General features: G+C 73.6%; 53 protein-coding genes and 1 pseudogene (1 of these 54 running past the window's edge). 29 read left to right on the top strand and 25 right to left on the bottom strand.

From position 1 onward, the window contains the following. Nucleotides 1-525, bottom strand: partial view of a sigma-70 family RNA polymerase sigma factor gene (locus BAW75_RS12345; protein WP_244206095.1) — the 5' portion only. It extends 945 nt beyond the left edge of the window; the window shows 525 of its 1,470 coding nt (coding positions 1-525); its start codon is at nucleotides 523-525; the stop codon falls past the left edge of the window. A gap of 112 nt (nucleotides 526-637) precedes the next feature. Between BAW75_RS12345 and BAW75_RS12340 the strand changes: the two genes are divergently transcribed. Further along, on the top strand, nucleotides 638-946 hold the full coding sequence (locus BAW75_RS12340; protein ID WP_104113665.1) for a hypothetical protein: 309 nt from the start codon (nucleotides 638-640) through the stop codon (nucleotides 944-946). After that, nucleotides 947-3,601: a DUF4132 domain-containing protein gene (locus BAW75_RS12335; RefSeq protein WP_244206094.1), complete on the top strand. Its 2,655-nt coding sequence runs from the start codon at nucleotides 947-949 to the stop codon at nucleotides 3,599-3,601. It begins immediately after the preceding gene. Between the two features lie 27 nt (nucleotides 3,602-3,628). Here the strand turns inward: BAW75_RS12335 and BAW75_RS12330 are convergent, their stop codons facing one another. After that, on the bottom strand, nucleotides 3,629-5,338 hold the full coding sequence (locus tag BAW75_RS12330; RefSeq protein ID WP_104113664.1) for a Na+/H+ antiporter: 1,710 nt from the start codon (nucleotides 5,336-5,338) through the stop codon (nucleotides 3,629-3,631). Between the two features lie 67 nt (nucleotides 5,339-5,405). Between BAW75_RS12330 and BAW75_RS12325 the strand changes: the two genes are divergently transcribed. Further along, nucleotides 5,406-6,143, top strand: a complete 738-nt coding sequence (locus BAW75_RS12325; RefSeq protein ID WP_043326103.1) for a Clp protease N-terminal domain-containing protein — start codon at nucleotides 5,406-5,408, stop codon at nucleotides 6,141-6,143. Nucleotides 6,144-6,191: 48 nt separating this feature from the next. Here the strand turns inward: BAW75_RS12325 and BAW75_RS12320 are convergent, their stop codons facing one another. From BAW75_RS12320 to BAW75_RS12305, 4 genes are all read right to left on the bottom strand, one after another. After that, nucleotides 6,192-6,710 carry a hypothetical protein gene (locus BAW75_RS12320; protein WP_104113663.1) on the bottom strand — a complete coding sequence of 173 codons (519 nt, stop codon included), beginning with the start codon at nucleotides 6,708-6,710 and terminating at the stop codon, nucleotides 6,192-6,194. A gap of 108 nt (nucleotides 6,711-6,818) precedes the next feature. Next, a complete protein-coding gene (locus BAW75_RS12315; RefSeq protein WP_043326099.1) occupies nucleotides 6,819-7,238 on the bottom strand; it encodes a PIN domain nuclease in 420 nt (139 codons plus the stop codon). Further along, nucleotides 7,238-7,495: a type II toxin-antitoxin system VapB family antitoxin gene (locus tag BAW75_RS12310; protein WP_043326097.1), complete on the bottom strand. Its 258-nt coding sequence runs from the start codon at nucleotides 7,493-7,495 to the stop codon at nucleotides 7,238-7,240. Before BAW75_RS12310 ends, BAW75_RS12315 begins: the two co-directional genes overlap by 1 nt. Before the next feature lie 63 nt (nucleotides 7,496-7,558). Then, on the bottom strand, nucleotides 7,559-7,744 hold the full coding sequence (locus BAW75_RS12305) for a hypothetical protein (RefSeq protein WP_043330580.1): 186 nt from the start codon (nucleotides 7,742-7,744) through the stop codon (nucleotides 7,559-7,561). Between the two features lie 229 nt (nucleotides 7,745-7,973). Here BAW75_RS12305 and BAW75_RS12300 point away from each other — a divergent pair, with 229 nt between their 5' ends. Next, nucleotides 7,974-8,639 carry a GNAT family N-acetyltransferase gene (locus BAW75_RS12300; RefSeq protein ID WP_104113662.1) on the top strand — a complete coding sequence of 222 codons (666 nt, stop codon included), beginning with the start codon at nucleotides 7,974-7,976 and terminating at the stop codon, nucleotides 8,637-8,639. 174 nt (nucleotides 8,640-8,813) lie between these two features. On the opposite strand, the gene BAW75_RS12295 is transcribed toward BAW75_RS12300, so the two are convergent. The 4 genes from BAW75_RS12295 to BAW75_RS12280 all read right to left on the bottom strand — a co-directional run bounded on the left by BAW75_RS12295 (nucleotide 8,814) and on the right by BAW75_RS12280 (nucleotide 11,906). Continuing rightward, nucleotides 8,814-9,515 carry a TetR/AcrR family transcriptional regulator gene (locus BAW75_RS12295; RefSeq protein WP_064446965.1) on the bottom strand — a complete coding sequence of 234 codons (702 nt, stop codon included), beginning with the start codon at nucleotides 9,513-9,515 and terminating at the stop codon, nucleotides 8,814-8,816. Continuing rightward, entirely contained in the window at nucleotides 9,454-9,936 is a 483-nt protein-coding gene (locus BAW75_RS12290; RefSeq protein WP_104113661.1) for a thiol-disulfide oxidoreductase DCC family protein, read from the bottom strand. Before BAW75_RS12290 ends, BAW75_RS12295 begins: the two co-directional genes overlap by 62 nt. Beyond that, a complete protein-coding gene (locus BAW75_RS12285) occupies nucleotides 9,933-10,370 on the bottom strand; it encodes a hypothetical protein (RefSeq protein ID WP_104113660.1) in 438 nt (145 codons plus the stop codon). The genes BAW75_RS12290 and BAW75_RS12285 overlap by 4 nt, the downstream gene beginning before the upstream one ends. 84 nt (nucleotides 10,371-10,454) lie before the next feature. After that, nucleotides 10,455-11,906, bottom strand: coding sequence for a glycoside hydrolase family 3 protein (locus tag BAW75_RS12280; RefSeq protein ID WP_104113659.1), 1,452 nt, complete (start codon nucleotides 11,904-11,906; stop codon nucleotides 10,455-10,457). A 124-nt stretch (nucleotides 11,907-12,030) separates the two neighbouring features. On the opposite strand from BAW75_RS12280, the gene BAW75_RS12275 reads away from it, so the two are divergent. Continuing rightward, a complete protein-coding gene (locus BAW75_RS12275; RefSeq protein ID WP_069087605.1) occupies nucleotides 12,031-13,236 on the top strand; it encodes an ROK family transcriptional regulator in 1,206 nt (401 codons plus the stop codon). Nucleotides 13,237-13,321: 85 nt separating this feature from the next. Here BAW75_RS12275 and BAW75_RS12270 read toward each other — a convergent pair whose 3' ends face one another. Together BAW75_RS12270 and BAW75_RS12265 are read right to left on the bottom strand one after the other, a co-directional pair. Next, a complete protein-coding gene (locus tag BAW75_RS12270) occupies nucleotides 13,322-14,332 on the bottom strand; it encodes an ABC transporter permease subunit (RefSeq protein WP_043326085.1) in 1,011 nt (336 codons plus the stop codon). Further along, nucleotides 14,329-15,339, bottom strand: a complete 1,011-nt coding sequence (locus BAW75_RS12265) for an ABC transporter ATP-binding protein (protein ID WP_043326083.1) — start codon at nucleotides 15,337-15,339, stop codon at nucleotides 14,329-14,331. The genes BAW75_RS12270 and BAW75_RS12265 overlap by 4 nt, the downstream gene beginning before the upstream one ends. A 132-nt stretch (nucleotides 15,340-15,471) precedes the next feature. Between BAW75_RS12265 and BAW75_RS12260 the strand changes: the two genes are divergently transcribed. Then, the gene (locus BAW75_RS12260; protein ID WP_104113658.1) at nucleotides 15,472-16,311 is read left to right on the top strand and encodes an ABC transporter ATP-binding protein; all 840 of its coding nucleotides are present in this window, start codon (nucleotides 15,472-15,474) and stop codon (nucleotides 16,309-16,311) included. A gap of 17 nt (nucleotides 16,312-16,328) precedes the next feature. After that, nucleotides 16,329-17,226: pseudogene (locus BAW75_RS12255) on the top strand (ribokinase). Nucleotides 17,227-17,271: 45 nt separating this feature from the next. Here BAW75_RS12255 and BAW75_RS12250 read toward each other — a convergent pair. Continuing rightward, a complete protein-coding gene (locus BAW75_RS12250; RefSeq protein ID WP_104113657.1) occupies nucleotides 17,272-18,036 on the bottom strand; it encodes a hypothetical protein in 765 nt (254 codons plus the stop codon). A gap of 94 nt (nucleotides 18,037-18,130) precedes the next feature. Here BAW75_RS12250 and BAW75_RS12245 point away from each other — a divergent pair, with 94 nt between their 5' ends. Then, nucleotides 18,131-19,606 (top strand): alpha/beta fold hydrolase, encoded by a 1,476-nt coding sequence (locus BAW75_RS12245; protein ID WP_104113656.1) that lies wholly within the window; start codon nucleotides 18,131-18,133, stop codon nucleotides 19,604-19,606. 15 nt (nucleotides 19,607-19,621) lie between these two features. On the opposite strand, the gene BAW75_RS12240 is transcribed toward BAW75_RS12245, so the two are convergent. Both BAW75_RS12240 and BAW75_RS12235 read right to left on the bottom strand, forming a co-directional pair. Next, the gene (locus tag BAW75_RS12240) at nucleotides 19,622-20,104 is read right to left on the bottom strand and encodes a DUF6232 family protein (protein ID WP_064446971.1); all 483 of its coding nucleotides are present in this window, start codon (nucleotides 20,102-20,104) and stop codon (nucleotides 19,622-19,624) included. A gap of 88 nt (nucleotides 20,105-20,192) precedes the next feature. After that, the gene (locus tag BAW75_RS12235) at nucleotides 20,193-20,711 is read right to left on the bottom strand and encodes a DUF6232 family protein (RefSeq protein ID WP_104113655.1); all 519 of its coding nucleotides are present in this window, start codon (nucleotides 20,709-20,711) and stop codon (nucleotides 20,193-20,195) included. Between the two features lie 130 nt (nucleotides 20,712-20,841). Here BAW75_RS12235 and BAW75_RS12230 point away from each other — a divergent pair, with 130 nt between their 5' ends. Beyond that, nucleotides 20,842-21,615, top strand: coding sequence for an enoyl-CoA hydratase-related protein (locus tag BAW75_RS12230; protein ID WP_104113654.1), 774 nt, complete (start codon nucleotides 20,842-20,844; stop codon nucleotides 21,613-21,615). 70 nt (nucleotides 21,616-21,685) lie between these two features. Next, nucleotides 21,686-23,308, top strand: a complete 1,623-nt coding sequence (locus BAW75_RS12225) for an acetolactate synthase (protein ID WP_104113653.1) — start codon at nucleotides 21,686-21,688, stop codon at nucleotides 23,306-23,308. Between the two features lie 55 nt (nucleotides 23,309-23,363). Here the strand turns inward: BAW75_RS12225 and BAW75_RS12220 are convergent, their stop codons facing one another. Genes BAW75_RS12220 through BAW75_RS12210 form a run of 3 tightly spaced genes read right to left on the bottom strand, consistent with a single transcriptional unit; the run spans nucleotide 23,364 to nucleotide 24,468 of the window. After that, nucleotides 23,364-23,759: a PLD nuclease N-terminal domain-containing protein gene (locus BAW75_RS12220; RefSeq protein WP_030500922.1), complete on the bottom strand. Its 396-nt coding sequence runs from the start codon at nucleotides 23,757-23,759 to the stop codon at nucleotides 23,364-23,366. A gap of 26 nt (nucleotides 23,760-23,785) precedes the next feature. Continuing rightward, nucleotides 23,786-24,085, bottom strand: coding sequence for a DUF202 domain-containing protein (locus tag BAW75_RS12215; RefSeq protein ID WP_104113652.1), 300 nt, complete (start codon nucleotides 24,083-24,085; stop codon nucleotides 23,786-23,788). After that, a complete protein-coding gene (locus tag BAW75_RS12210) occupies nucleotides 24,082-24,468 on the bottom strand; it encodes a YidH family protein (protein ID WP_030500920.1) in 387 nt (128 codons plus the stop codon). Before BAW75_RS12210 ends, BAW75_RS12215 begins: the two co-directional genes overlap by 4 nt. A gap of 41 nt (nucleotides 24,469-24,509) precedes the next feature. Between BAW75_RS12210 and BAW75_RS12205 the strand changes: the two genes are divergently transcribed. From BAW75_RS12205 to BAW75_RS12190, 4 genes are all read left to right on the top strand, one after another. Next, entirely contained in the window at nucleotides 24,510-25,307 is a 798-nt protein-coding gene (locus BAW75_RS12205) for a GNAT family N-acetyltransferase (protein ID WP_043326068.1), read from the top strand. Nucleotides 25,308-25,309: 2 nt separating this feature from the next. Next, the gene (locus tag BAW75_RS12200; protein WP_030500918.1) at nucleotides 25,310-25,714 is read left to right on the top strand and encodes a hypothetical protein; all 405 of its coding nucleotides are present in this window, start codon (nucleotides 25,310-25,312) and stop codon (nucleotides 25,712-25,714) included. A gap of 177 nt (nucleotides 25,715-25,891) precedes the next feature. Continuing rightward, nucleotides 25,892-26,671 carry an electron transfer flavoprotein subunit beta/FixA family protein gene (locus BAW75_RS12195; RefSeq protein ID WP_104113651.1) on the top strand — a complete coding sequence of 260 codons (780 nt, stop codon included), beginning with the start codon at nucleotides 25,892-25,894 and terminating at the stop codon, nucleotides 26,669-26,671. A 12-nt stretch (nucleotides 26,672-26,683) separates the two neighbouring features. Then, nucleotides 26,684-27,643 carry an electron transfer flavoprotein subunit alpha/FixB family protein gene (locus BAW75_RS12190; protein WP_104113650.1) on the top strand — a complete coding sequence of 320 codons (960 nt, stop codon included), beginning with the start codon at nucleotides 26,684-26,686 and terminating at the stop codon, nucleotides 27,641-27,643. Between the two features lie 95 nt (nucleotides 27,644-27,738). Here the strand turns inward: BAW75_RS12190 and BAW75_RS12185 are convergent, their stop codons facing one another. Together BAW75_RS12185 and BAW75_RS12180 are read right to left on the bottom strand one after the other, a co-directional pair. Further along, the gene (locus BAW75_RS12185) at nucleotides 27,739-28,512 is read right to left on the bottom strand and encodes an anti-sigma factor (protein WP_104113649.1); all 774 of its coding nucleotides are present in this window, start codon (nucleotides 28,510-28,512) and stop codon (nucleotides 27,739-27,741) included. Beyond that, entirely contained in the window at nucleotides 28,466-29,071 is a 606-nt protein-coding gene (locus tag BAW75_RS12180) for an RNA polymerase sigma factor (protein ID WP_013284457.1), read from the bottom strand. The genes BAW75_RS12185 and BAW75_RS12180 overlap by 47 nt, the downstream gene beginning before the upstream one ends. Nucleotides 29,072-29,311: 240 nt before the next feature. Between BAW75_RS12180 and BAW75_RS12175 the strand changes: the two genes are divergently transcribed. The 7 genes from BAW75_RS12175 to BAW75_RS12145 all read left to right on the top strand — a co-directional run bounded on the left by BAW75_RS12175 (nucleotide 29,312) and on the right by BAW75_RS12145 (nucleotide 35,696). Next, nucleotides 29,312-30,145 carry a DUF4397 domain-containing protein gene (locus tag BAW75_RS12175; protein WP_069087611.1) on the top strand — a complete coding sequence of 278 codons (834 nt, stop codon included), beginning with the start codon at nucleotides 29,312-29,314 and terminating at the stop codon, nucleotides 30,143-30,145. Next, entirely contained in the window at nucleotides 30,142-30,807 is a 666-nt protein-coding gene (locus tag BAW75_RS12170) for a class F sortase (RefSeq protein WP_104113648.1), read from the top strand. The genes BAW75_RS12175 and BAW75_RS12170 overlap by 4 nt, the downstream gene beginning before the upstream one ends. A 98-nt stretch (nucleotides 30,808-30,905) precedes the next feature. Then, a complete protein-coding gene (locus BAW75_RS12165; protein WP_064446977.1) occupies nucleotides 30,906-32,081 on the top strand; it encodes a cysteine desulfurase family protein in 1,176 nt (391 codons plus the stop codon). Between the two features lie 37 nt (nucleotides 32,082-32,118). Continuing rightward, entirely contained in the window at nucleotides 32,119-33,195 is a 1,077-nt protein-coding gene (gene mnmA, locus BAW75_RS12160) for a tRNA 2-thiouridine(34) synthase MnmA (RefSeq protein WP_013284461.1), read from the top strand. 30 nt (nucleotides 33,196-33,225) lie between these two features. Then, nucleotides 33,226-34,230, top strand: coding sequence for a uroporphyrinogen decarboxylase/cobalamine-independent methonine synthase family protein (locus BAW75_RS12155; RefSeq protein WP_104113647.1), 1,005 nt, complete (start codon nucleotides 33,226-33,228; stop codon nucleotides 34,228-34,230). A 36-nt stretch (nucleotides 34,231-34,266) separates the two neighbouring features. Continuing rightward, nucleotides 34,267-34,635 (top strand): VOC family protein, encoded by a 369-nt coding sequence (locus BAW75_RS12150; protein ID WP_176722754.1) that lies wholly within the window; start codon nucleotides 34,267-34,269, stop codon nucleotides 34,633-34,635. A gap of 26 nt (nucleotides 34,636-34,661) precedes the next feature. Continuing rightward, entirely contained in the window at nucleotides 34,662-35,696 is a 1,035-nt protein-coding gene (locus BAW75_RS12145) for an ADP-ribosylglycohydrolase family protein (RefSeq protein ID WP_104113646.1), read from the top strand. Between the two features lie 19 nt (nucleotides 35,697-35,715). Here the strand turns inward: BAW75_RS12145 and BAW75_RS12140 are convergent, their stop codons facing one another. Then, nucleotides 35,716-36,306 carry a type II toxin-antitoxin system PemK/MazF family toxin gene (locus BAW75_RS12140; protein ID WP_104113645.1) on the bottom strand — a complete coding sequence of 197 codons (591 nt, stop codon included), beginning with the start codon at nucleotides 36,304-36,306 and terminating at the stop codon, nucleotides 35,716-35,718. 179 nt (nucleotides 36,307-36,485) lie between these two features. On the opposite strand from BAW75_RS12140, the gene ligA reads away from it, so the two are divergent. The 7 genes from ligA (at nucleotide 36,486) to BAW75_RS12105 (ending at nucleotide 48,722) form a co-directional block, all read left to right on the top strand. Then, on the top strand, nucleotides 36,486-38,639 hold the full coding sequence (gene ligA / locus BAW75_RS12135) for an NAD-dependent DNA ligase LigA (RefSeq protein ID WP_104113644.1): 2,154 nt from the start codon (nucleotides 36,486-36,488) through the stop codon (nucleotides 38,637-38,639). Nucleotides 38,640-38,791: 152 nt separating this feature from the next. Beyond that, a complete protein-coding gene (locus tag BAW75_RS12130; protein ID WP_104113643.1) occupies nucleotides 38,792-41,362 on the top strand; it encodes a putative bifunctional diguanylate cyclase/phosphodiesterase in 2,571 nt (856 codons plus the stop codon). Between the two features lie 98 nt (nucleotides 41,363-41,460). Further along, nucleotides 41,461-41,766: an Asp-tRNA(Asn)/Glu-tRNA(Gln) amidotransferase subunit GatC gene (gene gatC, locus BAW75_RS12125; RefSeq protein ID WP_013284468.1), complete on the top strand. Its 306-nt coding sequence runs from the start codon at nucleotides 41,461-41,463 to the stop codon at nucleotides 41,764-41,766. A gap of 76 nt (nucleotides 41,767-41,842) precedes the next feature. After that, on the top strand, nucleotides 41,843-43,318 hold the full coding sequence (gene gatA, locus BAW75_RS12120; protein ID WP_043326045.1) for an Asp-tRNA(Asn)/Glu-tRNA(Gln) amidotransferase subunit GatA: 1,476 nt from the start codon (nucleotides 41,843-41,845) through the stop codon (nucleotides 43,316-43,318). Nucleotides 43,319-43,489: 171 nt separating this feature from the next. Beyond that, entirely contained in the window at nucleotides 43,490-44,659 is a 1,170-nt protein-coding gene (locus BAW75_RS12115; RefSeq protein ID WP_104113642.1) for a putative Ig domain-containing protein, read from the top strand. Between the two features lie 100 nt (nucleotides 44,660-44,759). Further along, complete coding sequence (gatB, locus tag BAW75_RS12110) at nucleotides 44,760-46,253, top strand: Asp-tRNA(Asn)/Glu-tRNA(Gln) amidotransferase subunit GatB (protein ID WP_043326041.1); 1,494 nt, start codon at nucleotides 44,760-44,762, stop codon at nucleotides 46,251-46,253. 111 nt (nucleotides 46,254-46,364) lie between these two features. Further along, nucleotides 46,365-48,722: a transketolase-like TK C-terminal-containing protein gene (locus BAW75_RS12105; RefSeq protein ID WP_104113641.1), complete on the top strand. Its 2,358-nt coding sequence runs from the start codon at nucleotides 46,365-46,367 to the stop codon at nucleotides 48,720-48,722. Between the two features lie 407 nt (nucleotides 48,723-49,129). Here BAW75_RS12105 and BAW75_RS12100 read toward each other — a convergent pair whose 3' ends face one another. From BAW75_RS12100 to BAW75_RS12090, 3 genes are read right to left on the bottom strand one after another with little or no spacing between them, the layout of a single operon-like run. Next, nucleotides 49,130-50,749, bottom strand: coding sequence for a metallophosphoesterase family protein (locus tag BAW75_RS12100; protein ID WP_104113640.1), 1,620 nt, complete (start codon nucleotides 50,747-50,749; stop codon nucleotides 49,130-49,132). A gap of 53 nt (nucleotides 50,750-50,802) precedes the next feature. Then, nucleotides 50,803-51,978: a PQQ-dependent sugar dehydrogenase gene (locus BAW75_RS12095; RefSeq protein ID WP_104113639.1), complete on the bottom strand. Its 1,176-nt coding sequence runs from the start codon at nucleotides 51,976-51,978 to the stop codon at nucleotides 50,803-50,805. Between the two features lie 45 nt (nucleotides 51,979-52,023). Next, nucleotides 52,024-53,829 carry a SpoIIE family protein phosphatase gene (locus tag BAW75_RS12090; protein WP_104113692.1) on the bottom strand — a complete coding sequence of 602 codons (1,806 nt, stop codon included), beginning with the start codon at nucleotides 53,827-53,829 and terminating at the stop codon, nucleotides 52,024-52,026. A gap of 142 nt (nucleotides 53,830-53,971) precedes the next feature. Here BAW75_RS12090 and BAW75_RS12085 point away from each other — a divergent pair, with 142 nt between their 5' ends. Next, nucleotides 53,972-54,898 (top strand): 2-hydroxyacid dehydrogenase, encoded by a 927-nt coding sequence (locus BAW75_RS12085; RefSeq protein WP_104113638.1) that lies wholly within the window; start codon nucleotides 53,972-53,974, stop codon nucleotides 54,896-54,898. Here BAW75_RS12085 and BAW75_RS12080 read toward each other — a convergent pair. Further along, the gene (locus tag BAW75_RS12080) at nucleotides 54,892-55,275 is read right to left on the bottom strand and encodes a PH domain-containing protein (protein WP_104113637.1); all 384 of its coding nucleotides are present in this window, start codon (nucleotides 55,273-55,275) and stop codon (nucleotides 54,892-54,894) included. The genes BAW75_RS12085 and BAW75_RS12080 overlap by 7 nt on opposite strands. Nucleotides 55,276-55,622 lie beyond the last annotated feature (347 nt).

The following is a 55,622-nucleotide window of genomic DNA, read 5'->3' as shown; positions in this document are numbered from 1 at the left end:
GGTCACGTGATGTGGCTCCAGGCGCAGGGCGTCGACCAGGTCGGCGCGGGTGAGGTGACCGGCCTCGACCAGCCACCACAGGGACAGCAGGTGGCGGTGGTCGTCGTCCAGCCAGCGCGTGGCCAGCACGACCTCGCGGCGCTGGTCGGCGAGGCGGAGCTGGGTCAGGGTCAGGTCCTCGAAGTCCGCGCGCGGGTCGATCACGTTGTCGATGTCCTCCGGCGGCGCCAGTGTGGTGGGCCGGCGCTGCGTGTGGGTGCGGATCTCGTTCATGGTGACGGCGACCAGCCACGACCGGAACAGCCGCGGCTCGCGGACGCCCGGCAGGCCGCGTACGACGCTCAGCATCGTGTTCTGCACCACGTCGTCGACGTCGGCCGACCGGTTCAGCGCCCGGCCCACGATGTTGTAGACCAGCGGCAGACAGTGCGAGACCACCTCGTCCGTCGCCGCCCGGTCGCCGCGGCGAGCCGCGTCCACCACCGCCGACATGTCGGCCCTGTTCGGGTACGCGGGATAGGACACGCTCACAACCTCGCCTTCACGGAATGATCTCGTACACCGTGGAGACTGTCCGGTACGCGGTCAGGTCACACAAAATGCTGAGGTGTCGGAGGGAAGCGTTACCTTCTCCGCCATGCCATTGATCACAGTCACCGACGAGGTGGTCGGAGCTCCGGGCGGGCCCGCGTGGACCATCGAGGTCTTCGAGGAGACGCTGCCCCTCGCCGAGTTGATCCGCCGTCGGGTTTCCCTCGGGATCGCCGAGTCCGGCGCGGACGCCGATCCCGAGGAGCGGACGCGGATGACACTCGACGCGTTCGGCCGCAACGCCTTCGTGGTGCTCGTCGACGACCGCCAGGTCACCGACCTGGAGGAGAAGGTCCGCCTGCACGCGGGATCGCGCGTCACCTTCCTCAAGCTCGTCCCGTTGGTGGGTGGCTGAGTGGACACGCAGGACGTGCAGGCGGCGCTGCGCGAGGTGGTCGACGCGGTGAGCGGCTGGCGCGAGAGCGACGACCAGACCTTCAACGAGCATCACCTGCGGCGATTCCTCGACGGGGTGGTGGCCGTGTTCGGCTGGGCGCCGGCCGGTTCGGTTCCGGCGCTGCTCGCCGCGCTCGACGCCACGCGCAGGTCCGGCGATCCCGCTCCGCCGCGGGACGAGCTGCTGTCGGAGGCCATTCGGAAGGCCGAGTCGGTTGCCGCCGCCGTGACCGACCTGGCCGGCGACGAGGCGGATCATGACCGCCGTGCCGCCGCCGCGCTGACGATGGTCGGCCACCTGCCCGGGCGGCCGTACCAGGACGTGAGCGTGTGGGACCGGGCCCGGGGCGAGGCGTGGCGCCGGACGGAAGAACTTCTGGCCGCGCAACCGGCGCCGGTGCGCCAGGTGGTCTTCGACGCGCTGACGGTGCCAGGGGAGAGCGGTGACGAGCAGACCAGGCTGATCCCTGTCGTGCGCTCCGGCGGCGGCCTCGACGGCTCGGCCTGGCTCGGCCGGCTGGGCACCCAGGCTTGGCTGGGATTCAATTACTGGAGTTGGCACCTCAACCGGTTCACCTGGGATTCCATCCAGGTGGAGGCGGCGGCCGGGCGGGTGAACCCGGCGGCGCTGGCGACCTGGCGCCGGACCGGGATCGAGCGCTCGCTGAGTTACATCAGCGACGAGGCCGACCGGATGTGGCCGATCCCCAACGTCGGTGAGCAGTGGGCCGATCGCGCCGTCGCGGACATCGAGGCGATGCCGGCGGACCGGAGGTCCGCCTGGGAGGCGCTGCTGGCGCACTGCCCGGTCGAGGTGGACAAGGCGAAGCCGACGGCCGGTTGGCGCAAGCAGGCCCGGTCGCTGCTCGACGCGGTGGGCGTCGACGAGTTCACCGCCCGGCTCGACGACTGGCTTCCGCTCGTCGGGCAGGCGCGCAGCCTGCCGCTGCGCATGACCACGTGCTGCGCCGGCCACATCAAGGACATGCCGCCACGGATGATCGACCGCTACAACGTCAGGCTGCTGTGGGGCCTGCTCTGGATGCGGACGATGTGCCCGCCGTCCGACGAGACCCTGCGCAGCTTCGGCCAGATCGCGGAACGGGCCGCCCGCAAGATCTCCGGCCACGGCCCGGCGAGCCCGAAGCTTGCGAACGCCGCGGTCGCGGCGCTCGTCGACACCGATCACCCGGCCGCGCTCGCCCAGCTGGCGCGGTTGTCCTCGCGGCTGACCTACAAGAGCACCCTGCGCCTGGTGGAGAAGGGGCTGACCCGGCACGCCGAGGCGCGCGGCGTCAGCCGGGAGGACGTCGAGGAGATGGCCCTGCCCGGCTTCGGGCTGCCGCTCGCGGACAAGCTGGGCGACTGCTCGTACGAGCTGGAGGTGCGCGGTGTCGACGCCGTAGTGGTGTGGCGCAACGCGGACGGCAAGGTGGTCAGGACGCCTCCGGCGCAGGTGCGCAGGGAGCACGGCGAGGAGGTGAAGGAGCTGAAGGCGACTGTCGTCGACGTCGCCGCGACGCTCGTCGCCACCCGCGACCGGCTGGAAGGGCTGCTGCGGCGCGACCGTTCGTGGACCGTCGAGCAGTGGCGCGAGCGGTTCCTGGACCATCCGCTGGCCCGTACGCTGGCCCGGCGTCTCGTCTGGACGGTCGACGGCGTGGCCTGCTGCTGGGCCGGTGAGGCGCTGCGCACAGCGGACGACACCGTGCTCGAGCCGGCCGACGACGCGACGGTCCGGTTGTGGCATCCGGTGCTCGACCCCGACGCGGTGGGGCCGTGGCGGGACTTCCTCACCCGGCACGCGATCACCCAGCCGTTCAAGCAGGCTCACCGGGAGCAGTACCTGCTCACCGACGCGGAGCGGGCCACTGGCGTGTACTCCAACCGGTTCGCCGCGCACATCGTGCGTCAGCACCGGCTCAACGCGCTGCTGTCCCGGCGTGGCTGGTCGTACGTCCAGCACCGCAACGACGGGGCGTCCTACAACCTGCCCTGGCTGGCCCTCCCGGACTGGGGGCTGCGCGCCGAACTGGGTGTCGCCGGGATCGAGCACCGGGACGACGACCTCGTGTTCGACACGATGGGGACCGACCAGCTGTTCTTCATCCGGGGCGAGCGCCTGCCGGTTCCGCTGGCGCAGGTTCCGCCGGTCGTGCTGAGCGAGGTGATGCGCGACGTCGACCTGTTCGTGGCCGCGGCCGGGGTGGGCGCCGACCCGAACTGGTACGACGGTGGGCCGGAGGGCCGGTATCGCGACTACTGGGCGCAGAACAGCTTCGGCGAGCTGACCCCGACCGGCCGGACGCGCCGGGACGTGCTGGCGGAGCTGATCCCCCGGCTGGCGATCGCCGGTCGCTGCACGCTCACCGACAGGTTCCTGGAGGTACGCGGCGATCTGCACACGTACCGCATCCACTGCGGCTCGGGCAACATCCTGATCGCCCCGGACGAGCGGTACCTGTGCGTCATCCCGGACTCGGCGAAGGCGAAGGAGCCGGAGATGTTCCTGCCGTTCGAGGGTGACAGCCGGCTCGGCGAGATCATCAGCAAGGCGTTGCTGCTGGCCGCCGACAAGAAGATCAAGGATCCGGTGATCCTGCGCCAGCTGTGAGGCGGCCGGCGGGCGCCGGGCCCGGAGTCAGCTCGGCGCCCGCTTCGGCAGCAGCAGCTCCTCGTGGTCGAGTTCGCGTTCCAGCACGCGCAGTCCCTCGTCCGGCAGCCGGCCGGAGTCGCGCCACCGCAGCAACTCCTCGCGCTGTGCCTCCAGCGCGGTCCGGTGGACCCGCAGCGCCGTCTCGTACTCGGGTGAGGTGGGCAGCTCCGACGATCCGCTTTGCTGGAGCAGGTCGAGCCGCCCCCGGTAGCGGGCCAGCCGGGTCAGCAACTGGGCGCGTGTGGTGTCGACCGCCACCCGCGTGTCCGGTTCCTCGGCGGCGACGGTGTCGAGGCGGGCCAGGGCGGCCTCGACGGCGGCGGAGCGGGCCTCGTTGCGTACCCGGGCCTGGTCTGCCTCGTCGGCGCGCAGGCCGAGCATCCGCACGAGCGGCGCGAACGTCAGGCCCTGCCCGACCAGCGTCACCAGGACCACCACGAAGGTGCAGAACAGCAGCAGGTCGCGGTCGGGGAACGGGTCTCCGCTGTTGGTGGTGAGCGGCAGCGTGAAGATGGCGGCCAGACTGATCACGCCCCGGGTGCCGGACCAGCTCAGCGCCACCACCTCGCGTGCGGTCAGTCCGCGGGCGTTGCGGTCGGCTCGCCCGGTTCGCCGCGCCGCGCCGGGCGGGTCGGTGTCGTCCTGTTCGGCGACGCCGCCCAGCCGGGTGTGCAGCGACCGGGGGAGCCACTGGGTCAGGATCAGCCAGGCCGGGCGCAGGAGCAGGACCACGCCGACGGACACGGCGACGGCGACGGCGATGGTGGACGTCTCGTACTGGCGCAGGCCCCGCACGACGGCGGGGAGTTGCTGGCCGATGAGCAGGAAGACGAAGCCTTCGAGCAGGAAGTCGACGAGCCGCCACACGGCGTTGGTCTGGAGGCGGGCCGCCCCGGACCCGAACTGCGGCGTCTGATGGCCGACGATCAGGCCGGCGACCACCACTGCGAGTACGCCGGAGACGTGCAGCGCCTCGCCGAGCAGGTACGCCACGAACGGTGTCGCGAGCGAGATGGCGTTGGACAGCAGCGGGTCCGCGGTGAGCGGCCGGACCAGCCGTTTGGCCCGGGCGACGACGACACCCACGGCGATTCCGCCGGCCGCCGCGAGCACGAACTGCCCGACCGCTGCGTGGAACGAGAACTCGCCGCCCACGGCGGCGGCCACCGCGACGCTGAGCATGGTCAGCGCGGTGGCGTCGTTCAGCAGCCCTTCGCCCTGGATGATCGTGACCATCTTCGGCGGCAGGTTGACCCGGCGGCCCACGGCCAGGGCGGCGACCGGGTCGGGCGGGGCGACGGCGGCGCCGACCGCGATGCCGGCGGCCAGGGTCGCGCCGGCGACGAACAGGTGGAACCCGACGCCGACGAGCAGTCCGGTGAGGAGCACCAGCAGCACCGAGAGGCTGACCACGATCCGCAGGTTGCGCCGGATGTCCAGCAGGGAGGAGTCGAGCGCGGCACTGTAGAGCAGCGGCGGCAGCACGACCATGAGCACGAGGTCGGGATCGAGGCCGATGTTGGGGCCGGGGAGCAGCGCGTACGCGATGCCGATGAGCGGCAGGAGCGCGGCGGCGGGCAGGCCGGTGCGGGAGGCCACCCACCGTACGGCGATGACGACCGCGACGGCGGCGAGCACGAACAGCAGTGTCGAATGGGTGCTCACCCCGACCGACCCTACCGGGACCGAGATCATCGCGCGACGCCGACGGCACCGTCAACCGAGGGTTGACGACCGAGAATCGTCAACCTATGGTTGACGCATGGAGGAGACGGAACCGCACAAGATGACCCACCCGGTACGCCTCGACGACCTCATCGACGGCATCAAGAAGGCACACACCGACGCGCTCGACCAACTGGCCGACGCCGTCCTCGTCGCCGACCACCTGGGCGACGTCGCCGATCACCTGATCGGGCACTTCGTCGACCAGGCGCGCCGCTCCGGCGCGTCGTGGACGGAGATCGGCCGCAGTATGGGCGTGAGCAAGCAGGCCGCCCAGAAGCGTTCCGCGGCCAAGGCGGAGACCGCCGCCGCGCTCGACCCGAACTCCGGGTTCGGCCGGTTCACCCCGCGCGCCCGCAACGTCGTGCTGGCCTCGCAGGAGGAGGCACGGGCGGCCGGCAACGCCGAGATCACCCCGGGACACGTCGCGCTCGGGCTGCTCGCCGAGCCGGAAGGGCTGGCCGCCGCCGCGATCGTGGCGCAGGGCGTACCCCTGGAGCGGCTGCGGGAGGTCGTCACCGCGACGCTGCCGGCGAAGGCCGGCCAGGTCCCGGACCTGATCCCCTACGACGCGCGGGCCAAGAAGGTCCTGGAGCTGACGTTCCGGGAGGCGCTGCGGATGGGACACAACTACATCGGTACGGAGCACATCCTGCTCGCCCTGCTGGAGGAGGAGGGCGGCGACGGTGTGCTGACCGGACTCGGGCTGCGCAAGGACGCGCTGGAGTCGGCGTTCGAGGCGGCGCTGGCCGAGATCACCCGAAAAGGGGCCTGACACCGGGCCGGGCACGCGCCACGGGGGCGCGTGCCCGGCCCGCGTGTGTCAGTCGGCGGTGGGGAACCCGTAGCGGGCCGCGTGCTCCGGGTCGGCCGGGTCGACCTGGCGGATGCCGGCGTCGGCGAGGCGCTTGTTCACCTCGTCCAGGCGTTCCCGGACCAGCCGGGCCTCCTCCGCGGTGACGCGGCCGCGGTGCGGGCGCCCGGCGTGCTCGATGGTGCCGTAGTCGATCTTCTCGGTGGCGCGGCGTGCCTTGGGCGGCTTGACCCGCTCGGCGGTACGCAGCAGTTGCGCCATCGGCACGTCGGTGGCCATCGCGTCGAACTCGCTGGCGGTCAGCACCACCCGGCGCGGCTCGCCGTGGCCGTGCCGGTCGTGGATCTCCACCACCGCGACGTCCAGTGCCGCGTCGTCGATGCTCTCCACGTCGACCGGGGTGGCGTCCAGTTGCACGGGCCCGGCGACCAGGTCCGGGTGCTCCAGTACGACGACCTTGACCACCTCGTCGTCGGGGCTCAGCACCTGGCCGGTGAAGTCGGAGACGTGGATCGTCTTCTTGCCCATGCGCGGAGCTTCTCCTGTCGTAGGCCGGAAATCGGACCACAAGACGCTACCGCACAGGTGTGCGAAGACCGGTACGCCCGCCCGGCCGGTGTGTCGCCGCCCGCGTTCCTAGAGGCTGCCTTTCGGGGCGACCCACTCGGTGGGCTGGTGGGTGAGCGCGGCGATCCGGTCGTAGTCGGCGTCGTAGTGCAGCACCGTGGCACCGTGCAGCTCGGCGGTCGCCGCGATGATCAGATCAGGCAGCCGAAAGTTGCGGTGCTGGCTCTCGGCGGCCAGTAGGCGGTGCACCGCCATGGCGCGGTCCATCGCCTCGGCGGTGACATCCAGCCAGCGGTGTCCCCGGAGCGCCTGCCACAGGATCTCGTATCCCTTGGGTGTGGGGGCGTTGTTCAGGTATTCCAGCGAGGTCATCTGGCACGCGGCGAGGCGTCCTTCTGCCAGCAGCGTCTCGAAGCGCTTCCGGACGGCCTGGTGCCGAGCCTGAAGCACGTACACCGACGTGTCCGCCAGATAGACCTGGCCGGCCATCAGGCCGCGGCCTCGCCGTCGCGGGCGTCCTCGGCGAGCCGGCTCAAGTCGCGCCCACCGCCGTAACGCCAGCCCTCGTCCGACTCGGCGAAGTCCATCTCGACCTGATCGAACGCGGCGACGATCTCCTTCGCCTGCCGCCGGACGGCGAAGGCGTGCAACGCGGCGTTGATGGTGGCGACCTTGGTGTCGGTGCCCAGCACCTCGCGGGCGGACTCCAGCCACTCATCGTTGACGTCCACCGTGATGCGGGTCATGCGTTCGACCGTACACCAGGAAGTGCTGGATCTGCGCACCAAGCTGCGCTTGAAATTGGTGCGTCAGGCGGCCGCCGACCCGCGCCAGGCGGCGGCGCCCGATGGTTGCGTGTTCAGCTCGGCCCAGGAGAGCCCCCGGCTGCGGGCTTCGCGGTACGCCCGCTGCGCCGGGAAGCGTCCGGCGTCGCCGGCGGCCCGCCAGCTCCGCTCCGGGTCCTGCTGGAATCGGTCATTCGGTTCGTGAGGCATGACCACTACCGTCCCAGAAAAACTTGTCCATGTATGGAAATGAATATGACGCAGGGTCGATGCCTCGGGTTCCCGTGAAGCGTCAGATTCCTGCGGCCCTCCGCCGGACCACACATCGTCATCCGTCGCTGGCGTGCCGCCCCACTACCCATCCGCCGCGGGTCCCAACCCCGGTGGGATCAGTTGATTACGCGAGCACGGGCGGCCCGGCCCGGCGTACCATGATCACGTGCTCGACCGGCGGGTCTTCCTCCATCTGGCGACCTGGCTGGGACAGTGGCCGGCGGGCCCGGGACTGCACGTGGTGCGGTCCCACCGCCGCGCCCGTCCGGCCTGGGACGGCCGCCTGCGCCCGGCCCTCGCGGTGACCGCCCACGGCAGCACCGTCCTCTCGGTCGCCGTCGATCGGGTGGAGGCGGTCCGGGCGCTGGTCCGGGGACGGCCGCCCGGCGAGTGGCTGCCCGCCCTCCCGGCGGCGGTCGGCACGCCCGACTTCATCTCGCACACGTCCGTCTTCCGCTGGTGCGCCGACCCGGCGCCGCTGCCCGAGGTGGGGGAGTGGGTGCCGCCCACGCTGCCCGGGCTGCCGCCGTGGCTGCGGCTGTTCGACCGGGAGGTGCTCGTGGTCCGGGGCGCCGACGGCGCGTACCGGGCCGGGGTGGGGGTCAAGCGGCACGACTCGTACGGGCACGAGCTGGCGGTGGGCACGGTGCCGGCCGCGCGCGGGCGCGGCCTGGCCCGGCGGCTGGTCGCGCAGGCGGCGCGCCGGGTGCTGGACGAGGGAGCGATTCCCACCTACCTGCACGACCCGGGCAACGCGGCGTCCGGCCGGGTGGCCGAGGCGGCCGGCTTCCCGGATCGCGGCTTCACCGCGTTCGGCGTGTTCCCCCGCTGAGCCGGCCCGGCTCGGCGCGGACCGTGGATCCCGGGCCGGATCCACGGTCCGCAGCTCTCCCCCAGGCCCCGACACCGGTAACGCTATGTGTAGTACCGACCGTGAACAAGGGGTGTGTTGCTGTCCGGTTGCGGACTCTCACCTGCGAAATCGCTTGCAGGTGCGTGGGCGAGGTCAGTGACGCAGCGTATGGATGAGGGCGAGCGCCTGCCGGGTGGCCGGCCGCAGCACGCGCAGCCGGGACAGCCCCACCAGCCGGTCCACGAGCGGCACCACGCCGTCGATGAGCTGGCGGGTCTTGACCTGCCCGTCCGAGCGGTCGTGCACCCAGTAGAGCACCACACCCATGTAGCCGAGCCAGAGCAGCTCGGGCAGCGCCTCGCGTAGCTCGTCGTCGAGCTTGACGGTGGACCCGGTGAGGGCCTCGCGGAACAGCGCTATCGACATGTCCCGCGGCTCCGACGACTCGGCGGAGAACGGGCTGAGCGGCGAGGTCGGCTCGGCCGCCGTCTTGAAGAAGGCGCCCGCGAACGCGTGGTACGGGCTCAGCACGTCGATGCCCGCGTGCAGCACCCCGGCCAGCCGCGCGGCGAACTCCCGCTCCCGGGCGAGCACCGGGGCGGCCGCCTCCCGGTGATCGCGCTGGGTGCCCGCGTAGAACTCCTGGACCAGGTGCTCCTTGGAGCCGAAGTAGTAGTAGGCGTTGCCCACCGCCACGCCGGCCTCCTGGGCGACCGCCCGCATGGTGGTGCGCGCGTACCCGCGCTCGCGGAACAGCCGCATCGCGGTGTCCAGGATCAGCTGCCGGGTCTGCTCACCCCGGGCCGTCGACCCCTGCCCACCCGCAGCGGTCGTCGGCGCACTCTGCTCGGTCATCGTCGTCACCGTATCCCGGTTCCCGGATCCGTTCGCGGACCGCGGAGGCCGCCGCCACCACCCGCCGGGCCAGCGGCAGCAGGTGCGGGCGGGCCAGCCGCTCGGCCGTACCCCGATGCTCGGCGAGCGCCCAGAGGCAGGCGAACCAGGCGCCGTCGCCGCTGTAGACCGCGCCCGTGTCGGCCACCACTGTCAGGTCCCGCAACGTCGCGTCGTGGTCGAGGCCGGGGAAGCGCCGCCGGGCCTCGGCGGACCCGGCCGGCACGAACTCCAGGGGTACGAACTGGGGCCGCGAGGCGAGCCACCGCCGGGCGCCCCGGCACATCGGGCAGCCCGCGTCGAACAGGACGGTGAACCCGCGGATCCCACCGGCCCCGTGCCCGGTGGGATCCGACGGGCGCCCGCCCGGGGCGGACGTCACCGGGCCGGCAGGTTCGGGTCGCCTGCCGGTACGGGTCCACCCTGCGGCGGGAGGATACGGACCGGCGGCAGCGGCGGGTGGGTGGCCTGCTGCCGCAGGCGGCCGCGCCGGTAGCGGCCGAGCGCGAAGACGTTGAAGAAGTGCAGCGCGCCCAGCACCAGCAGGACCAGGCCCACCTTCATGGAGAGCTGCTCCAGCGCCTGGCTGGTGTCGCCGACCGGGCCGGACTCCTTCATCGCCACCGTGACGTAGCCGAGGTTGAGCAGGTAGAAGCCGACCACGAGCAGGCTGTTCACCGCCCCGGCGAGCCGGCTGTCGGCGAACACGTCCTCCAGGAACACCAGCCCGTTGCGGGACAGTGCCCGGGCCACCCAGATGGTCAGACCGATGCTGACCGCCAGGTAGGCCAGGTACATCCAGACCTTCACGTCCATCCCCGTTACCTCTCTTGAACGTGTTCAAATCAAGGACGCCCTGAGCGTACGACAGATTTTGAACGTGTTCAAGATAGGCGTGGATCAGCCGGTCAGGCCCAGCGTCTGCGCGGCGGCGCGGCCGTTGGCGTGGCTGGCGCCGTGGGTGGCGACGAACGCGCGCGCGCCAGCCGGCCGCCACGCGCCCGGCCAGCCCATCTCGACCACTGTCACCTGATGCGTGGCGGCCAGCGCCTCGACCAGCTCCCGCGCGCCGGGCAGCCGGTGCAGGTGTCGCCCGACCAGCACGACCGGCCGGTCCCCGGCGAGCCGCCGCAGCTTCTCCGGGTCGGTCTCGCCCGCCACCGCGCGGGCCTGCTCGATCCCGGCGGCCAGGTGCGGGCCGAGCCCCCACGGCACCCGCCCCTCGGCGACGGTGGAGGTGGCGTGCACCTGCACCACCAGGGGTGCGGCGGCGCGGGTGAGGTCGCCCTCGACCCGTACCGCCCGCAGCGCGGCGGCGTAGCCGAGGCCGTCGGTGGCGGGCGGCGGGGCGTCGGCGGGGCCGGTGACGGCGAGCGCGGCGGTCCGGCCGGCCGCCTCCTCGACCCGCTCGCGCGCCAGCCGCCCGTCGCCGATCGCCGCGACGATCTCGGCGGCGACCGACTCGACCAGCTCGGCGTCGACCCGGGCGCCGATGCAGAGCAGGTCCGCGCCGGCCGCCAGCGCCCGGACCGCGCCCGTGCCGACCCCGCCGGCGGCGAGCACCGCGCCCTTCATCTCCAGCGCGTCGGTGACTACCGCGCCGGTGAAGCCGTACTCGACGCGCAGCAGGTCGTGCAGGACCGCGCGGCTGAACGTGGCCGGGCCGTCGCCGGTCAGTGCCGGCACCCGGATGTGCGCGGTCATCACCGCGCGGACGCCCGCGTCGACCACCGCGGCGAACGGCGGCAGGTCCCGTTCCCGCAGGACGGCCGGCGGCACGTCGACTGTGGGCAGCTCGTGGTGGGAGTCGGCGACTGTGGCGCCGTGCCCGGGGAAGTGCTTGGCGCAGGCGGCCACGCCCGTCGACTGGAGGCCGGCGACGGCGGCGGCCGAGTGGACCGCCACCCGCTTCGGGTCGGCGCCGAACGAGCGGGTGCCGATGACCGGGTTCTCGTCGGCGGTGTTCACGTCGACGGTGGGTGCCAGGTCGAGCGTGACGCCGAGCGCGGCCAGCTCGGCGCCGATCGCCGCGTACACCTCGCGGGTCAGCGCGGGGTCGTCGACGGTGCCGAGCGCGGCGTTGCCCGGGTACGGGCTGCCGGTGGCGTGGGCCAGTCGGGTGACGTCGCCGCCCTCCTCGTCGATCGCGACGATCACGTCGGGGCGGCCGGCGCGCAGCGCCGCCGTGGACGCCGCGACCTGGGCCGGGTCGTGGATGTTGGTGCCGAACAGGGTGTGCCCGGCGAGCCCGTCGGCGAGCAGGTCGACCGCCCAGTCCGGCGGGACCGGACCCGGGTACGCGGCCAGCAGCGTGCCCAGCGCGAGCCGCCGGAGTCCTGGATCCTGACCCACGAGTATCCCCTTTCCCTGCCGGGTCGTCCGACCTTCGCGGATCGGGGCGGCCGATACGCTAACGGACGCCCCTCGGCAGGCGTTTTGTGGTTAGAAAACCTTACTGAAAATTGAGGACGACGGCATGAGTGCGACCCGGCTGCCCGGTACCCCCCGACTCCTGCGGGCGCTCAACGATCGTGCGGCGCTGGAGCTGCTGCTCGAACGCGGCCCGCTGACCCGGGCCCGGATCGGTGAGCTGACCGGGCTGTCCAAGGTCACCGCGTCCCAGCTCGTCGAACGGCTGGAGGAGCGCGGCCTGGTCGCCCGGGTCGGCGAGCAGGCCGGCGGGCGGGGCCCGAACGCCCAGCTCTACGCCGTCCGGCCGGGCAGCGCGTACGTGGTGGGCGTGGACGTCGGCGCGGAGCGGGTGGTGGCGGCCTGCGCCGACATCACCGGCACGGTGGCCGGCCGGGTCGAGCAGTCCACGAAGGACACCGACGACCCGGTCGGGGTGGTGCACAACGCGGTGGTCCAGGCGGCCAGCAGCGCCGGGGCGGAGCTGTCCGCCGTCCGGCGCGTCGTGCTCGGCACCCCCGGCCTGGTGGACCCGCAGACCGGCGACATCACCTTCGCGTTCAACCTGCCGCGGTGGCACAGCGGCCTGCTCGCCGCGCTGCGCGAGGACCTGGACACCCCGGTCGTGTTCGAGAACGACGTGAACCTCGCCGCGGTGGCCGAGGCGCAGTCCGGCGCGGCCCAGGGCACTTCCGACTTCGTGCTGGTCTGGGTGGACGCCGGCGTCGGCCTGGCGATCATGCTGGGCGGGCGGCTGCACCACGGCAGCAGCGGCGCGGCCGGCGAGATCGGCTACCTGCCGGTGCCCGGCGCGCCCATCCCGCGCGACGTGTCCAAGCGGGCCAAGCCGGCATTCCAGCAGCTCGTCGGCGCCGACGCGGTACGCGCGGTGGCCGCCGAGCACGGCTTCGCCACCCCGAAGGCGGCGGAGCAGGGCGTCGCGGCGGCCCGGGCGGCCGAGGTGGTACGCGCGGCGATCGCGGCCGGCACCGCCGGTGGGCCGATGCTGGACGAGCTGGCCCGCCGGCTGGCGCTCGGCGTGGCGAGCACCTGCGTGGTGCTGGACCCGCCGCTGGTGGTGCTCGCCGGCGCGGTCGGGCAGGCGGGCGGGGCGGCGCTGGCCGAGCGGGTGCAGCACGAGGTCGCCGCGATCACGCTCGTCCGGCCCCGGGTGGTGACCACCGGGCTGACCGAGGAGCCGATCCTGCGCGGCGCGCTGCGTACCGCGCTGGACGCGGTGCGCGACGAGGTGTTCGGCTCGACGGTCGGCTGACCGCGTCGTGCGCCCTGACGCCATGTGAAGGAATCCTTCATCATGGCGTCAGGGTTCGCAAGGAGTTGCCGGGCCTGCCCTTCCGTCACATCAGGTCGCGGCGGCGGAACACCGTGAACGCCGCGGCCACGAGCGCGCCGGTGAGCCCGAGCAGCACCACCAGACCCGACGGCCAGGTCACCGTGTACGAACCGTCGCAGTAGCCGGAGATCCCGGGGCCGCAGGCGTTGCCGTCCCAGAGCCGCACCTCACCGGAGAGCCAGGCCGCCAGATAGCTGGACAGCATGTACCGGTCCGGCCGGCCCACCTGGAGGATCTGGAACACCAGCCGTGCCCCCAGCTCCCACACCACCACGTACGCGGCCACCGCGCCGAGCGCCGCCGACGTCAGCCGGCCCAGCGTGGCGACGGCGAAGCCGAGCGCCGCGGCGAGCAGCACCAGCACCAGGCCGCGCCCCCAGATCGCGGCGAGCGACGGCCAGAAGTCGCCACCGGTCCGCCCCACCAGACCGGACGCCTGGCCGATCAACCAGAACGCCCCGAGGTACGCCACCGAGGCCAGCACCGACAGGCCGACCAGCCCGCCCAGCAGCGTGCCCAGCTTCGCGGCGAGCACCGTCGACCGCCGGGGCCGCCACAGCAGCAGGTTGACCACCCCGCCCGAGTTCAGGTCGGCCCCGATGTACGAGGCGCCGACCAGGAACCCGAACAGCGTCAGGAACGCGATCAGGAAGTAGAGCAGCGGCTCGGCCTCCTTGGCGAAGACGAAGACACCGCTGAGGTAGTCGGCCGCGGTCGGCAGCTCGTCGAGCTGGGCCGGGTCGATCTGGGCGCAGTCGCGCGGCAGGTAGTCGTTCTCGGCCGGCGGGAGCGAGCCCTCCCGGATCCGCAGGCAGCGGTCGTACGTCATCTCCATCTCGCGGACGCTCTCCGCCGCCTGCGCCTGCGCGCGGCTCAGCTCCGCCGGGCTGGGCCGGTGCGAACCGGCGAGCGTGGTCACCACCGTCACCGCGAAGGCGGCAGCCAGCAGCACCACCATGAGCTGCACGAAGCGCCGGGCGGCCAGCCGCTCCAGCTCGGCACGGACCAGGTTCACGCGTCCACCTCCCGGCTCTCCCGGACGTCGAGGTCGATCACTCCGTCGCTCGGCGGCGCGCCGTCGACCTGCCGCGGCACCTCCACGCCCATGTGCTCGTGGTCGCCGGTAAGTTCCAGGAAGACGCTTTCCAGGTCCGGCCGCAGCGGGACCAGCTCGCGTACCCACACGCCCTGCTCGCCGAGCGTCCGGCTGATCGTCTCCGGATCCTCCACGCCGGTCACCACCAGGTGGTCCGGCCCGGCCGTCACCGACAGACCGGCCCGGCCCAGCAGGTCACCGGCCTGCTCCGGGTCGGCCACCCGCACCCGCCACTGGTGCTGGTCGAAGCCGGCCAGCACCTCCTCCACCGGCCCGTACGCGACCCGCCGCCCCCGGCTGACGATCGTCACGTGGTCGCAGATCAACTGGATCTCGGCCAGGATGTGGCTGGAGAGCAGCACCGTCACCCCGGCCTCGGCGAGCGACCGGGTCAGGTCGCGCATCTCCCGGATGCCGGCCGGGTCCAGCCCGTTCGCCGGCTCGTCCAGGATCAGCAGCTCCGGGTTCTTCAGCAGGGCCGAGGCGACCGCCAGCCGCTGCTTCATGCCCAGCGAGTAACCCTTGACCCGCTCGTGGCCCCGGTCCCGCAGCCCGACCTGCTCCAGCACCTCGTCCACCCGGACGGTCGGCACGCCACCGGCCACGGCCAGCAGCCGCAGCGTCCGGTGCGCGGTGAAGTTGGCGAAGAACTGCGGGCTCTCCACGATCGCGCCGACCCGGCCGGCCACGTCCGGCAGGCGCTCGGGTGAATCGGCGCCCAGCACGCGCATCCGCCCGGCGTCCGGCCGGACCAGCCCGAGCAGCGCACGCAGCGTGGTGGTCTTGCCGGACCCGTTCGGCCCGAGGAAACCGTGCACCTGACCCGCTTCGACCAGCATGTCGAAGCCGTCGACGGCGACCCGGCGCCCCTGACGCAGCGAGTGGAACGTCTTGCGGAGGCCGGCGATCTCGATGACCGCGCTCATCCGCGCGCCTTCCGGCAGCGGTCGGGCATGGGTGTCCTTCCGGAAGCGGTGACCAACGACACGGCGCCCCACCCTATGGTGGCGACGCCTCCCGTGGGGGGCACCGTGCCGGATGCGTGATTGGATGGTGCGGTGACTGGTGACCTGATCCCCGGCGCCCCGGGCGCCCCCGCCCCCTCGACCGTGGACGCGGATCTGGTGGTCAGCCTCGACGGGGTCGGCGTCAAGCGTTCCGGCACGGCGCTGGTGCACGACGTCGACTGGCGGGTCGAGCTGGACGAACGGTGGGTGGTGCTCGGGCCGAACGGCGCGGGCAAGACGACACTGCTCAACCTGGCCTCCGGCCGGCTGTACCCGACCAACGGCGTCGCCCACGTGCTCGGCGAGCGCATCGGCCGCACCGACGTCAACGAGCTGCGTACCCGCATCGGCCTGTCCACCGCGACGCTCGCCGAGCGGATCCCCGCCGACGAGCGCGTCACCGACGTGGTGGTGACCGCCGCCTGGTCGGTGGTGGGCCGCTGGCGGGAGAGCTACGACCGCACCGACGAGGCGCGCGCCGCCGCGCTGCCGCCGCAGCTCGGTGTCGGGCACCTCGCCGACCGCGCGTACGGCACGCTGTCCGAGGGCGAGCGCAAGCGGGTGCAGATCGCCCGCGCCCTGATGACCGACCCGGAGCTGCTGCTGCTCGACGAGCCGGCCGCCGGGCTCGATCTGGGCGCGCGCGAGGACCTGGTGGCCCGGCTGGCCGAGCTGGCGTACGACCCGGACGCGCCGGCGATGGTGCTGGTCACCCATCACGTCGAGGAGATCCCGCCGGGCTTCACGCACGCGCTGCTGCTGCGCGAGGGCGGCGTGGTGGCGCAGGGCCTGCTCGGCGACGTGCTCACCGCCGACAACCTGTCGAAGACGTTCGGCCTGCCGCTGGTGGTCACGCGGTCCGGCGACCGCTGGGCCGCACGCGCCGCCTGAGCGACGGGACGGACACCGTGCCGCAGACCCGGATCGCCGTCGTCGGCAGCGCCAACATGGACCTGGTCGGCATCGGCGCGGCGCTGCCCCGCCCGGGTGAGACGGTGCTGGGCAGCGACTTCGTCATGCTGCCCGGCGGCAAGGGCGCCAACCAGGCCGTCGCCGCGGTACGCGCCGGCGCCTCCTGCGTCTTCCTCGGCGCGATCGGCTCGGACTCGTTCGGCGTGACGCTGCGGGCCCGGATGACAGCGGCCGGCGTGGACACCGGCCACCTGCGCGTGGTCTACGGCCCGTCCGGCGTCGCCCTGGTCATGGTCGGCGGCGCGGGGGGAGAACGCCATCCTGGTCACGCCGGGCGCGAACGCCGCGTTCACGTCGCCGACCGCCGACGAGCTTTCCGCCGTACGCGATGCGGACGTGCTGGTCGCGCAGCTGGAGGTGCCGGTCGAGACGGTGACCGAGGCGGCGCTCGCGGCCCGGTCGGCGGGCACCCGGGTGGTGCTCAACGCCGCGCCGGCCCGGCCGGTGCCGGCCGAGCTGCTGGCGGCCACCGACCTGCTCGTGGTGAACGAGCCGGAGGCGCAGGCGCTGACCGGTCGCGGCCGGGACGAGCCGGCGGCGCTGCTGGATCTGGTGCCCCGGGCGGTGCTCACGCTCGGCGGCGACGGCGCCTGGTACGTCGACCGGGAGCGGCCGGCGACGCACGTGCCGGCGGTGCCGGTGGACGTGGTCGACTCGACCGCCGCCGGCGACGCGTTCACCGCCGCGCTCGCCGTGGCCTGGGGTGAGGGGCGGGACCTGGCCGACGCGGTGCGCTGGGCGGCGGCCGCGGGTGCGGCGTGCGTACGCAAGCTCGGCGCCTCGGTTGCGCTGCCCCATCGCGCGGAGATCGACGAGCTGTTCGCCGACTGTTAAGAAGGGCCCCTTTCACTACCGGAGGCGTTAACAAGGGGCCCTTCCTTACACCTCGTCGGTGAGGCGTTCGCCGCGTCGGCGCAGCATGCCGAGCCCGGGGATGCCGGCGACCGCGAGCTTGAGGTCGCGGGTGACGTCCAGCAGGTCGTGCAGGTCCGGGCCGACCCGGTCCAGCGTGGCCAGGATCGGCAGCACGTCCGAGGTGAGGTGGTCCTTGAGCTTCGGCAACTCGTCCACGAGACGGATCGCTGCGGTCACCTCCTCCGGGCTGAGCTGCTCCACGAAACGCGCCGCCATCGGCGCGGCCCGGCGCAGCGTCGACTCGTACGCGGCCAGCAGCTCGTTCGCGACGCCGGTGGCCTTCTCGGCGGTGGCGAGGGTGCCCGCCGCCCGCGCGGTCACCGTCTCCGCCTCGGTCACCACACCGGCCGCGCTGCGGGCCACCCGGTCCGCCTCGCCGACCACGGTGGCCGCCGCCGCGGAAACCTGCTGCGCCTCGCCGACCACCACCGTCGCCGCGGCGGCCACCTCGGTCGCCGTGTCGATCGCCGCGGTCGCGGCGGCACTGATCACCGCCACCTCGCGGACCGCCGTCTCGGCGTCGGCCAGCACCCGGTCGGTGCGGTCGAGCGTGCCCTCGATCCGGTCCACCACTCCGTCGATCCGCCGGACCAGCGCCTCCACCTGGTCGAGGACGGCGAAGGCGCGAGCGGGTACCGAGGCCATCGTGGCGGCGGAGCCGAGCGCCTGGTCCACTGCGGTACGGGTGAGGCCGAGCAGGGCGCCGGGCCGGGGGAGAGGGATCGCCATGGCATCCAGTGTGCGGCGTCGCGGCCAGTGCCGCCCGGCGGCAGCCGGGCGGCGAAGGTCACGCCGGGCCGCCGACGCGGCGTAGGGTGCCGGCATGCCCACCCCCGGCCCGGCGTCGCGGCGAACGCTCGCCTGCGGCGTGGTCGCGCTGCTCGCCGTCGTCCTCGGCGCCCTGCTCCTGGTCCGCGCCGACGCCGGGCTGAGCACCGCGCGGGCGACGGTGGCCGGGGTGCCGCTGACCGAGGTACGTGCCGACGGCGGGGCCGGTGACCTGCGGCCCGGGGTGGTGATCGCGCACGGCTTCGCCGGGTCGGCCCGGCTGATGCGGCCGCTGGCCGACTCGGTGGCCCGCCAGGGCGGCGTCGCGGTGCTGCTCGACTTCGCCGGGCACGGCGCCAGCGGGTCCCGGCTGCCCGGCGCCGGGCGGGACGACGAACGCGCCCGGGCGCGGCTGCGGCACGACCTGGACGTGGCGGTCGGGTGGCTGCGCGGGCGTCCCGGCGTCGACAGGGACCGGATCGTCCTGGTCGGGCACTCGATGGGCGCCGGCGCTGTCGTCCGGTACGCGGTGGCGCATCCGGAGATCGACCGGACGGTGGCGATCTCGCTGCCCGACGGCGGTGACGTGCCGGCCGGCTGGCCGGGGAACCTGACGCTGGTGGTGGGCGGGCTGGAGTTCGCCGGCTTCCGCCAGGCCGTCGACGAGGCGACCCGGGACGCGCCACCGGGTTCCCGGACGCGGGTGGTGGCGCCCGGCGTCGAGCACGTGTCGGTGCTGTTCGCGCCGCGTACCCACGCCGCGGTGCTCGACGCGCTCCCGGGCCGTACCGGCGGGCCGGAGCCGTCCCCGCTGACCCGGCCGGGCGGCGCCGGGCTGCTGCTGGCCGGGCTCGCGCTGGGTTTCGTGCCGCTTGCGGCCCTGCTGCCGCGCCGGACGCGGCCGGGCGCGGGCGGTCCGCGTACCGGCTGGTGGCTGGCCGCGACGGTGCCGGCGGCCGGGCTGGGCGCGGTGTCCGCCGCGCTGCTGCCGACCACCCGCCTGCCGCTCGCCGTGGGCGGATACGTCGCCGTGTTCCTGCTGCTCACCGGCGTGCTGCTGGCCGCCGCGGCACGCTACGCGCGCCCCGGTGGGACACCGCCGACCGCGAGCGGCGTCCGGTCCGCGGTGGTCGCTGTCGCGTTCCTCGGGTACGCGGTGCTCGCCGTCGCGCTGCCGCTTCATCTCGGGCTCACCTCGACCGTGCCGGTCGGGGCACGGTGGTGGCTGCTGCCCCTGGTGGCGTTCTGCTGCCTGGTGTTCCTGCTCGGCGCCGAGCGGCTCGCGGGCGGCGACGGCCTCCGCTACGCGGCCACCGGCGGCATCGCCGTGCTGGTGCTGGCCGCCGCGGCGGTGCTCGGCCTGGCGCCCGGGTTCGTGCTGCTGGTGGTGCCGCTGTTCGCCGCGCTGGTGGCCTGGCAGGCGGCCTGGGCCGCGGTGTTGCGCCGCCGGGCCGCGCCGTGGTGGCTCGCGCCGCTGCTCGGGGCGGTGCTGCTGGCCTGGCCGATCGCGACCACGCTGCCGCTGGCCTGACCGGCGCCGGTCGGCTCAGCGCCGGTCGGTCTGCTGTTCCACGGCACGTTGCACGGCCCGGTAGATCTGCCCGAAGCGCAGCGCGTCGGGCGTGCGGACCAGCATCGTCTCCCGGCCGTGGTGCTGCACCCACAGTTCGTGCACCCGGTTGCCACGCTCGTAGGAGCGGTCCAGCCAGCCGAGCGGCACCTCCAGGAACGGAGTGAGCGCCAGGCCGATCACCACGAACGCGGCCAGGATGATCAGGGCCAGTTTCCACTCGCCGCGGTCCTGCGCCGACCAGGCGAGGGAGAGCACGCAGACCACGGCGACGAGGGGTGGCAGCGACAGCAGCAGGACCAGCACCCCGCGTCCCAGCACCCGTCCCCGGACCGCGAGGGTGGTGGCGCCGCGCTCGTGCCAGACGTACGTGACGTCGGCGAGCGCGACGACCCGACCACCCGCGTGGATCGCGTCCGAGGTGACCTGCACCGCGTCGTCCCGGTAATAGAGGGCCATGAATCAGCCTAACCGCGTGTGTCGACACCGGACGGTCGAGCGTCGGTAGGGTGACGGTATGGCGGGCGGGGCCGGGCGAACAGGACGCCTACGGCCTGTTGCGCGGGCTGGGCCTGCTGCCGGACGAGCCGATCACGTTCTGGCCGGGCGCGGCCGGCAGGCTCTCCATGGCCCGCTGCACCGCCCGGTAGATCTGGCCGAAGCGCATCGCGTCCCGGGTGTGCAGCAGCCGCACCGGACGGCCCCGCCAGTCGGCCCACATCTCCATCTCCCGGCTGCCCCGGGCGTAGGAGCGGTCCAGGTACTCGAAGAGGAAGTCGGCCACCGGCCCGACGGCCAGGCCGATCAGCACCGAGATCCCGACGATGGCGATGGTGACCACCGCCGAGCGTTGCAGCCACACGGCCAGCCCGATACCCAGCACGGCGGTGACCAGCGGCCCGGCGATCGCGGCCCCGATCGCGCCGCGTCCGGCGAGCACCCGCCACGAGCGTTCGCCCCGCCGGTGCCACACGGAGGTCAGTTCGGCGAGCGGGTAGCTGCGCCCGTCTACCCGTACCGTGGTGGAGGTGACCTGGACGGACCGGTCGTCGAAGTAGGTGATCATGGCTCACTCCCGGTGGCGGGGCGGCGGCGACTCCGGCGGCTACCTGGGGAGTCGCCGACACCACACTGTCTACCCCAACGAGGCGAGCCGTAAGGTTGGCACGCGACTTCGACGAGGAAGTGAGGGCAGCGTGGGCGAGTTCGTCAAGCTGGAATCCAAGGACGGCATCGGCACCATCCGGCTGGAGCGGCCGCCGATGAACGCGCTCAACACCCAGGTGCAGGAGGAGTTGCGCGTCGCCGCGGCGGCGGCCACCGCCGACGCCGAGGTCCGCGCCGTCATCGTGTACGGCGGCGAGAAGGTCTTCGCGGCCGGCGCGGACATCAAGGAGATGGCCGACATGTCCTACGTGGACATGGCGGAGCGCGCGGCCGACCTGTCCAGCGCGCTCGGCGCGATCTCCCGTATCCCCAAGCCGGTCGTGGCCGCGATCACCGGGTACGCGCTCGGTGGCGGCTGCGAGCTGGCGCTGGCCTGCGACTGGCGGATCGTGGCCGAGGACGCCAAGCTCGGCCAGCCGGAGATCAAGCTCGGCATCATCCCGGGCGCGGGCGGCACGCAGCGGCTGGCCCGACTGGTCGGCCCGGCCCGCGCCAAGGACCTGATCATGACGGGTCGGATGGTCGACGCCGCCGAGGCGCTGCGGATCGGCCTGGCCGACCAGGTGGTGCCGGCCGCGGAGGTCTACGACGCCGCGGTGGCGTACGTGAAGCCGTTCCTGACCGGGCCGGCGCAGGCGCTGCGGGCGGCGAAGGCGGCCGTCGACGCGGGTCTGGACATGGACCTCACCTCGGGCCTGGCCTGGGAGAGTCAGCTCTTCGCGGCGCTGTTCGCCACCGACGACCGGCGCGAGGGCATGACCGCGTTCGTGGAGAAGCGCAAGCCGGGCTTCACCGGCCGCTGACGCGAGAGCTGTTCACATCTGCGCTACCGGCCAGTAGCGTGACCCCGGTCGGTCGATGAAGGGGAATGGCATGACGGAACGGGTCGAGGGCCACGGCGGCGATCTGGCGCTCGCGGCACTGCGCGCGCACGGCGTACGGGAGATGTTCACGCTCTCCGGCGGGCACGTCTTCCCGCTCTACGACGCCGCCCACAAGGCGGGCTTCCCCCTCTACGACGTGCGGCACGAGCAGTCCGCCGTGTTCGCCGCCGAGGCGGTGGCCAAGCTCCAGCGCCGCCCCGGCCTGGCCGTGCTCACCGCCGGCCCCGGCGTCACCAACGGCGTCTCCGGCCTGACCAGCGCGTTCTTCAACGCCTCGCCGGTGCTGGTGCTCGGCGGGCGGGCCCCGCAGTTCCGCTGGGGCTCGGGCAGCCTCCAGGAGATGGACCACCTGCCGCTGGTCGCGCCGGTGACCAAGCACGCCGAGACGGTGTTCAGCGCCGACGACATCCCGCGCGCGGTGTCGGCGGCGCTGACCACCGCGCTCACCCCGCACCGCGGCCCGGTGTTCCTGGACTTCCCGCTGGAGGCGGTCTTCTCGGTCGGTGACGCCGACCTGCCGGCGGTCACGCCGCCGGCGCCGATCGAGCCGGACCCGGACGAGGTCGCGAAGGCGGCCCGCCTGATCGCCGGCGCGTCCCGGCCGGTGATCATCGCCGGCTCCGACGTGTACGCGGGCGACGCCGTCGAGGCGCTGCGTGCCGCCGCCGAGGCGCTGCGGGTGCCGGTGTTCACGAACGGGATGGGCCGGGGCGCGCTGCCGCCGGAGCACCCGCTCGCGTTCGCCAAGGCCCGCCGGGTCGCGCTCAAGGGCGCCGACGTGGTCGTGGTGATCGGCACCCCGCTGGACTTCCGGCTCTCCTTCGGCGACTTCGGCGACGCCCAGGTCGTGCACGTGGTGGACGCGCCCAGCCAGCGGGCCGGGCACGTGCAGCCGGCCGCCGCGCCCGCCGGTGACCTGCGGCTGATCCTCGGCGCGTTCGCCGACCACACCGGTGACCGGGCCGACCACGCCGACTGGATCGCCGAGCTGCGTACCGCCGAGGACGCGGCGAAGGCCCGCGACGCCGAGGAGATGGCCGCCGAGAGCGACCCGATCCGCCCGGCCCGCGTCTACGGCGAGCTGCGCAAGGTGCTCGCCCCGGACGCGGTCACCATCGGCGACGGCGGCGACTTCGTGTCGTACGCCGGGCGCTACCTGGAGCCGGCCCAGCCCGGCACCTGGCTCGACCCCGGCCCGTACGGGTGCCTCGGCACCGGCATGGGCTACGCGATGGGCGCCCGGATCAGCCACCCGGACCGGCAGATCTGCGTGCTGATGGGCGACGGCGCGGCCGGCTTCTCGCTGATGGACGTGGAGTCGCTGGTCCGGCAGAAGCTGCCGGTGGTGATCGTGGTCGGCAACAACGGCATCTGGGGGCTGGAGAAGCACCCGATGCGGGCGATGTACGGCTACGACGTGGCCGCCGACCTCCAGCCCGGGCTGCGCTACGACAAGGTGGTCGAGGCGCTCGGAGGCGGGGGCGAGACGGTGGAGAAGGCGGCCGACCTCGGGCCCGCGCTGGGGCGCGCGTTCGACTCGGGCGTGCCGTACCTGGTGAACGTGCTGACCGACCCGGCTGACGCGTACCCCCGGTCGTCGAACCTGGCCTGACCACGGCGCGTGCGGGCCGTCCGCCGGGTGACCGGCGGGCGGCCCGCGGCGCGTGTCAGACCTCGGGGCGGTCGCGGTCGTCCGGGCGGCGCAGCTCCTCCTCGCGGCGGCGCAGGTCCTCCTCCCACAGCCGCAGCCGTTCCTGGTCCTCGCGGCGGGACCGCTCGTCGAGCGAGGCGAGGAACTCCGGGTCGTCGTCCGGGGCGAGCGGGCGACCGGCCGGGGCGGCGGGCCGGGCCGCGCCGGTGACGCCGGTGGTTCCGGCCGGGCGCTCGCGGCCCACCAGGAACCAGGCGATCGAGCCGACCAGCGGGAAGAACAGAATGATCAGCACCCAGATCATCCGGGGCAGCGCCTTGACCTTCTCCTCGTCGGCGGAGAGGCAACTGATCAGCGCGACGACCGCGAGGACGATCTGAACCAGGAAGAGCAGCACGTAGAGGCGGGCCATGCCCCATGATGGCTCACCCGCGCACGTCAGCGCACCCCGCCCAGCACGTGCGCCACGCCGAGCACCGCAAGTCCGGCCGCCCCGATCGCGGTCAGCGGCACCGACCAGCTGTCGAACCGCCGCGGCCCTGCGCCGGTGGCCCGGTGCCACGTCACCACGAGCACGGCGAGCCAGACCAGGAGCGCTGCTCCGGTCAGCAGCGCGTCGACGACCCGGCCGGTGAACGCCAGCCGGAGCTGCAGCAGCAGCACCGCGGTCAGCGTGAGCAGCGTCCGCCGCCAGGCCAGCCGGGTGCGTTCGGGTTGCAGGCCGGGGTCGCGGGTCATCCCGCGCCACCCAGCAGCACGGCGGCCACCAGCAGCAGCGCGCCGATCGCGACGATCAGCGCCAGCACGGCCGGGAAGCGGGACGCGGGCAGTTCCTCGTCCAGCCGCATGGCCCGTTCGGTGCGCGCCCAGTGGTCGACCGCCCGGATCGAGACGGTCGCGCCGAGCAGCAGCAGCGCGATCGCGAGCGCCTCGCGCAGGTGGGCCAGGCGCAGCGGCGGGAGGAACTGCGCGGCGGCCAGGCCGCCCGCCACCAGCGCCAGGCCGGTACGCAGCCAGGCCAGGAACGTCCGTTCGTTCGCCAGCGAGAAGCGGTAGTCCGGCGGGTTGCCGACCGAACGCAGCTCACGCGGGTCGAACCAGTTCTTGATCGACTCCCACACGCTGCCGATTATCCGCTTTGCCCCGCGCCTAGCCTGGGGGGATGACCGATCTTGACGCGCGTGAGCTGCGCGCCGCCTACGACGCACAGATCCGACCGGAGCTGCCGGACCCGCTGCCGGACGGGGTGACGGTGGAGCGCGACGGCCCGCTGTTCCGCGTGCTCGGCCTCGACCACCGTGGCTTCCTCACCTACCGGACGCTGGACGGCCTGGCCGGCGCCGAGCTGGACGCGCTGATCGCCCGGCAGGTCGAGGTCTTCCGGGCCCGGGGCGAGTCGGTCGAGTGGAAGCTCGCCGGTCACGACGAGCCGGCCGACCTGGGCGACCGGCTGCGCGCCGCCGGCTTCGTGCCGGAGGACCAGGAGACCGTGGTGGTCGGGCCGGTCGCGCCGCTCGCCGCCGCCGTTCCGGTGCTCCCCGAGGGGGTACGCCTGCGCGAGGTCACCAGCCGGGCCGACCTGGAGCGCATCGCCGCCATGGAGGAGGAGGTCTGGCGGGAGGACCGCAGCCACCTGGTGTACGGGCTGGCCCGGGAGGTCGAGGCCGATCCGCAGTCGATCACGATCGTGGTGGCCGAGGCCGGGGAGACGGTGGTCAGCGCCGGCTGGATCCGCTACCAGCGCGGCACCGGCTTCGCCAGCCTCTGGGGCGGCTCGACGCTGCCGCAGTGGCGCAAGAAGGGCATCTACCGGGCGCTCGTGGCGTACCGGGCGCGGCTGGCGCAGCAGCGCGGCAAGACGCTGCTGCAGGTGGACTGCTCGCCGGACAGCCGGCCCATCCTGGAGCGGCTCGGACTCGTTGCGGTCACCACCTCCACGCCGTACGTCTACACTCCGTGATCATGGAACGGTTGACGGCGGACGAGCGGCTCACCCTGAAGACCGGTGCGTTCGGCGCGGTCTTCCTGGTCTCCAACGCCGTACCCGGGGTGCTGGCGATGGTGCGGGAGAGCTTCGCCGCGTCCGGCGCGCTCGCCGAGGTGGGGGGCGTGGTCAAGGAGGCGCTCACCACCGGCCCGCTGCCGCAGCTGCCCCGGGACTCGGCCCTGGAGGTCGAGTCCGTGGTGCTGCCCGCGCTGGGCCGGTCGATGGAGATCCTCCGGGCCAAGTCGCCCGCCGACGCCGAGACGTACCGGTCGGTGGTGCTGGCCGCCGCGGAGCGGGTGGCGCAGGCGCACCGGGGGATCGAGCCCGCCGAGGCGGCGGCGATCGAGAAGATCACGCAGGCGCTGGCCGGATCGGTCTGATGCCGGTGACCTGCGTCACTGCGGGCGGCCGGGGCCGTCATGCTACTTGCGGGTAACATTGCGCTCGTGGGGAAGTGCACAGCTGCCCGCGGTTGACCCACGTTCCGTCACGCGGGAGGCTGCGCCCGTGACCGGGCGAGTGATCGCTACACCAAACAGGAGGGTCGTCGAAGCGCGATGAATATCGTCGTACTCGTCAAGCAGGTGCCTGATTCGGGCGCGGACCGCAGCCTGCGTTCTGACGACAACACCGTCGACCGCGGTTCGGCGAACAACGTGATCAATGAGATGGACGAGTACGCCATCGAAGAGGCGTTGAAGATCAAGGAAGCGCATGGTGGTGAGGTCACGGTCCTGACGATGGGTCCGGACCGGGCGACCGAGTCGATCCGTAAGGCGCTGTCGATGGGTCCGGACAAGGCTGTGCATGTGGTGGATGACGCGCTGCACGGTTCCTGCGCGGTGGCCACCTCGAAGGTCCTCGCCGCCGCGCTCGGGCAGTTGGGCGCCGATCTGGTCCTGTGCGGTGCGGAGTCGACCGACGGGCGGGTGCAGGTGATGCCGCACATGATCGCCGAGCGGCTGGGTGTGGCCGCGCTGACCGGCGCGCGCAAGCTGACCGTGGACGGCTCGGCCCTGACGGTGGAGCGGCAGACCGAGGAGGGCTACGAGGTGGTGACCGCCTCGACCCCGGCTGTGGTCTCCGTCTGGGACACGATCAACGAGCCGCGGTACCCGTCGTTCAAGGGGATCATGGCGGCGAAGAAGAAGCCGGTGCAGACGCTCTCCCTGGCCGATGTGGGCGTGGCCCCGGCCGAGGTGGGCTTCGACGGCGCGACCAGCGCGGTGGTGGAGCACTCGAAGCGTCCGCCGCGTTCCGGCGGGGAGAAGATCACCGACGAGGGCGAGGGCGGCGTGAAGCTGGTCGAGTTCCTCGCCTCCGAGAAGTTCGTGTGAGAGGTCGCTGACATGTCTGAGGTTCTCGTCGTCGTCGAAGCCACCCGGGAGTTCGGCGTCAAGAAGGTCACCCTGGAGATGCTCACCCTCGCCCGTGAGCTGGGCACCCCGAGCGCGGTCGTGCTCGGTGGCGCCGGCGCCGCCGAGGCGCTGAGCGGCAAGCTTGGCGAGTACGGCGCGGAGAAGATCTACGCGGCCGAGGGTGAGGAGATCGACGGCTACCTGGTGGCCCCCAAGGCGACTGTGGTCGCCGACCTCGTCGCGCGGGTGCAGCCGGCGGCGGTGCTGCTGGCTTCGTCGCAGGAGGGCAAGGAGATCGCCGCGCGGCTGGCGGTGAAGCTGGACAACGGCATCCTGACCGACGTGGTCGGCCTGGCCGCCGACGGCACCGCGACCCAGGTGGCGTTCGCCGGGTCCACGATCGTGAAGGCGAAGGTCACCAAGGGTCTGCCGCTGGTCACCGTCCGGCCGAACTCGCTGAACCCGGCCCCGGCCGCGGCCAGCCCGGCGGTGGAGCAGCTCACCGTGTCGGTCACCGACACCGACAAGCTCGCCAAGGTCGTCGAGCGGGTCGCCGAGCAGAAGGGCTCCCGCCCCGAGCTGACCGAGGCCTCGGTGGTCGTGTCCGGCGGTCGCGGTGTCGGTAACGCGGACAACTTCAAGCTGGTCGAGGAGATCGCCGACCTGCTCGGCGGCGCGGTCGGCGCGTCCCGCGCGGCAGTCGACTCCGGCTACTACCCGCACCAGTTCCAGGTCGGCCAGACCGGCAAGACCGTCTCTCCGCAGCTGTATGTCGCCCTCGGTATCTCCGGGGCGATCCAGCACCGGGCCGGCATGCAGACCTCGAAGACCATCGTCGCGGTCAACAAGGACGCCGAAGCGCCGATCTTCGAACTCGCCGACTACGGCGTGGTCGGCGACCTGTTCAAGGTCGTCCCCCAGGCCGCCGAGGAGATCCGCAAGCGCAAGTGAGCGTCGCGTGAAAAGGCCGCCGCCCGGTGCACCGGGCGGCGGCCTTTCTCGTAGGGAGCTGATCGGCGGGCCGGGGAGCTGAGCCGGCCCGCCGATCAGCCCGTCAGGGTGCCCCTCAGCAGGCTGTCGCCGGAGTGGCCGGTCTTGTTGTCGTACTGCTCCGCGCTGACGTCGACAACGGTGTAGGTGCGCAGGTCGACGTTCGGGGGGATCGGCAGCAGCGCGTCCCCCGAACCGTTGCTCAGCGTACCCACGGAGAACATCTTCATCGTGTTCGGATCGATCAGCCAGACCTCGTAGTACCCCGGAACGCTCGGGAGATTCGCCACGTGCAGATGCAATCGATTGTCACCGAGCACCCGGGCGTCGCCGGAGGCGTCCTTCGGCGTCGAGCCGAAGGCGGTGAGCGGCGCGCTGGCCACCACCGGCGGCTCGGGGTCGGCCGGCTCGCCACCGCCGCCGCCGAGCACCGCGGCCGTGCCGGCCACGCCGATCACCGCGGCGGCGGTGGCGGTGACCGCCGTGGTCGCCCACCCCGGCCAGCGCCGGCTCCGCCGCGGACGACGTGCCACCACGGGTACGGCAGCCGGCTCCACCGGGTCGGCCGGGCGCGGCAGGCGCCGCTCGGTCAACGCCGGCAGCTCCTCGGCGGCCCGGATCTCGGCCACGATGCCCTGCCAGATGTGCTCCGGCGGGTCGGGCAGCTCCGCCAGGCCCTGCGTGCCCGCGCCGAGCCCGGCGACGTGCTGGAGCGTCTCCATCTCGCCCCGGCAGTGGTCGCAGGTGCCCAGATGGGTGGCCTCGCCGTCAGCCGCCTCGCTCTCACCGAGCGCCAGAAAGACCAGCCGGTCGTGGTCCAGGTGCTGCACCGTCCACCTCCCATCTGCGTTTCAGGCTCTGCATGCCGCGTCTGATGTGACTCTTGACGGTGCCGAGCGGCACTCCGGTCACCGCCGCGATCTGCTGATGTGTCAGGTCGTCGTAGAACGCCAGCTCCAGCATCCGGCGCTGCTCGTCGGGGAGCCGGGCCAGCTCGTCGGCGACCACCAGCCGGTCGACCACCGTGTCCGGGTCGGGGCCGGTGGAGACCGGTTCCGGCAGTTGCTTCACCGTCTCGACCACCCGGGTCTCCCGGGCCGAGGCCCGGATCCGGTCGACCACCTTGCGCCGCCCGATTCCGAGCAGCCAGCCGACCAGTGAGCCTTTCGCCGGGTCGAACGTCTCCCGGCCGAGCCAGGCGGCGACGAACGTCGCCTGGGTCACGTCCTCGGCGTCACTGCGGTTCACGAGCGTCGTGGTGGCCAGGTGCAGCACCGCCCGCCCGTACCTGTCGTACGCCTCTCGCAGGGCCGCCTCGTCGCCGTCGCGGAACCGGGTGGCGAGGTCGTCCTCGCCCGGCGGTTCGGGGCCCTGCCTGGCCGCCGTCACCGGGCGGCTCGCCTTCCGTGGGGCATGCCCGACTGTAACTCCCACAGCCCCCGCCCCACTCTCCCGGTGTGTCCGTCACGACCCTCGTCACCTCTCCTTCGTCGCCGGAGGCTCCGGCGGATGCGCCCGGAGACCGGAAAAAGAAATCGGATCCGGGCGCATCCGGGGGCCACGGAGCCGGCGTAACCCGTTCTGCAAGCCAGGCCTGACGAATCAGCATGAACTACCAGGAGGCAGACAATGCAGTACGCGATGTTCCGTCGGGTCGCCGCGGGCGGCGCGGTGGCCGCCCTCACCTTCGCCGGCGTCGGCGCCGCCACCATGAGCCCGGCCTACGCCGCCTCGTCGAAGGTCTCCGTGGTCCACGGCATTCCGGACACCCCGGTCGACGTGTACGTCAACGGCGAGAAGACGCTGAACAACTTCAAGCCGGGCGACGTGGCCGGCCCGCTCACCCTGCCCGAGGGGGAGTACGACATCGCCCTGACCAAGCCCGGTGAGGCGATCGACAAGGCGATCCTGAAGGTGGACGACGCCGCGGTGCCGGGCGGGGCGAACATCAGCCTCGCCGCGCACCTGAGCGCCGACGGCAACCCGCAGATCACGCCGTTCGTCAACGACGTGTCCAAGGTGGGCGCCGGCAAGGCCCGGCTGATCGTCCGGCACACCGCGGCAGCCCCGGCCGTCGACGTGCGGGCCGGCGGCAAGCCGGTCTTCGAGGACCTGACCAACCCGAAGGAGGCCAAGGCGGACGTGGCCGCCGGCTCGGTGAAGGCGGACGTGGTGCTCGCCGGCACCGACACCGTCGCCATCGGCCCGGCCGACCTGAACCTCAAGGAGGGCACCGCCACCATCGTCTACGCGATCGGCTCGGCCGAGGCGAAGAACCTGAGCGTGGTCGCCCAGACCATCACCGGCCTGCACTCGGCTCCGGGCGGCGTGCCCAGCGGCACCGGCGGCCAGGCCGGCACCGGCGTGGACACCTGGTGGTACGTGCTGGCCGGGGCCGGCGTGCTGCTCCTGGTCGGCGGCGGTGCGCGGGTGGCGGCAACCGCCCGGGCCGGTCGCCGGTGACGGTGCGCAACCGCGGGGCGCTGGCGGCGATGGCCGCCGGCGCCGCCGCGCTCACCCTGGCGGGCGTGGTGGCGTGCGGATCCGAGCCCGCCGAGGACGTCGGCGGCGACGAGGTGACGGCCCTGGCCAGTGCCACTCCCACGCCGGCCCCGGCGGCGACCGGCGGCGGTTCGGTTCCGGTGAACCCGGGCACGCTGCCCGCCGGCAGTGAGATCGTGCCGCCGGTGAAGCTCAGCATCCCGCCGATCCGGGTCACCGCCACCGTCAATCCGGTGGGTGTCAACGAGCGCACCGACGAGTTCGAGGTCCCGCCCAGCGTGGACCAGGTCGGCTGGTACCGCTACGGCCCGGGCCTGGAGACCGACGCCGGCTCGGTGGTGATCGCCGGGCACGTGGACAGCGCCGAGCAGGGCAAGGGCGCGTTCTTCCGCCTGCGCGAGCTGCGCCAGGGGGACAAGCTCACCGCCACCGGCTCGGACGGCCGCGAACGCTCCTACCGGGTGGTGGCCCGGGAGGAGTACCGGAAGTCGAAGATCCCGCTGGAGCGGTACTTCGCCCGCGACGGCAAGCCCCGGCTCACGCTGATCACCTGCGGCGGGCCGTTCGACGCGAAGACCCGCAGCTACCGGGACAACATCGTGATCACGGCGGTTCCCGCGTGATCGCGGCCGTTCGGTCGTGAGCGGGCCGGACCGCCCCGGGTGGGACGGGGCGGTCCGGCCCCCGGTCGCGGGTTCGCAGGCCGTTAGGCTGAACGGTGATGGCATACCTTGATCATGCGGCGACGACCCCGATGCTGGACGAGGCACTCGAGGCGTACGTCGCGACCGCCCGCGAGGTGGGGAACGCGTCGTCGCTGCACGCGGCGGGCCGCCGTGCCCGGCGGCGGGTGGAGGAGTCCCGCGAGCGGGTGGCCGCCGCGCTCGGCGCCCGGCCCTCCGAGGTGATCTTCACCGGTGGCGGGACGGAGAGCGACAACCTCGCCGTGAAGGGCGTGTTCTGGGCCCGTCGCGCGGCCCGGGCCGACCGGGTCCGGGTGGTCTCCAGCTCGGTCGAGCACCACGCCGTACTGGACGCGGTGGACTGGCTGGTCGAGCACGAGGGCGCCCAGGCCGGTCTCCTTCCGGTCGACGCGGTCGGCCGGCTCGACCCGGAGCGGTTGCGCGCCGAGCTGGCCGAGCACGGCGAGCGCGTCGCGGTGGTCACCGCCATGTGGGCGAACAACGAGGTGGGCACCGTCCAGCCGGTCGCCGAGCTGGCCGCCGTCGCCGCCGAGCACGGGGTGCCGTTCCACACCGACGCCATCCAGGCGGTCGGGCAGGTGCCTGTCGACTTCGCCGCCAGCGGCGTGTCCGCGCTCACCGTGACCGGGCACAAGCTCGGCGGGCCGACCGGCGTGGGCGCGCTGCTGCTGGCCCGCGACGTGGCCGCCACCCCGCTGCTGCACGGCGGCGGCCAGGAGCGCGACGTCCGCTCCGGCACGCTGGACACCGCCGGCATCGTCGCGTTCGCGGTCGCCGTCGAGGCCGCGGTGAAGGGCCAGCAGGAGTACGCGGCCCGCGTCGCCGCGCTCCGCGACGAACTGGTCGAGCGGGTCCGGCAGGCGGTCCCCGAGGTGATCTTCAACGGGGACCCGGCCGACCGGCTCCCCGGCAACGCGCACTTCTCCTTCCCCGGCTGCGAGGGGGACGCGCTGCTGCTGCTCCTGGACGCCCAGGGCATCGCCTGCTCCACCGGGTCGGCCTGCTCGGCCGGGGTGGCCCAGCCCTCGCACGTGCTGCTGGCCATGGGCGCGGACGACGACCGGGCCCGGTCCTCGCTGCGCTTCACGCTCGGGCACACCAGCACCGGCGCGGACGTGGACGCGCTGATCGCCGCGCTGCCCGCCGCTGTGGAGCGGGCCCGCCGCGCGGCCGCCCTCCGTACGCCCCGCTGACCCGGATACGCTCGGTGAGGACGAGGGGAGTGGGCCGGTGAGGGTTCTGGCGGCGATGTCGGGCGGGGTGGACTCCGCCGTCGCGGCGGCGCGGGCGGTGGAGGCCGGGCACGACGTGACGGGCGTGCACCTGGCACTGGCCCGCAACCCGCAGACCTACCGCACCGGGGCCCGGGGCTGCTGCACGCTGGAGGACTCCCGGGACGCCCGGCGCGCCGCCGACGTGCTCGGCATCCCGTTCTACGTGTGGGACATGGCCGACCGGTTCCACGACGACGTGGTGGACGACTTCGTGGCCGAGTACGCCGCCGGGCGTACCCCGAATCCCTGCCTGCGCTGCAACGAGAAGATCAAGTTTGCCGCGGTGCTGGACCGGGCCGTGGCCCTGGGCTTCGACGCCGTGGTGACCGGCCACCACGCCCGGCTCGGCGCGGACGGCCTGCTGCGGCGCAGCGTCGACGCGGCCAAGGACCAGTCGTACGTGCTGGCGGTGCTGACCCGCGCGCAGCTCGACCGGTCGATCTTCCCGCTCGGCGACTCGACCAAGGCCGAGGTGCGCGCGGAGGCCGCCCGGCGCGGTCTCGCGGTGGCCGACAAGCCGGACTCGCACGACATCTGCTTCATCGCCGACGGCGACACCCGCGGCTTCCTCGCCGAGCGGCTCGGCGAGGCGCCCGGCCAGGTGGTGGACGCGCTCACCGGCGCGGTGGTGGGCAGCCACAGCGGCGCCTACCAGTACACCGTCGGGCAGCGGCGCGGCCTGCACCTCGACCGTCCGGCGCCGGACGGCCGGCCCCGCTACGTGCTGTCCATCACCCCGACCACCAACACGGTGACGGTCGGCCCGGCCGAGGCGCTGGAGGTCTCCGACGTACGCGCGACCCGCCCGGTGTGGACCGGCGGGCCGCGCCCGGACGGGCCGGTCGAGTGCGAGGTGCAGCTGCGGGCGCACGGCGACGTGGTGCCGGCCGCCGTCGAGGTGGACGCGGACGGCCTGCGCGCGTCGTTGCGCCGCCCGGTCCGGGGTGTCGCCGCCGGCCAGGCGATCGTGGCCTACCGGCCGGACCCGGCCGGCGACGTGGTCCTCGGCTCCGCCACCATCACCGCCGCCTGACCTCGCATCGGCAGCGGATAGGCTGCGGCCGTGACTGAGCAGGCGTGGCCCTGGCCCACCGGTGCGGCGACCGGCATCGGGTCGCTGCCCGGCACCGACATCGCCGAGGCGCAGCGGATCGTGCTCGGCGAGCTGCCCACCCTGCCGCACCTGCCCGAGCTGCCCGCCCGGGGACCGGGCGCGGACCTCGTCGGCCGCAGCGCCGGCCTGCTCGTGGAACTGCCGGTCGAGCTGTACGCGGCCCGCTGGCGGATCGCCCCGCGCCCCGGCCGGGACCTGCGCCGCGCCCGCGACCTGATGGAACGCGACCTGGACCAGCTCGCCGAGCAGGCCGAGGAGTACGCCGGACCGGTCAAGATCCAGGCCGCCGGCCCGTTCACCCTGGCCGCCGCGCTGGAGCTGCCGATCGGCGGCCGGATGCTGCGCGACCCGGGCGCGGTACGCGACCTCGCCGGCTCGCTCGGCGAAGGGTTGCGCGGGCACGTCGAGGCGGTCGCCCGTCGGCTGCCCCGCGCCTCGGTGCTGCTCCAGCTCGACGAGCCGTCCCTGCCGACCGTGCTGGCCGGGCGGGTGCCCACGGAGAGCGGCTTCGGCACCCACCGCCCGGTGGAGACCGAGGTGGCGCGGGGACTGCTGCGCGACGTGATCGACGCGGCGGGCGTACCGGCTCTGGTGCACTGCTGCGCGCCGGACGTACCGCTGGAGCTGATCCGCTCGGCCGGTGCGGTGGGCGTCGCGCTCGACCTGTCGCTGGTCACCGACCTCGACCCGCTCGGCGAGGCGATCGACGCCGGGCTCGGCCTGCTCGCCGGCGCCGCGCCGACGCTGCCACCGGCCTCCGGCCGGGCGCCGACGTCGGCCGAGGTCGCCGGCCGGGTCCGCCGGGTCTGGGACCAGCTCGGCTTCCCCCGCCGCCGGCTGGCCGAGCAGGTGGTGGTCACTCCCGCGTGCGGCCTGGCCGGCGCCACCCCGGCGTACGCCCGCGCGGTGCTCACCGCCTGCCGTGACGCGGGCCGGCGGCTGGCCGAGGACTGACGTTTTCCGTCGTACCCGCCGGGCACGATGACCGGCATGATTGGACGACTGCGTTCCACAGTGATCGACTGCCCCGATCCGCGCGCGCTCGCCGCCTTCTACTCCGAGCTGCTCGGCCTGCCCGTGGTGGAGGAGAACTCCGACGGCGACGAGTGGGTGGTGCTCGGCGGGCCACCCGGGCACCAGCCGCGGGTGGCCTTCCAGCGGGCGCCGGGCCTGCGCACCCCCGACTGGCCCGACCCGGCCCGGCCGCAGCAGTTCCACCTCGACGTGAGCGTCGACGACATCGAGGCGGCCGAGAAGGCGGCGCTGGCGCTGGGCGCACGGCGGCTACCCGGCGAGGGGGAGGGCTTCCGGGTCTACGCCGACCCGGTCGGCCACCCGTTCTGCCTCTGCTGGGACTGATCTTCCCGGGCTTGCGCGGCGGAGGCATGATCGCCACCGTGACCGCCTCCACCGCCACCGGCCGCGTCGCCGGCTCGCTGTTCGGCCTGGCCTACGGCGACGCCCTGGGCAAGCCGACCGAGTTCCTCACCGTCACCGAGATCGTCCGGCGCTACGGCCCGGGCGGTCCGCGCGAGCTGACCGGCGACCCGGCCCTGGTCACCGACGACACGCAGATGGCGCTCGCAGTGGCGTGGGCGCTGCACGAGGCGCCCGCGTACACGGCCGAGGCGGTGGAGCCGCTGCTGCGGCAGCGCTTCGTCGACTGGTCGGTCAGCCCGGAGAACAACCGCGCGCCCGGCATGACCTGCCTGCGGGCCTGCGCCGAGCTGGCCCGGGGCGCCCGCTGGCAGGAGGCCACAGTCGCCGGCTCGAAGGGCTGCGGCGCGAACATGCGCGTCACCCCGGTCGGGCTGCTCGACGTCGACCTCGACACCATGGCCGGGCTGGCCCAGCTCCAGGCCGGGCTCACCCACGGCCACCCGACCGGGCTGGCAGCCAGCGAGCTGACCGCGTACGCGGTCCGGCTGCTGCGCGACGGCGCGGCGCTGCCCGAGCTGCCCGGCCTGCTCACCGAGCGGGCGCGGGAGCAGCGCACCGTCTACCGGGAGGAGTGGCTGGGCGACCTGTGGCAGCGGCCCGGCGAGAGCGACGCGGCCGGGTTCGTCGCCCGCGGCTGGGACGACTGCCTGCGGGTGCTCGACCGGCTGGAGGCGGCACTCGCCCGTCCCGACGACGGCGGCGACCCGTGCCGGTTCACCGGCGAGGGTTGGATCGCCGAGGAGGCGCTCGCCACCGCGCTGCTCTGCGCGTTGCGTCACGCGGACGACCCGGTCGGCGCGCTGGCCCGGGGCGCCACCACCGCCGGTGACTCGGACTCCATCGCCGCGCTGGCCGGCGCGTTCGCCGGTGCCGCGTACGGCATGGCCGCCTGGCCGGCCGGGTGGGCCGACCGGATCGAGTACGCCGGTCAGCTCGCCGCACTCGCCGACGCGCTCGACGCAGGGGCGTCGCAGCGCTGAGGTCCGGAGGCCGCCGGCGTCAGCCGGTGAGGTGGTTCAGGCGGCGCACACCCCGCCACAGGTCCGGGTCGCACGTGCCGGCCCGGTCGGCGAACGCGGTGAGCGGCACCGGGATGGGCTCGCTGATGTCCAGGTAGCTGTCGTGGTCGGCGTCCGGGTCCCAGCTCCGGGTCGGGATCGGCAGGTGGTCGTCCCGGTCCGACTTGTCCTGACTGGTGATCTTCAGGACCTCGGCGTCCCCGCCGTCGACCCGCAGCACCAGGCAGGGCCGCACCTTGGAGCCGGTCCCGTCGGCGTAGGGCACGTCCGCCCACCAGATCTCCCCCGGCCGGGGCTCGTCCCGGTCCGTCCGCCCGGCGCCGCGCGGCCGTGGCGGCGCCCCGCCCCGGTCCCCCCGGACGCCGACGCCGGCCCGGTCACGCCGTGAACCGGCGTCGGCCCGGTCGTCGCCGCCGGTCCGGCCACCGCGCCCGGAGCCCGGCCGTCGCCCGTCGGCCCGGCCGCGCGCCCCGGCGGAACGGTCGGCCGACCGGCGGCGCCACTCGTTCCAGAGCCAGCCGGCCGCGACGCAGGCCACGATCACCAGCGCCCAGAGAACCCCGTCGCGCATCAGTACCCGCCTTCCGACCGTTCCCGCACAGCGCCGCCGAGGCGATGGTCGCACGCCCGGGGCCGGACCGCGCGGGGGCGTGACGCGCGCCGGTTCGCCCTGCTCGTGCGGGTGGCCGGACTGTTGTCACAGCCGACCGCTACGGTTCTCGGGTAGCGCGAGCACGGGAGGCGACAGCGGTGTCCGAAGGCGGCGGCGTGTCCGAAGAAGCGGTTCCCACTGCGGCCGACGCGGCCCAGGAGGCGGCGGCGGGGGCCGAGCCGACCCCGGCGGCCCGGGAGCGGCACGCCACGCTCAGTCAGGAGCTGACCGAACACCAGTACCGCTACTACGTGCTGGACGCGCCGACGATCACCGACGCGGAGTTCGACGCGCAGCTGCGGGAGCTGGAGGCGCTGGAGGCGGAATACCCGGCGCTGCGCACCCCCGACTCGCCCACCCAGCGCGTCGGCGGCACCTTCTCCACCGACTTCACGCCGGTCGCCCACGCCGAGCGGATGCTCTCGCTCGACAACGCCTTCGCCGACGAGGAGCTGGCCGCCTGGGCCGAGCGGGTCGAGCGCGACGCCGGCGGCCCGGTGCCCTACCTGTGCGAGCTGAAGGTCGACGGGCTGGCCATCAACCTGACCTACTCCAAGGGCCGGCTGGTGCGCGCCGCCACCCGGGGCGACGGCCGCACCGGCGAGGACGTCACCGCGAACGTGCGCAGCATCAAGGGCGTGCCGGCCCGGCTGACCCCGGCCGACGACTTCCCCGACGTGCCGGATCTGATCGAGGTACGCGGCGAGATCTACTTCCCGGTGGCCGCGTTCGCCGACCTCAACGCGAGCCTGGTCGAGCAGGGCAAGGCGCCGTTCGCCAACCCGCGCAACGCCGCCGCCGGCAGCCTGCGCCAGAAGGACCCGCGGGTCACCGCCTCCCGCCCGCTGCGCCTGGTGGTGCACGGCATCGTCGCCCGCACCGGCTTCCGGCCGGCGGCGCAGTCCGAGTCGTACGCCGCGCTCAAGGCGTGGGGGCTGCCCACCAGCGACCGCTGGCGGGTGGTGGACGACCTCGCGGGCGTCGCTGACTACATCGCCTACTACGGCAAGCACCGGCACGACGTCGAGCACGAGATCGACGGCGTGGTGGTCAAGGTCGATCCGGTCTCCATCCAGGGCCGCCTCGGCTCGACCAGCCGGGCCCCCCGCTGGGCGATCGCCTTCAAATACCCGCCGGAGGAGGTGAACACGAAGCTGCTCGACATCGACGTCAACGTCGGGCGCACCGGCCGGGTCACCCCGTTCGCCGTCCTGGAACCGGTCCGGGTCGCCGGCTCCACGGTCGCGCTGGCCACGCTGCACAACGCCCGCGAGGTCGAGCGCAAGGGCGTGCTCATCGGCGACACGGTGGTGCTGCGCAAGGCCGGCGACGTGATCCCCGAGGTGCTCGGCCCGGTGGTCGAGCTGCGCCCGGCCGACGCCCGTCCGTTCGTCATGCCGACCACCTGCCCGGCCTGCGGCACGCCGCTCGCGCCGGCCAAGGAGAGCGACGTCGACATCCGCTGCCCCAACGGGCGCGCCTGCCCCGGTCAGATCCGCGAACGGGTGTTCTACCTGGCCAGCCGCAAGGTGCTCGACATCGAGGTGCTCGGCGAGAAGGGCGCGGCGGCGCTGCTGGACGCGCAGATCATCACCAACGAGGGCGACCTGTTCCAGCTCGACGCCGATCAGTTGAGCCGGTCACCGTTCTTCGTCAACAAGGACGGCAGCCTGGGCAGCAACGCGGTCAAGCTGCTCGACAACCTGGCCGAGGCCAAGGAACGCGACCTGTGGCGCGTGCTGGTGGCACTGTCCATCCGGCACGTCGGCCCGACCGCCGCCCAGGCGCTCGCCCGGCACTTCCGGTCGGTCGACGCCATCGAGGCCGCCGGCGAGGAGGAGCTGTCCTCGGTGGACGGCGTCGGCCCGACTATCGCCGCGAGCGTCAAGGAGTGGTTCGCCGTCGACTGGCACCGCGACATCGTGCGCAAGTGGGCCGAGGCGGGCGTACGGATGGCCGAGGAGGCCGCCGACGAGGGGCCACGACCGCTCGACGGCGTCACCGTCGTGGTCACCGGCACGCTCAGCGGGTTCAGCCGTGACCAGGCCGCCGAGGCGATCCAGGTCAGGGGCGGCAAGGTGACCGGCTCGGTCTCCAAGAAGACGGGGTTCGTGGTGGTCGGCGACAACCCGGGTTCCAAGGCCGACAAGGCGGCCACGCTGAAACTGCCGATCCTCGACGAGGACGGCTTCCGGGTGCTGCTGGACTCCGGCCCGGACGCGGCCCGCGAGGTGGCCCGGGTGGAGGACTGACGGGCTGGTCACGGCGATCGTCCGCGGATACCAAGTTAATTACGACTCCGACCGATTCGTGACTGTCGTGTCGGGGAAACCGCCTCGGAGGGCGTTTCATTGGCGTACGGCGCGTGACGGCGCGCGCCACGACGTTGCCCCCGGGAGGTGCGATGGAGACCGGCGACCCGCGTAACTCCGTCCCGCCCGGGCGGAGCGGGCCGTTCTTCGGCTTCGTCGGCGCGGTCGGCGTGGTGGCCGCACTTGTCTCGGCCGGGCCGCTGATCGCGCTCGCCGACCGGTTGACCGAACTGCCGGCCGCGTTCTGGACCATGGCGGCGCTCGCCGTCGCCTGCGACGCCCGACCGTTCGTGCCGCCCGGGCGGCGGCAGACCTCGGCCGTGTTCCCGTCGACCTGCTTCACCTTCGCCATCCTGCTCGGCTGGGGCTTCGGCCCGGCTGTCGCCGTGCAGGCAGTGGCCGTCGCGGTGAGCGGCTGGCGGCTCGGGTACGCGCCCTGGCGTACCGGCTTCAACGCCGCGCAGTACGCGTGCGCGCTCGCCGCCGCGTACGCGGTCAGCCGGCTCGGTCCGGGCGAGCTGTTCGGCGACGGCCGGCTGCACTGGACCGACGTGGCGGCGGTGGGCGGCGCGACGCTCGCCTGGTTCGTGGTCAACTACGGGCTGGTCAGCTCGGCCGTGCGGCTGCGGTTCGGCGACCGGTGGTGGCCCAGCGTGCGCAGCGGGCTGGCGTACGAGCTGCTGTCCACCGGTTCGCTGCTGCTGCTCGCGCCGGTGCTGGTGGCCGCCGCCCGGGCCAGCGCGGCGCTGATCCCGCTGGTGCTGGTGCCGCTGTTCGCCGTCTACCGGATGGCCCGGCTGTCCGAGGAACGGGAACAGCTCGCCGACGTGGACCCGCTCACCGGGCTGCCCAACCGCAAGGCGCTGCTCACCGAGGTGGCCGAGCAGGTGCACCTGCACGGCGAGCGGGCCGCCCGGGGCGAGCGGCAGGCGCACCTGGCGCTGCTGCTGCTCGACCTCGACCGGTTCAAGCACGTCAACGACGCGCTCGGGCACGCGGTGGGGGACCGTCTGCTGGTCGAGGTGAGCGCCCGGCTGATGGGCGTGGTCGGCGCCGGTGACATGGTGGCGCGACTGGGCGGTGACGAGTTCGCCATAGTCGTACCCCGGCTCACCGACATCGACCAGGCCCGCGAGCGGGCCGACCGGGTGGTCGCCGCGCTCGCCGAGCCGGTGCCGCTGGACGGGTTGCCGCTGGACGTGGGCGGTTCGATCGGCATCGCGCTCTACCCGGACCACGGCGAGGACTTCGCCACGCTGATGCGCCACGCCGACGTGGCCATGTACGACGCGAAGCATCGCAACGACACGGTGGCGGTGTACGCGCCGGAGTCCGACCACAACTCGGCCGAGCGGCTGAGCCTCCTGGCCGACCTGCGCCGGGTGCTGGAGTCGGGCCCGTCCGCGCAGGGCGGGGAGACGGTGGGCGTACCGGGGGGTGACGGCGCGGCACTGACGCCGGCGCTGTCGGCGCCGCGACCGGCCCGGGCCGAGCGGCCGTCGCGCAACCAGCGTCCGGCGCGCGACGACGGCCGGGGCGGCGGACGCTCCGGCGACGGGCCGAACCGGTGGCTGCGGCGGCGCCGGGACCGCGCCGCGGAGCGGCACGACGACGACCTGATCGAGCGGATCCTCACCGGCGCCGACCCGATCCGCAGCCGGGCCGCGCGCGCCGGAGCGGTGGTGGCGACGCCAGTGGTCGGTGGCGGGGACGCCGACGCGGCGGAGACCGGCACCGGGCGCGACACGGAGGCCGCGCACGAGACCGACACCGGGCACGACGCCCAGGCCGCGGTGAGCACCGGCGCGCCGGGCGTGATCGGGCCGACCGCCGACGGGAGCGCCGAGCCGGAGGACCAGTCCGGGCACCCGGGCGAGATCACCATGTACTACCAGCCGCAGATCGCGATCGCGACCGGCGAGGTGGTGGGCGTCGAGGCGCTGCTGCGGTGGCGGCACCCGCGCCGCGGCATGGTCGACCCGGGCGAGCTGATCCAGGTCGCCGAGCAGAGCGCGGTGATGCGACTGCTCACCCGCCGCGTGGTGGACGACGTGGTGGAGCAGCTGGCCAAGTGGTCGGCGGCCGGGCTCACGCTGCGGGCCGCGCTCAACGTCAGCGTCCGTGACCTGCACACCGGCGAGATCGCCGACCAGATCGCCGACCGGCTGGCCCGGTACGGGGTGCCGCCGCAGCGGCTCCAGGTGGAGATCACCGAGGGCGCGCTGATGGCCGACCCCCGGCGGGTGCTCGCCAGCATCACCCAGTTGCACCGCATCGGCGTCGGCATTGCGCTGGACGACTTCGGCACCGGCTACTCGTCGCTGCAACACCTGCGCCGGCTGCCGCTGTCCGAGGTGAAGGTGGACCGCTCGTTCGTCCTCGGGATGGCCGACGACCCGGACGACGCGGCGATCGTCCGGTCGATGATCGAGCTGGCCGGCGCGCTCGGACTGCGGGTGGTGGCCGAGGGCGTGGAGGACGAGCGCACCTGGCGGCTGCTGCACGCCGCCGGATGCGACGTGGCGCAGGGCTGGTTCCACGCCCGGCCGATGCCGGCCGAGGACCTGGTGGCCTGGTTGTCGCGCTACCGCCCGGTGCGCCCGGTGGAGGCCGGGAGCCGCAGCGGGGCGGCGCCGGAGGGGGAGGCGAAGGCGTCGTCGTGACGGCGGGACAATAGACTCGCTCCGGTCACCGCGCGTCATCCCGTACGCGCGGCCGGCCCACCGCAGACGTCTCAGGACAGCCACGAAGGGGGCACCCGATGGCCGCCATCTCCCGCGAGGAGGTCGCGCACCTCGCGCGACTGTCGCGGCTCGCCGTCACGGAGGAGGAGTTGGACACCTTCGCCGGCCAGCTGGATGTGATCCTCCAGTCGGTCGCGCAGGTCGGCGAGGTCGCCGCGGCGGACATCCCGCCGACGTCCCACTCGGTGCCGCTGACGAACGTGCTCCGCGAGGACGTCGTACGGCCGGGCCTGACCCCGCAGGAGGCGCTGTCGGGCGCACCCGACGCCGAGGAGCAGCGGTTCCGCGTCCCGCGGATCCTGGACGAGGATGTGGCTTCATGAGCGAGCGCAGCGAGCGAATCATCGGGCCCAGCATGGCTGTCGCTCATGACGGCACGGAGCGAAGCGGAGTGCCGGCATGAGCGACTTGACCAAGCTGAGCGCTGTTGAGATCGCCGGGCTGGTGGCGAGCGGCGAGACCTCCGCCGTCGAGGTCACCCAGGCCCACCTGGACCGCATCGGCGCCGTCGACGACCGGGTGCACGCGTTCCTGCACGTCGACACCGAGGGGGCGCTGGCCGCCGCGCGTGCCGTGGACGAGCGCCGCGCCGCCGGTGACGAGCTGGGCCCGCTCGCCGGTGTGCCGGTCGCGGTGAAGGACGTGCTCACCACCAAGGGGGTACCGACCACCGTCGGGTCGAAGATCCTGGAGGGCTGGCGCCCGCCGTACGACTCGACCATCGTCGAGCGGCTGCGCGCCGCCGGCACGGTGATGCTCGGCAAGACGAACATGGACGAGTTCGCCATGGGCTCCTCCACCGAATACTCGGCGTACGGGCCGACCCGTAACCCGTGGGACACCGACCGGATCCCGGGCGGCTCCGGCGGTGGCAGCGCTGCGGCGCTGGCCGCGTACGAGGCGCCGCTGTCGATCGGCTCGGACACCGGCGGCTCGATCCGCCAGCCCGGCGCGGTCACCGGCACCGTCGGCGCGAAGCCCACCTACGGCGGCACCTCCCGCTACGGCCTGGTGGCGTTCTCCTCGTCGCTGGACACGCCCGGCCCGTGCGCGCGTACCGTGCTCGACGCCGCGTTGCTGCACGAGGTGATCGGCGGTCACGACCCGCGCGACTCCACGTCGATCCCGGCCCCGGTGCCGGACGTGGTGGCCGCCGCGCGCCTCGGCGCCACCGGCGACCTGACCGGCGTGAAGCTCGGCATGGTCACCGAGTTCATCGGCGAGGGCGCGGAGCCGGGCGTGATGGCCGCGTTCCGCGACGCGGCCGAGGCGCTGGCGAAGCTGGGCGCGGAGATCGTCGAGGTTTCCTGCCCGCACTTCAAGTACGCGCTGCCGGCCTACTACCTGATCGCGCCGAGCGAGTGCTCCTCCAACCTGGCCCGGTTCGACGGCGTCCGGTTCGGCCTGCGGGTCGGCGACGACGGCAACCGGTCGCTTGAGGAGGTCATGTCGCTGACCCGCGAGGCCGGCTTCGGCCCCGAGGTCAAGCGCCGCATCATGATCGGCACGTACGCGCTCTCCTCGGGCTACTACGACGCCTACTACGGCCAGGCGCAGAAGGTCCGCACCCTGATCACGCGGGACTTCACCAGCGCGTTCGAGCAGGTCGACGCGCTGATCTCGCCGACCACGCCGTTCGTGGCGTTCCCGCTCGGGTCGCGTACCGCCGACCCGTACCAGATGTACCTGGCGGACCTGTTCACCATCCCGACGAACCTGTACGGCGGCCCGGCCATCTCGGTGCCGTGCGGCCTGTCCGACGGGCTCCCGGTGGGCTTCCAGATCATGGCGCCGACCATGGCGGACGACCGGATGTACCGGATCGCCGCCGCGCTGGAGAGCGCCGTCGGCACGCTCACCCCGCCGACGATCTGAACCGGACGGTACGGAGGCGGCCCGCCCGCCTCCGTACCGACACGGTGATCACCGATCAGGGGATTGCCGGGGGTCACTGGCACTGGTCGAATAAACTGCGAGTCTGCTGGATCGACTGGACTGTGGCCCGCTGGCGGACGCGAGCGGTTCCGACCGAGAGCTGGATGTGCGATGGGGACACTTCGCCCGGTCATGGCCCTGACGATGGTCGTCGCGTTGCTGCTGGGCGCCGGGCAGCCGGCCGTCGCGCAACCGGCCACCGTCGCCACCGAGGCCGTCACCATCACCTCGGGCAAACCCCGGTCGGTCATGGTCATCGGGCAGGTCTACGCGATCCACACCGTCGAGGCGACCGGTGGCACCGCGCCGTACCGGCTGTCGGTGACCTCGGGCAGTCTGCCGCCGGGGATGCTCGTGGTGGGTACGTCGCTCGGGGGTTCACCGACCACTGCCGGGACGTACACGTTCACGCTGCGGATGACCGACCAGAACGACCTCTTCGACGAGCAGACGGCGACGATCGAGGTGCGCGAACCCAAGGTCGTCATCACGTCGGGCAAGCCCCGGTCGCCCATGTACCTGGGCCGGGTGTACGCGATCCACACGGTCGAGGCGACCGGTGGCACCGGGCCGTACCGGTTGTCGGTGGTCTCGGGCAGTCTGCCGCCGGGGATGCTCGTGGTGGGGACTTCGCTCGGTGGCGCGCCGACCACTGCCGGGACGTACACGTTCACGCTTCGGATGACCGACAAGAACGACCGCTTCGACGAGCAGGACGCCACCATCGTGGTCGCCGAGGCGGCGGCCGCGCTCACCTCCGGCGACCCGCCCGCCGCCACGGTCGGCAAGCGTTACTCCTTCCGGTTCACCGCCGCCGGTGACTCGGACATCGTGTTCTCCCTGGCGGCCGGGGCCCTGCCGGACGGCCTCACCCTCGACGGGGAGGGCCGGCTCAGCGGCACCCCGGGCAGCGCCGGCACGTTCGCCTTCACCGTCGCGGCGAAGGGTTACAGCACCAGCGCCACGAAGCAGGTGTCGCTGACCGTCGCCGCGCGGAACCCGGGCACCCCGACGGCGTCCCCGACCGGCTCGACGCCCGACCCGGCCGACCCGACGGCCACGCCGTCCCCCGACGACCCGGCCGCCACACCGTCGGAGAGCAGCACCTCGGCGCCCCTGCCGACGGCTTCGCCGTCGAAGGTGAGCGGCGCGTGGCTGCCGATCACCGGGCCGGGTTCGCCGCTCGTGCTGCTGCTGTTGAGCATCGTGGCCTTCTCCATCGGCGGCATCCTGCTCGTGCTGGCGTACAACCGTCGCCGGACCTTCACCACACCCGAGTGACGCCCGGGCCCCGCGCGGTGATCTCGAAGCCCGGCAGCGGGGTGGCCGGGCCAGCCGATTAGGCTGGAACGGTTCTGTCCGGATCGCGCCTGGAGCTCAGATGACGACGACACTGCCCGCGTACGACGAGGTCGTCGCGCGCTTCGAACCGGTGATCGGCCTGGAGACCCACGTCGAGCTGGGCACGAACACCAAGATGTGGTGCGGCTGCCCGACCGACTTCGGCGGCGAGCCGAACACCCGGGTCTGCCCGGTCTGCCTCGGCCTGCCCGGCTCGCTGCCGGTGGCGAACAAGGCCGCCATCGAGGCGACCATCCGGATCGGGCTCGCGCTGAACTGCTCGATCGCCGAGTGGTGCCGGTTTGCCCGGAAGAACTACTTCTACCCGGACATGCCGAAGAACTTCCAGATCAGCCAGTACGACGAGCCGCTGTGCTTCGACGGGTACCTGGACGTCGAGGTCAACGGCGAGCTGGTGCGCATCGGCATCGAGCGGGTGCACCTGGAGGAGGACACCGGCAAGACGCTGCACGTCGGCGGCGCCACCGGCCGCATCCACGGCGCCACCGAGTCGCTCGTCGACTACAACCGGGCCGGCATCCCCCTGGTCGAGATCGTCACCAAGCCGATCCCCGGCACCGGCGCGCTCGCGCCCGAGGTCGCCCGCGCGTACGTCGCCGAGCTGCGCGACGTGATCCGCTCGCTCGGCGTCTCCGACGTGCGGATGGAGGAGGGCTCGCTGCGCTGCGACGTCAACACGTCGCTGAACCGGCCGGGCGAGGAGTGGGGCACCCGCACCGAGACCAAGAACGTCAACTCGCTGCGCTCGGTCGAGCGGGCGGTGCGCTCGGAGATGCTGCGCCAGGCGTCCGTGCTGGAGGCCGGTGGCCGGATCACCCAGGAGACCCGGCACTTCCACGAGGACACCGGCGACACCACGTCGGGCCGGTCCAAGGAGACCGCCACCGACTACCGGTACTTCCCGGAGCCGGACCTGGTGCCGCTCGCCCCGGACACCGCGTGGGTGGCCGAGCTGAAGGCCGCCCTGCCGGAGCTGCCGCGGCTGCGCCGCAAGCGGATCCAGCAGGAGTGGGGCCTGTCCGACCTCGACATGCAGTCGGTGGTGAACGCCGGCGCGGTCGAGCTGATCGAGGCGACAGTGGCCGCCGGCACGACCCCTGCGGCGGCCCGGAAGTGGTGGCTGGGTGAGCTGTCCCGCCGCGCCAACGAGACCGGCGTGGAGCTGGCCGACGTGGGCGCCACCCCGGCCCAGGTCGCCGAGCTGCAGGGCCTGGTCGACGCGGGCAAGCTCAACGACAAGCTGGCCCGTACCGTGCTGGAGGGCGTGGTGGCCGGCGAGGGCTCGCCGACCGAGATCATGACCAACCGCAACCTGGAGGTCGTCTCGGACACCGGCGCGCTCACCGCCGCCGTGGACGAGGCGATCGCCGCCAACCCGGACGTGGCCGACAAGATCCGCAGCGGCAAGGTCGCGGCGGCCGGCGCGCTGGTCGGCGCGGTCATGAAGACCACCCGCGGCCAGGCGGACGCGAAGACGGTCCGCGAGCTGATCCTGGCGCGCCTCGGCGCCTGACGTGTTGTAAGGAAGGGCCCCTTCTTAACGCCTGGTGCATGGGAAGGGGCCCTTCCTAACGCCTCACCCCCACTCAGTGGGCGTCAACGGCGACGCCCGGATGGAGTCACCGTGAACCAGCACGACCTCGACGTCCTCGACGAGATCCAGCGCCGGGTGCTCTGGCTCGCCACTCGCATCGTCGACGCGGCCAACCACGACCGCGACACCGGTGACGGGGTGAAGGTCGGCGGCCACCAGGCGTCGAGCGCCTCGCTGGTCACCGCGATGACCGCGCTCTGGTTCCAGCACCTGGACGCCGAGGACCGGGTCGCGGTGAAGCCGCACGCCTCGCCGGTGTTCCACGCCATCCAGTACCTGCTCGGCAACCTCGACAAGTCGTACCTGCCGAAGCTGCGGGCGCGCGGCGGCCTCCAGTCGTACCCGTCGCGGACCAAGGACCCGGACGAGGTGGACTTCTCCACCGGCTCGGTCGGCCTGGGCGCCGCCGCGCCGCTGTTCGCCGCCGTCACCCGCCGCTACGTCGACGCGCACTTCGGCGCGCGCCCGCACTCCCGGTTCGTCGCCATCATCGGCGACGCCGAGCTGGACGAGGGCAACATCTGGGAGGCGGTCGCCGACCCGGCCACCACCGGCCTGGGCAACGTGATGTGGCTCGTCGACTTCAACCGGCAGTCGCTGGACCGGGTCGTCCCCGGCATCCGGATCAACCAGTGGCGCGGCCAGTTCGAGGCGGCCGGCTGGCACGTCGTGGAGGTCAAGTACGGCCGCAAGCTCGCCGAGGCGTACGCCCGGCCGGGTGGCGCGGCGCTGCGCGACTGGATCGACCGGATGCCCAACGAGCAGTACCAGTCGCTGTTCGGGCTGGCCGGCCCGGCGCTGCGCAAGCAGTTCCTGGACGGCGCGCCGGCCGAGGTGGCCGCGTTCGTGGCCGACATCGGCGACGACGAGCTGGGCCCGCTCGTCACCGACCTGGGCGGCCACGACGCGCAGGCGATGCTCGACGCGTACGCCCAGTGCGACGCGGTGACCGACCGGCCCAGCGTCGTGTTCGCGTACACGGTCAAGGGCTGGGGTCTGCCGATCGCCGGCAACCCGCGCAACCACTCGGCGCTGCTCACCACCGAGCAGGTCGACGCGCTGCGCGCCGCGCAGGGCCTGACCCCGGAGACCGAGTGGGACCGCCTCGACCCGGCGTCCCCGGCCGGCATCCGGGCCGGCGAGCGCCGGGAGGCGCTGTCCCGCCCGCCGCGCGAGCGGGCGCTGGGCGTCACCGTTCCGGAAACCACGCGGGTACGCGCGAACAAGCCGGTCTCCACCCAGGAGGTCTTCGGCCGGGTGCTGGTCGACCTGGCCCGCGATCCGCAGGTGGCGCCCTACCTGGTGACCACCGCGCCGGACGTGGCCACCTCGACCAACCTGGCCGGGTTCATCAACAAGACGGGCGTGTTCGCCCCGACCGAGCAGCGCTCCTGGACCGAGGACCGGATGCTGCGCTGGACCGAGAGCCCCGCCGGGCAGCACATCGAGCTGGGTATCTCGGAGATGAACCTGTTCCTGCTGCTGGGCCAGCTCGGCCTGTCGTGGGACCTGTCCGGCCAGCCGCTGCTGCCGGTGGGCACCGTCTACGACCCGTTCGTGCTGCGCGGTCTCGACGCGTTCCTCTACGGGACGTACTCCGGTTCCCGGTTCGTGGTGGCCGGCACCCCGTCCGGCATCACGCTGGCCCCGGAGGGCGGCGCGCACCAGTCCACCATCACCGCGTCGGTCGGCCTGGAGCTGCCCGGGGTGACGTTCCTGGAGCCCGCGTACGCCGGCAGCCTCGACTGGCTGCTCTGCGACGCGCTCGGGCAGATCGCCGGTGGCGCCGCGCCCGCCGCCACCGCCGCGCCGGCCGAGGACGGGGCGTACTACTTCCGGCTCAGCACCCGGCCGATCGACCAGGCCCCGTTCGAGGCGGCCCGGACCCGGCTCGGGGACGCGGTGCTGCTGCGGCAGGTGGTGGCCGGCGCGTACCGGCTCGTCGACGCGCACCAGGCGTACCCCGATCTGGCTGACGCCCCGGTCGTGCAGCTCGCGGCCTCCGGCGCGGTGCTGCCGGAGGTGCTCGCCGCCGCCGCGGAGCTGGCGGAGGAGGGCGTGGCCGCGCACGTCGTGGACGTGACCAGCCTGGACCGCCTCTACCGGGCGTGGCAGCGGACGCTGCGTCAAGGTGTGCGGACCGCGACGGTGCCGAGCGTGCCGGGCGCGCTGCGGTCGGCTTTCGCCGACCGGGTGCCGGTGGTCACCGTGCACGACGCGGCCTCGCACGCGATGGCCTGGCTCGGCTCGGCGGTCGGCGCCCCGGCGGTGCCGCTCGGCGTGGACGAGTTCGGCCAGTCCGGCAACGTCCGGGAGCTGTACGAGTTGCACGACCTGCTGCCGGGCAGCATCGTCAACGCCGCGCTGGCCGCGATCGCGCTGCGCTGACCGCGCCGGGCTGGTCCAGCGCGACCCGGCACCGCAGTCCGCAGCCTGACTGAGCGGTCCGCGGCTTGGTCGAGTGGTCCGGCGGCCTGCCGATCGCGGCGGCGCGGCAGGCTGTGGCCGTCACGGATCGTGACAGCTGCTCCGGTTGCTGAGAGTGACCGGCTCCGGGGGCCTGGGTGATGGCCTCTCGCCGCCTTTGCTCTGCAGCCATATCAGCAGCATCGCTCTGAGCTGGGGTGCGGCGGAGAGCGTCGGCGGCGCGCGGCCTTCTGTCCGGTCACTCCCAGTGCCTGCCGCGCGGATGGCTGCAGAGCAAAGGCGGCGGCGGGGCATCCCGGTGCCGGGCGGGTCAGTTACACCCGGTGACCGGACGGTGGGTGGCAGGCGGCCGGGGAGGGCCCGGGACGTCAGCGGGTGGGGGTGGCTGTGGGGCTCAGGGTGGTCGTACCCGGCGACGGCGACTCGGACGGTCCCCGGGTCGGGGTCGGGGTGACCGGCACCTGGTCGCCCTTGGCCGGGTCGCGGATGACGTGCCGCTCCAGGTTGACCTGCGACTGCCCGGTCCCGCCCACGGTGATCTCGTCGTAGGCCTGGAGCAGCTTCTGCTGGTCGAAGTAGAGCACCGTCATGGTCAGCGGCGTCGGCTTCTCGCCCTCCAGGCCGCGCAGCCCGGCCCCGCCGGTCGAGCCCTCCACCATCAGCGTGGTCGGCTGCTTGCCGGGCACCTCCGGCAGCTTCGACACCTGCCGGGCGTGGGTGTGCCCGGAGAGCACCAGCGGGCAGGTGCCGGAGAGCGGGCCGGCCGAGGCGGGATCGTGCACCAGCGCGATGTCGACCTTGCGCGGCGACTTCTCGACCGTCGCGGCGAGCTGTTCGCCGGCGCCGATCACCTGGTCGGCGACGGCGGCGGTGAGGCCGCTGCCGGCCGGTGAGGTCTCCTTGTCCGGAGTGAAGCGGGGGTCGCCGATGCCGGCGATGGTCAGCCCGCCCACCGTCGTGATCGAGTTGTTCAGCACAATCGCGTTCGGCTGCTGGGCCACCGCGGCGGCGGTGCGCGGCGAGTCGTGGTTGCCGCGGATGAACACGTACGGCTTCTTGAGCAGGCCGATCGAGCCGACGAAGGACGCCTCCGGCTCGCTGCCCCAGTCGGTCATGTCGCCGGTGTCGATGACCACGTCGATGCCGAACTGCTCGACCACGGTACGGATCAACTGCCAGCCGGTTGGGTTGAGGTGCATGTCCGACACGTGCAGCACCCGGGTGGTGCCCGGCGACGGCTGCACCACCGGCAGCGCGGAGACCGTGGTGTACAGCTTGCTGACGTTGCCGACCAGCCGCTGCAACTGCTCGGCGTACTTGGTGTAGTCGTTGGCGATGCGCCGCGCGTCACCGACGATCGCGGGCGCGTTCACCAGCAGGCCCTCGTACCGTGGCTCCTCGATCGCCTGCGGACGCAGCGTCGTCGCGGCCACTCCGAGGCTGCCGGCGGTGATGACGAGCGCCAGGCCGCCGGCCCAGGCGGTACGGCGCACGTCGCGGAACACCAGCGCGGCCAGGATCAGCGTGGCCAGCACCGCCGAGGCGAGCGTACGCAGCCCGAGCCGCATCACGCCGTCGCGGACGTCCTGCACCGCCGACTGGCTGGCCCGGCTGATGCTGGCCGGGTCGTCGATCAGCGCCTCGGTGCGCCCCTGGTCGAGCGCGCCCACCTCGACGGTCAGGTACGCCGGCCCGTCGTGGCTGTCCAGCAGCAACGCGCCCAGCGGCGGGATGTCGACGGTGGTGCCGCCGCTCAGTGACGGGCTGAGCTTCAGCTCGGCCCGGAACGGGCCGATGTCGGTGCCGACGTGGCCGCCCGCGTACGTGCCGACCACGATGCCGCCGAGCGTGACCGCGAACAGGGCCAGCACGACACCCAGCCGGCGCAGCCGGTGACCCGGCCGCCACGCCGTCCAGCGGCGGGCAGGCCCGCGCCCGGGCGACGTCTCGTCCCCCGCGCGGTGCTCTTCGTTGTCGTGGCCGTCCATGCTGAGATCCTGACCTGCCCCTTGAGCGATCTTGACAAACCTGCCGACCCGGATCAGCTCCGGCCGGCGCCCCCGTCGGCGAAGACCAGCCGCAGGAGGCGGTCGTCCTCGGCGGCGGGCCGGCCCCGCCCGTCCCGGTTCGAGGTGCTCACCCAGAGCGAGCCGTCCGGGGCCACCGCCGCCGCCCGGAGCCGGCCGTACTTGTCGTTGAGCAGGGCGTGCGGCTGACCGAGGACGGTCCCGTTGCCGGCCAGCTCCACCAGCCACAGCCGCTGCCCGCGCAGGCAGGCGGCGACCAGCAGCCGATCCACGGCGGCCAGGCCGGAGCAGGAGGCGTCACCGGTGGGCCACTGCGTGATCGGGTTGACGTAGCGCCTGTCGTCGCTGCGCCCCTCCACCCGGGGCCACCCGTAGTTGCCGCCCTTGTTGATCGGGTTGATCTCGTCCCAGGTGTTCTGCCCGAACTCCACCGCGTACATCTTCTTGTCCGGCGTCCAGGCGAAGCCCTGCACGTTGCGGTGCCCGGTCGACCAGACCGGCGACCCGGCGGTCGGGTTGCCCGGCGCCGGCTTGCCGTCCGGGGTGATCCGCAGGATCTTGCCGCCGAGGCTCTTCGCGTCCTGGGCGTTCTCGGTGCGCCCGGCGTCGCCGGTGCTGGCGTAGAGGAGACCGTCCGGGCCGAAGCCCAGCCCGCCGCCGTTGTGCGTGCCGGCCTTCGGGATGCCGGTCAGGATCGGCGTCGGCGCCTGCCCGAGCCGCATCTTGGCGATCCGGTTGTCGTTCTCGGCGGTGTAGTAGACGAAGACCGTCCGGTCCCGCTCGTACGCCGGCGAGACCGCGATGCCGAGCAGACCGCCCTCGCCGCCGGCGGCCACGTCCGGCACGGTCTGCACCGGCCGGACGGCCAGCCCGTCCGGGCCGGACTCCGGGCCGATCTGAAGGATCCGGCCCTTGTCCCGCTCGGTCACCAGCGCCGCGCCGTCGGGCAGGAACGCGATGCCCCACGGCACCTCCAGGCCCTTGGCCAGCACGGTGGCGACCACCTGCTGGCCGGCCCCACCCGGGCTGGCGGTGCTGGACGGGCTCGGCAGGTTGGGCGGCGCGCCGGCCGGGTCCGGCTCGGGCTCGCCGAGGGCGCAACCGGCGCTGCCCAGCAGCAGCGCCGCGCAGGACACCGCCAGCGCCGTGCGGAGCCGGCGGGCACGGGGGTACGGAAGACGCGCTCTCACCCGGCCCAGCCTAGCCGGGCGAAGCGCCGAACCGGGCCGCTCAGCTCAGCCGGCACGCAGGGCGAGTAGGGCCACGTCGTCCTCACGGCGGTGGGCGGCGGCGAGCAGCCGGTCGCAGAGCAGGTCCAGCGGTGCGCCCGGCCCGTCGGCGCGGAGATGGGCGAGCAGGTCGGCCTGTCCCTCGTCGATCGACCGGTCCCGGCGCTCGATCAGCCCGTCGGTGTGCAGCAGCAGCGTGTCGCCGTGGGCGAGGACCAGTGTCCGGCCGGTACGCCGGGGCGCCCGGGCCAGGCCGAGCAGCGGCCCGCGTCCCTCGGCGACCGAGACCGTGCCGTCCGCCCGGACCAGCACCGGTGGGGGATGCCCGGCGTTGCACCAGGAGACCCGCAGCCCGTCCCCGTCCGGGCGGATCCGGGCCAGCACCGCGGTGGCGACGGTGGGCACCCGCAGCCCGCCCATCGCCCGGTCGAGCTGGGCCACCAGCAACTCCACCGGGTCGTCGCGCCCGTACGCGTTGCCGCGCACCAGGTTGCGCAACTGGCCCATGGTGGCCGCCGCCTCGATGTCGTGACCGGCGACATCACCGATCGCGGCCACCAGCTCGCCGTCGGGCTGGACGAACGCGTCGTACCAGTCACCGCCCACCTCGACCCGGTCCGCGACCGGCAGGTAGCGGGCGGCCAGCTCGATCCCCGGCACCGTCGGCAGGGTGGGCAGCATGCTGTGCTGGAGCACCTCGGCGACGTGGCGCTGCTCACCGTAGAGGCGGCTGTTGCCGACCGCCTGTCCGGCGCGTACCCCGATGTCCTGCGCGGTGCGCAGGTCGCTGTCGTCGAAACCGCGCCGCCCCTGGCGGTTGACGAGGGTGACCGCCCCGATCACCCGGTCCCCGGCGGCGGTGATCGGTTCGGTCAGGTGGGAGCCGATGCCGAGCCGGTCGGCGAGCGGCACCAGCTCCGGGCGCGTGCTGCCGCGCGCCACGTCGTCCAGTCCGGCCACGGCCCGCACCGCCGGCCGCCCGGTCCGCAGCACCGAACGGATCTGCGACTCCGCGCTGAGGCCGGTCGTCAGCAACTCGGCGAAGCGGGCCAGGTCGGCCCCGCGTTCGGCCTCCCGGTGTACGCCGGTGACGGTGCGCGGGCGGCCCGCCGGGTCGACGAGCGTGATCAGGCACCAGTCGGCGAGCAGCGGCACCATCGCGTGCCCGAGCCGGTCGACGGCAGTGGCCACGTCCAGCGTGCCGCCGAGCATCTCGCTCATCCCGGCCAGCATGGCGAGCCGGTCGTGCGCCTCCTCGGCGCGGCGGCGGGCCTGCTCGGCGCCGCGGACCGCGATGCGCAGCCGCAGCTCCGAGGAGCACGCGGCGGCCAGGTCGGCGAGCGTACGCAACTGCTCGGGGGTCCAGGCCCGGGGCTTGCTGTCGATCGCGCAGAGCGAGCCGAGCACCCGCCCGTCCAGGTCGGTGAGCGGCATTCCGGCGTACGCCACCACGCCCAGGTCCTCGATGGCCAGGTTGAGGCGTACCCGGGGGTAGAGGCGGGCGTCGGGCAGCACCAGCGGCATCTCGATGTCGACGACGTGCTGGCAGAACGAGTGGCTCAGCGGTGTCTGCCGGCGCGCCGCCCAGGGCTCCGGCAGCCCGGTCGCGCCGGGAAAGAACTGCCGGTCGGCGTCGACCAGGGAGACCAGCGCGACCGGCACGTCGAGCAGGTCGCCGACCAGGCGGGCGAACCTGTCGAACGCCTCGTCGGGTACGGCGTCGAGCCGCGTCTCGTCGAGCGCACGCAACCGGTCGGGATCGGTGAGCGCGGCAATCGGCACGGCCACCCGGCCCCGGCCGTCCTCGCTCATCGCCACCGCCCTCAGCAAGCGGAACACCCGACCGGCATCCCGTCCTCGGTTATACCCCGCTGTACTGTCAATCGACCCCGGGCGGGGCGTTCGTCACGGCCCACGCCATGCCGGCCCGGGGCTGCCGATATGGTCGGCGGTCGTGAAGGCATGGATCCCGCACCCCGAAGGCCTCCGGCTGCTCGGCGAGCTGCCGCCCGGCGTCACCGTGGAGCTGCTGGAGGACCCGGAACGGCCCCCGTCGTCCCCGGCCGGGGTGCGGTTCTGGGTACCGCCGTTCCTGTCCGGCCCGGACGCCGGCGCGTTCCTGGCCCGCCTGCCGGACGTCGAGGTGGTGCAGCTGCTCTCCGCCGGCGCGGACGCCTGGGTGGGGCGCGTACCGGACGGTGTGACGCTCTGCGACGCCCGGGGCGTGCACGACTCGCCCACCGCCGAGTGGGTGGTGGCCACGATCCTCGCCTCGCTGCGCGGGTTCGCGCCGCTGGCCCGGGCGCAGGCGCGGCGCGAATGGGCGTACGACGAGGTCGCGCCGACCGACGAACTGGCCGGTAAGCGCGTGCTGATCGTGGGCGCCGGCTCGATCGGCACGGCGGTGCGTGACCGGCTCGCCCCGTTCGAGGTGAGCTTCACGCTGGTGGCCCGTACGCCGCGCCCGAACCAGGGTGTGCACGGGGTGGACGAGTTGCCCGCCCTGCTGCCGGAGGCGGACGTGGTGGTGCTGCTGGTGCCGCTGACCGACCGGACCCGGGGGCTTGTCGACGAGAAGTTCCTGGCCGCGATGCCGGACGGCGCGTTGCTGGTGAACGCCGCACGGGGGCCGGTGGTCAGCACCCCCGCGCTGCTCGCCGAGCTGACCTCGGGGCGGCTGCGGGCGGCGGTGGACGTCACCGACCCGGAGCCGCCGCCCGCCGACCATCCCCTGTGGGAGCTGCCGAACCTGCTGCTCACCCCGCACATCGGCGGCTCGGTACGCGGTCTGCTGCCCCGGGCGTACCGCCTGGTGGCCGAGCAGCTACGCCGGCACGTGGCCGGGGAGGAGCTGACGAACCGGGTGGTCGACGGCTACTGATCGTTCGCCTCACCGGGCAGCTCCTGCCCGGTGACGGCGATCAGGTGGGGCAGCTCGGTGGCGCGTACCACCGGCAGCATCACCACCTCGCCGTCGTCGAGCCGGGCGAGCGCGCGGCCCCGGGCATCGCCGGCCAGTTCGGTGACGCGCGTCCACGGCACCCGGCGTTGCCCGGCGATCGCCCGCAGCCGCAGTTCCGAGGCGTCGGCGTCGGTGCCGGCGCGCCACGCCCAGACCGCGACGGTGAGCGGGACGAGCAGCACCCAGAGCAGCCACCAGCGGGCGGAGGCCAGCGGCAGCGCGCCGATGGTGGCGACGATCAGGGCGACCAGGATGGCCTGGTTGTGTCGGAAACGGACGGTATCGGCACGGCTCACCCTCCGATGATCCCACCCGGCCGACTCCCGCCACCCAGCGCCCCGGCAGCCCCGGCAACCCCGTCAACTCCGGAGATCTTGGTACGTCTCCGCCCTCCCGAGGGCGACTGCGTACCAAGATCTGGCGCGGGCGGGTCGTGCGATGGAGATCTTGGAAGGAAACGGTCCTCATGGTGGCCCTTTGCTTCCGAGATCTCGTCGGGAGGCTGGGGTGTGACGGATGTCACTGGTGGGATGACGTCACCGGGCGCTTCCGGGATCGTTTCTAGGCGTGGCCGCAGCGGTCCCCGCCGATGCGTCCCGCACGCCCCGACCCCGCACGTCGTTACCGCGAACCGCAACCGCAC

It is taken from the genome of Micromonospora chalcea, from assembly GCF_002926165.1.
GTDB lineage: Bacteria > Actinomycetota > Actinomycetes > Mycobacteriales > Micromonosporaceae > Micromonospora > Micromonospora chalcea.
The sequence above is the reverse complement of the archived record's forward strand: the minus strand, read 5'-3'. Positions and strand labels throughout refer to the sequence as shown.

Bases quoted from the DNA above. Each gene is read 5' to 3' on its own strand.
- BAW75_RS12340 (WP_104113665.1), top strand. From the start codon at position 638: ATGCCATTGATCACAGTCACCGACGAGGTGGTCGGAGCTCCGGGCGGG.
- BAW75_RS12330 (WP_104113664.1), bottom strand. From the start codon at position 5,338: ATGATCTCGGTCCCGGTAGGGTCGGTCGGGGTGAGCACCCATTCGACA.
- BAW75_RS12325 (WP_043326103.1), top strand. From the start codon at position 5,406: ATGGAGGAGACGGAACCGCACAAGATGACCCACCCGGTACGCCTCGAC.
- BAW75_RS12320 (WP_104113663.1), bottom strand. From the start codon at position 6,710: ATGGGCAAGAAGACGATCCACGTCTCCGACTTCACCGGCCAGGTGCTG.
- BAW75_RS12315 (WP_043326099.1), bottom strand. From the start codon at position 7,238: ATGGCCGGCCAGGTCTATCTGGCGGACACGTCGGTGTACGTGCTTCAG.
- BAW75_RS12310 (WP_043326097.1), bottom strand. From the start codon at position 7,495: ATGACCCGCATCACGGTGGACGTCAACGATGAGTGGCTGGAGTCCGCC.
- BAW75_RS12305 (WP_043330580.1), bottom strand. From the start codon at position 7,744: ATGCCTCACGAACCGAATGACCGATTCCAGCAGGACCCGGAGCGGAGC.
- BAW75_RS12295 (WP_064446965.1), bottom strand. From the start codon at position 9,515: ATGACCGAGCAGAGTGCGCCGACGACCGCTGCGGGTGGGCAGGGGTCG.
- BAW75_RS12285 (WP_104113660.1), bottom strand. From the start codon at position 10,370: ATGGACGTGAAGGTCTGGATGTACCTGGCCTACCTGGCGGTCAGCATC.
- BAW75_RS12275 (WP_069087605.1), top strand. From the start codon at position 12,031: ATGAGTGCGACCCGGCTGCCCGGTACCCCCCGACTCCTGCGGGCGCTC.
- BAW75_RS12265 (WP_043326083.1), bottom strand. From the start codon at position 15,339: ATGAGCGCGGTCATCGAGATCGCCGGCCTCCGCAAGACGTTCCACTCG.
- BAW75_RS12250 (WP_104113657.1), bottom strand. From the start codon at position 18,036: ATGGCGATCCCTCTCCCCCGGCCCGGCGCCCTGCTCGGCCTCACCCGT.
- BAW75_RS12245 (WP_104113656.1), top strand. From the start codon at position 18,131: ATGCCCACCCCCGGCCCGGCGTCGCGGCGAACGCTCGCCTGCGGCGTG.
- BAW75_RS12240 (WP_064446971.1), bottom strand. From the start codon at position 20,104: ATGGCCCTCTATTACCGGGACGACGCGGTGCAGGTCACCTCGGACGCG.
- BAW75_RS12235 (WP_104113655.1), bottom strand. From the start codon at position 20,711: ATGATCACCTACTTCGACGACCGGTCCGTCCAGGTCACCTCCACCACG.
- BAW75_RS12225 (WP_104113653.1), top strand. From the start codon at position 21,686: ATGACGGAACGGGTCGAGGGCCACGGCGGCGATCTGGCGCTCGCGGCA.
- BAW75_RS12220 (WP_030500922.1), bottom strand. From the start codon at position 23,759: ATGGCCCGCCTCTACGTGCTGCTCTTCCTGGTTCAGATCGTCCTCGCG.
- BAW75_RS12215 (WP_104113652.1), bottom strand. From the start codon at position 24,085: ATGACCCGCGACCCCGGCCTGCAACCCGAACGCACCCGGCTGGCCTGG.
- BAW75_RS12205 (WP_043326068.1), top strand. From the start codon at position 24,510: ATGACCGATCTTGACGCGCGTGAGCTGCGCGCCGCCTACGACGCACAG.
- BAW75_RS12200 (WP_030500918.1), top strand. From the start codon at position 25,310: ATGGAACGGTTGACGGCGGACGAGCGGCTCACCCTGAAGACCGGTGCG.
- BAW75_RS12195 (WP_104113651.1), top strand. From the start codon at position 25,892: ATGAATATCGTCGTACTCGTCAAGCAGGTGCCTGATTCGGGCGCGGAC.
- BAW75_RS12190 (WP_104113650.1), top strand. From the start codon at position 26,684: ATGTCTGAGGTTCTCGTCGTCGTCGAAGCCACCCGGGAGTTCGGCGTC.
- BAW75_RS12175 (WP_069087611.1), top strand. From the start codon at position 29,312: ATGCAGTACGCGATGTTCCGTCGGGTCGCCGCGGGCGGCGCGGTGGCC.
- BAW75_RS12165 (WP_064446977.1), top strand. From the start codon at position 30,906: ATGGCATACCTTGATCATGCGGCGACGACCCCGATGCTGGACGAGGCA.
- BAW75_RS12150 (WP_176722754.1), top strand. From the start codon at position 34,267: ATGATTGGACGACTGCGTTCCACAGTGATCGACTGCCCCGATCCGCGC.
- BAW75_RS12145 (WP_104113646.1), top strand. From the start codon at position 34,662: ATGATCGCCACCGTGACCGCCTCCACCGCCACCGGCCGCGTCGCCGGC.
- BAW75_RS12140 (WP_104113645.1), bottom strand. From the start codon at position 36,306: ATGCGCGACGGGGTTCTCTGGGCGCTGGTGATCGTGGCCTGCGTCGCG.
- BAW75_RS12130 (WP_104113643.1), top strand. From the start codon at position 38,792: ATGGAGACCGGCGACCCGCGTAACTCCGTCCCGCCCGGGCGGAGCGGG.
- gatC (WP_013284468.1), top strand. From the start codon at position 41,461: ATGGCCGCCATCTCCCGCGAGGAGGTCGCGCACCTCGCGCGACTGTCG.
- gatA (WP_043326045.1), top strand. From the start codon at position 41,843: ATGAGCGACTTGACCAAGCTGAGCGCTGTTGAGATCGCCGGGCTGGTG.
- BAW75_RS12115 (WP_104113642.1), top strand. From the start codon at position 43,490: ATGGGGACACTTCGCCCGGTCATGGCCCTGACGATGGTCGTCGCGTTG.
- gatB (WP_043326041.1), top strand. From the start codon at position 44,760: ATGACGACGACACTGCCCGCGTACGACGAGGTCGTCGCGCGCTTCGAA.
- BAW75_RS12100 (WP_104113640.1), bottom strand. From the start codon at position 50,749: ATGGACGGCCACGACAACGAAGAGCACCGCGCGGGGGACGAGACGTCG.
- BAW75_RS12090 (WP_104113692.1), bottom strand. From the start codon at position 53,829: ATGAGCGAGGACGGCCGGGGCCGGGTGGCCGTGCCGATTGCCGCGCTC.